Origin of the sequence: Microbacterium sp. Root61 (assembly GCF_001427525.1) — a bacterium.
Classification (GTDB): Bacteria; Actinomycetota; Actinomycetes; order Actinomycetales; family Microbacteriaceae; genus Microbacterium.
The window spans coordinates 1,638,763-1,692,893 of the sequence record NZ_LMGU01000001.1 but is presented as its reverse complement, the minus strand read 5'-3'; the positions used below and the strand labels follow the sequence as shown (position 1 = coordinate 1,692,893).

General features: G+C 70.1%; 61 protein-coding genes (1 of these 61 running past the window's edge). 32 read left to right on the top strand and 29 right to left on the bottom strand.

The genetic code is table 11. From position 1 onward, the window contains the following. The 5 genes from ASD65_RS08270 to ASD65_RS08250 form a co-directional block, all read right to left on the bottom strand. Nucleotides 1–846, bottom strand: the 5' portion of a protein-coding gene (locus tag ASD65_RS08270; RefSeq protein ID WP_056221007.1) for a TIGR03364 family FAD-dependent oxidoreductase. 312 nt of this gene lie to the left of the window's left edge; only the first 846 of its 1,158 coding nucleotides appear in the window; the start codon lies at nt 844–846; its stop codon lies off the left edge, out of view. Beyond that, nucleotides 843–2,579: a phosphonate ABC transporter, permease protein PhnE gene (gene phnE / locus ASD65_RS08265; protein WP_056221004.1), complete on the bottom strand. Its 1,737-nt coding sequence runs from the start codon at nt 2,577–2,579 to the stop codon at nt 843–845. Before phnE ends, ASD65_RS08270 begins: the two co-directional genes overlap by 4 nt. Then, nucleotides 2,576–3,460: a phosphonate ABC transporter ATP-binding protein gene (gene phnC, locus ASD65_RS08260; RefSeq protein WP_056221000.1), complete on the bottom strand. Its 885-nt coding sequence runs from the start codon at nt 3,458–3,460 to the stop codon at nt 2,576–2,578. The genes phnE and phnC overlap by 4 nt, the downstream gene beginning before the upstream one ends. A gap of 36 nt (nt 3,461–3,496) precedes the next feature. Next, on the bottom strand, nt 3,497–4,426 hold the full coding sequence (locus ASD65_RS08255) for a phosphate/phosphite/phosphonate ABC transporter substrate-binding protein (protein WP_056220997.1): 930 nt from the start codon (nt 4,424–4,426) through the stop codon (nt 3,497–3,499). A gap of 138 nt (nt 4,427–4,564) precedes the next feature. Next, a complete protein-coding gene (locus ASD65_RS08250; protein ID WP_056220994.1) occupies nt 4,565–5,281 on the bottom strand; it encodes an alpha/beta fold hydrolase in 717 nt (238 codons plus the stop codon). Between the two features lie 141 nt (nt 5,282–5,422). On the opposite strand from ASD65_RS08250, the gene ASD65_RS08245 reads away from it, so the two are divergent. Further along, entirely contained in the window at nt 5,423–6,271 is an 849-nt protein-coding gene (locus ASD65_RS08245) for an aldo/keto reductase (protein ID WP_056220992.1), read from the top strand. Nucleotides 6,272–6,311: 40 nt separating this feature from the next. Here the strand turns inward: ASD65_RS08245 and ASD65_RS08240 are convergent, their stop codons facing one another. From ASD65_RS08240 to ASD65_RS08215, 6 genes are all read right to left on the bottom strand, one after another. Then, the gene (locus ASD65_RS08240) at nt 6,312–7,061 is read right to left on the bottom strand and encodes an SDR family oxidoreductase (RefSeq protein ID WP_056220989.1); all 750 of its coding nucleotides are present in this window, start codon (nt 7,059–7,061) and stop codon (nt 6,312–6,314) included. Further along, on the bottom strand, nt 7,058–7,348 hold the full coding sequence (locus ASD65_RS08235; protein ID WP_056220986.1) for a hypothetical protein: 291 nt from the start codon (nt 7,346–7,348) through the stop codon (nt 7,058–7,060). Before ASD65_RS08235 ends, ASD65_RS08240 begins: the two co-directional genes overlap by 4 nt. A gap of 84 nt (nt 7,349–7,432) precedes the next feature. Further along, entirely contained in the window at nt 7,433–7,657 is a 225-nt protein-coding gene (locus ASD65_RS08230; RefSeq protein WP_056224633.1) for a hypothetical protein, read from the bottom strand. 64 nt (nt 7,658–7,721) lie between these two features. After that, complete coding sequence (locus ASD65_RS08225; protein WP_082561625.1) at nt 7,722–8,138, bottom strand: VOC family protein; 417 nt, start codon at nt 8,136–8,138, stop codon at nt 7,722–7,724. Between the two features lie 113 nt (nt 8,139–8,251). After that, nucleotides 8,252–9,235, bottom strand: a complete 984-nt coding sequence (locus ASD65_RS08220) for a DNA-3-methyladenine glycosylase family protein (protein ID WP_056220983.1) — start codon at nt 9,233–9,235, stop codon at nt 8,252–8,254. A gap of 144 nt (nt 9,236–9,379) precedes the next feature. Continuing rightward, nucleotides 9,380–10,111 (bottom strand): winged helix-turn-helix domain-containing protein, encoded by a 732-nt coding sequence (locus ASD65_RS08215; RefSeq protein WP_056220980.1) that lies wholly within the window; start codon nt 10,109–10,111, stop codon nt 9,380–9,382. A 196-nt stretch (nt 10,112–10,307) separates the two neighbouring features. On the opposite strand from ASD65_RS08215, the gene ASD65_RS18980 reads away from it, so the two are divergent. The 5 genes from ASD65_RS18980 (at nt 10,308) to ASD65_RS08195 (ending at nt 12,280) form a co-directional block, all read left to right on the top strand. Beyond that, nucleotides 10,308–10,463, top strand: coding sequence for a hypothetical protein (locus ASD65_RS18980; RefSeq protein WP_156378812.1), 156 nt, complete (start codon nt 10,308–10,310; stop codon nt 10,461–10,463). Nucleotides 10,464–10,513: 50 nt separating this feature from the next. After that, entirely contained in the window at nt 10,514–11,092 is a 579-nt protein-coding gene (locus tag ASD65_RS08210; RefSeq protein WP_056220977.1) for a toxin, read from the top strand. Between the two features lie 38 nt (nt 11,093–11,130). Beyond that, entirely contained in the window at nt 11,131–11,427 is a 297-nt protein-coding gene (locus tag ASD65_RS08205; protein WP_056224629.1) for a GNAT family N-acetyltransferase, read from the top strand. A gap of 41 nt (nt 11,428–11,468) precedes the next feature. Continuing rightward, nucleotides 11,469–11,897, top strand: coding sequence for a DUF1622 domain-containing protein (locus ASD65_RS08200; RefSeq protein ID WP_056220975.1), 429 nt, complete (start codon nt 11,469–11,471; stop codon nt 11,895–11,897). 134 nt (nt 11,898–12,031) lie between these two features. Continuing rightward, the gene (locus ASD65_RS08195) at nt 12,032–12,280 is read left to right on the top strand and encodes a hypothetical protein (RefSeq protein ID WP_056220972.1); all 249 of its coding nucleotides are present in this window, start codon (nt 12,032–12,034) and stop codon (nt 12,278–12,280) included. Nucleotides 12,281–12,301: 21 nt separating this feature from the next. On the opposite strand, the gene ASD65_RS08190 is transcribed toward ASD65_RS08195, so the two are convergent. Further along, a complete protein-coding gene (locus tag ASD65_RS08190; RefSeq protein ID WP_056220969.1) occupies nt 12,302–13,066 on the bottom strand; it encodes an alpha/beta fold hydrolase in 765 nt (254 codons plus the stop codon). Nucleotides 13,067–13,117: 51 nt separating this feature from the next. Here ASD65_RS08190 and ASD65_RS08185 point away from each other — a divergent pair, with 51 nt between their 5' ends. After that, a complete protein-coding gene (locus ASD65_RS08185; protein ID WP_056220966.1) occupies nt 13,118–13,402 on the top strand; it encodes a DUF2277 domain-containing protein in 285 nt (94 codons plus the stop codon). Nucleotides 13,403–13,411: 9 nt separating this feature from the next. On the opposite strand, the gene ASD65_RS08180 is transcribed toward ASD65_RS08185, so the two are convergent. Next, entirely contained in the window at nt 13,412–13,888 is a 477-nt protein-coding gene (locus ASD65_RS08180; protein ID WP_056220963.1) for an 8-oxo-dGTP diphosphatase, read from the bottom strand. Between the two features lie 133 nt (nt 13,889–14,021). Here ASD65_RS08180 and ASD65_RS08175 point away from each other — a divergent pair, with 133 nt between their 5' ends. The 4 genes from ASD65_RS08175 to ASD65_RS08160 are packed head-to-tail and all read left to right on the top strand — an operon-like array spanning nt 14,022 to nt 19,963. Beyond that, nucleotides 14,022–15,176, top strand: coding sequence for an exonuclease SbcCD subunit D (locus ASD65_RS08175; RefSeq protein ID WP_056220960.1), 1,155 nt, complete (start codon nt 14,022–14,024; stop codon nt 15,174–15,176). 10 nt (nt 15,177–15,186) lie between these two features. After that, nucleotides 15,187–18,225, top strand: coding sequence for an AAA family ATPase (locus tag ASD65_RS08170; RefSeq protein ID WP_056220959.1), 3,039 nt, complete (start codon nt 15,187–15,189; stop codon nt 18,223–18,225). After that, nucleotides 18,222–18,407, top strand: coding sequence for a hypothetical protein (locus tag ASD65_RS08165; protein ID WP_056220955.1), 186 nt, complete (start codon nt 18,222–18,224; stop codon nt 18,405–18,407). The genes ASD65_RS08170 and ASD65_RS08165 overlap by 4 nt, the downstream gene beginning before the upstream one ends. Nucleotides 18,408–18,445: 38 nt before the next feature. After that, a complete protein-coding gene (locus ASD65_RS08160) occupies nt 18,446–19,963 on the top strand; it encodes an MFS transporter (protein WP_200948638.1) in 1,518 nt (505 codons plus the stop codon). A 36-nt stretch (nt 19,964–19,999) separates the two neighbouring features. Here the strand turns inward: ASD65_RS08160 and ASD65_RS08155 are convergent, their stop codons facing one another. From ASD65_RS08155 to ASD65_RS08145, 3 genes are read right to left on the bottom strand one after another with little or no spacing between them, the layout of a single operon-like run. After that, a complete protein-coding gene (locus ASD65_RS08155; protein ID WP_056220952.1) occupies nt 20,000–20,557 on the bottom strand; it encodes a phosphorylase family protein in 558 nt (185 codons plus the stop codon). Nucleotides 20,558–20,601: 44 nt separating this feature from the next. Continuing rightward, on the bottom strand, nt 20,602–22,077 hold the full coding sequence (locus ASD65_RS08150) for a lipase maturation factor family protein (RefSeq protein ID WP_056220948.1): 1,476 nt from the start codon (nt 22,075–22,077) through the stop codon (nt 20,602–20,604). A gap of 33 nt (nt 22,078–22,110) precedes the next feature. Then, nucleotides 22,111–23,574 (bottom strand): phytoene desaturase family protein, encoded by a 1,464-nt coding sequence (locus ASD65_RS08145; protein WP_056220946.1) that lies wholly within the window; start codon nt 23,572–23,574, stop codon nt 22,111–22,113. Between the two features lie 120 nt (nt 23,575–23,694). On the opposite strand from ASD65_RS08145, the gene ASD65_RS08140 reads away from it, so the two are divergent. Beyond that, nucleotides 23,695–24,267: a hypothetical protein gene (locus tag ASD65_RS08140; protein ID WP_200948637.1), complete on the top strand. Its 573-nt coding sequence runs from the start codon at nt 23,695–23,697 to the stop codon at nt 24,265–24,267. 25 nt (nt 24,268–24,292) lie between these two features. Here ASD65_RS08140 and ASD65_RS08135 read toward each other — a convergent pair whose 3' ends face one another. Next, nucleotides 24,293–26,350 (bottom strand): NAD(+) synthase, encoded by a 2,058-nt coding sequence (locus ASD65_RS08135; protein ID WP_056220938.1) that lies wholly within the window; start codon nt 26,348–26,350, stop codon nt 24,293–24,295. A gap of 109 nt (nt 26,351–26,459) precedes the next feature. Between ASD65_RS08135 and ASD65_RS08130 the strand changes: the two genes are divergently transcribed. The 3 genes from ASD65_RS08130 (at nt 26,460) to ASD65_RS08120 (ending at nt 30,969) form a co-directional block, all read left to right on the top strand. Then, nucleotides 26,460–30,014: a TM0106 family RecB-like putative nuclease gene (locus ASD65_RS08130; RefSeq protein ID WP_056224624.1), complete on the top strand. Its 3,555-nt coding sequence runs from the start codon at nt 26,460–26,462 to the stop codon at nt 30,012–30,014. Nucleotides 30,015–30,039: 25 nt separating this feature from the next. Continuing rightward, complete coding sequence (locus ASD65_RS08125) at nt 30,040–30,366, top strand: DUF3467 domain-containing protein (RefSeq protein WP_056220935.1); 327 nt, start codon at nt 30,040–30,042, stop codon at nt 30,364–30,366. 78 nt (nt 30,367–30,444) lie between these two features. Then, a complete protein-coding gene (locus tag ASD65_RS08120) occupies nt 30,445–30,969 on the top strand; it encodes a hypothetical protein (protein WP_056220932.1) in 525 nt (174 codons plus the stop codon). Between the two features lie 13 nt (nt 30,970–30,982). Here the strand turns inward: ASD65_RS08120 and upp are convergent, their stop codons facing one another. After that, nucleotides 30,983–31,615 (bottom strand): uracil phosphoribosyltransferase, encoded by a 633-nt coding sequence (upp, locus tag ASD65_RS08115; RefSeq protein WP_056220929.1) that lies wholly within the window; start codon nt 31,613–31,615, stop codon nt 30,983–30,985. Between the two features lie 94 nt (nt 31,616–31,709). On the opposite strand from upp, the gene ASD65_RS08110 reads away from it, so the two are divergent. Both ASD65_RS08110 and ASD65_RS08105 read left to right on the top strand, forming a co-directional pair. Beyond that, nucleotides 31,710–32,141, top strand: a complete 432-nt coding sequence (locus tag ASD65_RS08110; RefSeq protein ID WP_056224622.1) for a nucleoside deaminase — start codon at nt 31,710–31,712, stop codon at nt 32,139–32,141. A 101-nt stretch (nt 32,142–32,242) separates the two neighbouring features. Next, the gene (locus tag ASD65_RS08105) at nt 32,243–32,953 is read left to right on the top strand and encodes a DUF2306 domain-containing protein (protein ID WP_056220926.1); all 711 of its coding nucleotides are present in this window, start codon (nt 32,243–32,245) and stop codon (nt 32,951–32,953) included. 13 nt (nt 32,954–32,966) lie between these two features. Here the strand turns inward: ASD65_RS08105 and ASD65_RS08100 are convergent, their stop codons facing one another. The 3 genes from ASD65_RS08100 to ASD65_RS08090 are packed head-to-tail and all read right to left on the bottom strand — an operon-like array spanning nt 32,967 to nt 36,050. Continuing rightward, complete coding sequence (locus ASD65_RS08100; protein WP_056220922.1) at nt 32,967–33,893, bottom strand: LLM class F420-dependent oxidoreductase; 927 nt, start codon at nt 33,891–33,893, stop codon at nt 32,967–32,969. Between the two features lie 23 nt (nt 33,894–33,916). Beyond that, entirely contained in the window at nt 33,917–34,882 is a 966-nt protein-coding gene (locus ASD65_RS08095; RefSeq protein WP_056220919.1) for a cation diffusion facilitator family transporter, read from the bottom strand. Nucleotides 34,883–34,937: 55 nt separating this feature from the next. Beyond that, entirely contained in the window at nt 34,938–36,050 is a 1,113-nt protein-coding gene (locus ASD65_RS08090; RefSeq protein WP_056220916.1) for an alpha/beta fold hydrolase, read from the bottom strand. 119 nt (nt 36,051–36,169) lie between these two features. Here ASD65_RS08090 and proC point away from each other — a divergent pair, with 119 nt between their 5' ends. Then, a complete protein-coding gene (gene proC, locus ASD65_RS08085; protein WP_056224621.1) occupies nt 36,170–37,015 on the top strand; it encodes a pyrroline-5-carboxylate reductase in 846 nt (281 codons plus the stop codon). A 27-nt stretch (nt 37,016–37,042) separates the two neighbouring features. Here proC and ASD65_RS08080 read toward each other — a convergent pair whose 3' ends face one another. Next, nucleotides 37,043–37,981, bottom strand: a complete 939-nt coding sequence (locus ASD65_RS08080) for a helix-turn-helix transcriptional regulator (RefSeq protein ID WP_056220913.1) — start codon at nt 37,979–37,981, stop codon at nt 37,043–37,045. Between the two features lie 114 nt (nt 37,982–38,095). On the opposite strand from ASD65_RS08080, the gene ASD65_RS08075 reads away from it, so the two are divergent. After that, nucleotides 38,096–38,794, top strand: coding sequence for an alpha/beta hydrolase (locus tag ASD65_RS08075; RefSeq protein WP_056220910.1), 699 nt, complete (start codon nt 38,096–38,098; stop codon nt 38,792–38,794). A 55-nt stretch (nt 38,795–38,849) separates the two neighbouring features. Here the strand turns inward: ASD65_RS08075 and ASD65_RS08070 are convergent, their stop codons facing one another. Both ASD65_RS08070 and ASD65_RS08065 read right to left on the bottom strand, forming a co-directional pair. Next, nucleotides 38,850–39,521, bottom strand: a complete 672-nt coding sequence (locus tag ASD65_RS08070) for a potassium channel family protein (protein WP_056220909.1) — start codon at nt 39,519–39,521, stop codon at nt 38,850–38,852. Continuing rightward, nucleotides 39,514–40,956 (bottom strand): TrkH family potassium uptake protein, encoded by a 1,443-nt coding sequence (locus tag ASD65_RS08065; protein ID WP_082561623.1) that lies wholly within the window; start codon nt 40,954–40,956, stop codon nt 39,514–39,516. Before ASD65_RS08065 ends, ASD65_RS08070 begins: the two co-directional genes overlap by 8 nt. Nucleotides 40,957–41,023: 67 nt before the next feature. Between ASD65_RS08065 and ASD65_RS08060 the strand changes: the two genes are divergently transcribed. After that, on the top strand, nt 41,024–41,431 hold the full coding sequence (locus ASD65_RS08060; RefSeq protein ID WP_056220906.1) for an ArsR/SmtB family transcription factor: 408 nt from the start codon (nt 41,024–41,026) through the stop codon (nt 41,429–41,431). 61 nt (nt 41,432–41,492) lie between these two features. Here ASD65_RS08060 and ASD65_RS08055 read toward each other — a convergent pair whose 3' ends face one another. Both ASD65_RS08055 and ASD65_RS08050 read right to left on the bottom strand, forming a co-directional pair. Next, nucleotides 41,493–42,311 carry an ABC transporter permease gene (locus ASD65_RS08055; RefSeq protein WP_056220903.1) on the bottom strand — a complete coding sequence of 273 codons (819 nt, stop codon included), beginning with the start codon at nt 42,309–42,311 and terminating at the stop codon, nt 41,493–41,495. Beyond that, on the bottom strand, nt 42,308–43,204 hold the full coding sequence (locus ASD65_RS08050) for an ATP-binding cassette domain-containing protein (protein ID WP_056220902.1): 897 nt from the start codon (nt 43,202–43,204) through the stop codon (nt 42,308–42,310). Before ASD65_RS08050 ends, ASD65_RS08055 begins: the two co-directional genes overlap by 4 nt. Before the next feature lie 99 nt (nt 43,205–43,303). Between ASD65_RS08050 and ASD65_RS08045 the strand changes: the two genes are divergently transcribed. From ASD65_RS08045 to ASD65_RS08025, 6 genes are all read left to right on the top strand, one after another. After that, a complete protein-coding gene (locus ASD65_RS08045) occupies nt 43,304–44,227 on the top strand; it encodes a TetR/AcrR family transcriptional regulator (protein ID WP_056220899.1) in 924 nt (307 codons plus the stop codon). A gap of 115 nt (nt 44,228–44,342) precedes the next feature. Further along, nucleotides 44,343–44,534 carry a helix-turn-helix domain-containing protein gene (locus ASD65_RS08040; protein WP_056220896.1) on the top strand — a complete coding sequence of 64 codons (192 nt, stop codon included), beginning with the start codon at nt 44,343–44,345 and terminating at the stop codon, nt 44,532–44,534. A gap of 93 nt (nt 44,535–44,627) precedes the next feature. Continuing rightward, nucleotides 44,628–44,726: a 30S ribosomal protein bS22 gene (locus ASD65_RS18740; protein ID WP_003792170.1), complete on the top strand. Its 99-nt coding sequence runs from the start codon at nt 44,628–44,630 to the stop codon at nt 44,724–44,726. A gap of 81 nt (nt 44,727–44,807) precedes the next feature. Next, nucleotides 44,808–45,101 (top strand): rhodanese-like domain-containing protein, encoded by a 294-nt coding sequence (locus tag ASD65_RS08035; protein ID WP_056220894.1) that lies wholly within the window; start codon nt 44,808–44,810, stop codon nt 45,099–45,101. A 30-nt stretch (nt 45,102–45,131) separates the two neighbouring features. Then, nucleotides 45,132–45,416, top strand: a complete 285-nt coding sequence (locus ASD65_RS08030) for a glutaredoxin family protein (protein WP_056220891.1) — start codon at nt 45,132–45,134, stop codon at nt 45,414–45,416. After that, on the top strand, nt 45,413–45,715 hold the full coding sequence (locus ASD65_RS08025) for a Dabb family protein (protein ID WP_235566630.1): 303 nt from the start codon (nt 45,413–45,415) through the stop codon (nt 45,713–45,715). Before ASD65_RS08030 ends, ASD65_RS08025 begins: the two co-directional genes overlap by 4 nt. 3 nt (nt 45,716–45,718) lie before the next feature. Here ASD65_RS08025 and ASD65_RS08020 read toward each other — a convergent pair whose 3' ends face one another. The 3 genes from ASD65_RS08020 to aspS form a co-directional block, all read right to left on the bottom strand. Beyond that, the gene (locus ASD65_RS08020) at nt 45,719–45,901 is read right to left on the bottom strand and encodes a YegP family protein (protein WP_056220889.1); all 183 of its coding nucleotides are present in this window, start codon (nt 45,899–45,901) and stop codon (nt 45,719–45,721) included. 103 nt (nt 45,902–46,004) lie between these two features. Next, complete coding sequence (locus ASD65_RS08015; protein ID WP_162248472.1) at nt 46,005–46,814, bottom strand: tyrosine-protein phosphatase; 810 nt, start codon at nt 46,812–46,814, stop codon at nt 46,005–46,007. A gap of 65 nt (nt 46,815–46,879) precedes the next feature. Continuing rightward, on the bottom strand, nt 46,880–48,223 hold the full coding sequence (aspS, locus tag ASD65_RS08010) for an aspartate--tRNA(Asn) ligase (RefSeq protein WP_056220883.1): 1,344 nt from the start codon (nt 48,221–48,223) through the stop codon (nt 46,880–46,882). A 188-nt stretch (nt 48,224–48,411) separates the two neighbouring features. On the opposite strand from aspS, the gene ASD65_RS08005 reads away from it, so the two are divergent. Genes ASD65_RS08005 through ccsB form a run of 6 tightly spaced genes read left to right on the top strand, consistent with a single transcriptional unit; the run spans nt 48,412 to nt 54,058 of the window. Then, nucleotides 48,412–49,110: a DedA family protein gene (locus ASD65_RS08005; protein ID WP_056220880.1), complete on the top strand. Its 699-nt coding sequence runs from the start codon at nt 48,412–48,414 to the stop codon at nt 49,108–49,110. Between the two features lie 42 nt (nt 49,111–49,152). Beyond that, complete coding sequence (locus tag ASD65_RS08000; RefSeq protein ID WP_056220877.1) at nt 49,153–49,782, top strand: histidine phosphatase family protein; 630 nt, start codon at nt 49,153–49,155, stop codon at nt 49,780–49,782. Nucleotides 49,783–49,790: 8 nt separating this feature from the next. Beyond that, entirely contained in the window at nt 49,791–50,402 is a 612-nt protein-coding gene (locus ASD65_RS07995) for a TlpA family protein disulfide reductase (protein WP_056224613.1), read from the top strand. Continuing rightward, nucleotides 50,399–51,208 (top strand): cytochrome c biogenesis CcdA family protein, encoded by an 810-nt coding sequence (locus tag ASD65_RS07990; protein ID WP_056220875.1) that lies wholly within the window; start codon nt 50,399–50,401, stop codon nt 51,206–51,208. The genes ASD65_RS07995 and ASD65_RS07990 overlap by 4 nt, the downstream gene beginning before the upstream one ends. Next, the gene (resB, locus tag ASD65_RS07985) at nt 51,189–52,964 is read left to right on the top strand and encodes a cytochrome c biogenesis protein ResB (protein WP_056220872.1); all 1,776 of its coding nucleotides are present in this window, start codon (nt 51,189–51,191) and stop codon (nt 52,962–52,964) included. Before ASD65_RS07990 ends, resB begins: the two co-directional genes overlap by 20 nt. Before the next feature lie 5 nt (nt 52,965–52,969). After that, a complete protein-coding gene (ccsB, locus tag ASD65_RS07980; protein ID WP_056220870.1) occupies nt 52,970–54,058 on the top strand; it encodes a c-type cytochrome biogenesis protein CcsB in 1,089 nt (362 codons plus the stop codon). The last annotated feature ends 73 nt before the right edge of the window (nt 54,059–54,131 follow it).

Genomic DNA, 54,131 nt, shown 5'->3' with positions numbered 1-54,131 from the left:
ACCGTCCGGCAGCTGCGTGTACATCTGGTTCAGATCGAGCGCGGCGAGGTGCGGATGCCGCGCGTGCAGACGGGCGCGCACCGCGGCGGCGGCCGGGGTGGAGGCCAGCCCGCTGTAGCGCAGCAGTGACCATCCGGTCAGCAGCGGTGCATCCAGGGGAGAGCGCAGCGCCGCATGGACGCGCATCATGTCCAGGCCGCACCGCACGATCCCGTGGCGGGCCGCGACCTCGGGCAGGAGCCGGTCGATGTCGTGGTTGGTCGCGACGACCACGAGTCCCGCGTCGAGGGCGCCAGCGCTCGTGTCCACGCGCCCGCTGTGGACGCGGCCGACGTGGACGCCGGTGCGCACATCGACCCCGAGGGTGACCGCGTGCCGGGTGAGCGCGGCGGCGGCCTCACGCGGGTTCACCTGCAGGTCGTAGCGGAAGTGCGCGCCGCCCTCGGCGATGCCGCGGGCGAGCGGAATGCGGGCCTCCGCCTCGTCGGCGTCGAACACCTCGATCTCCGGCAGATCGCCCAGCGTGTGATCGGTGCGGTCGGCCGCGAACTGCTCGAGGACCGCGAGCTCGTCCTCGTGGCGGGCCACCACGAGGGTGCCCGACTCGCGCAGCCAGAACGAGGCATCCTGCGCGTACCGCAGCCATTTGTCGCGAGCGGTGATGCCGTACGTGCGGGCGATCCCGCTCTGCGGTGTGAGGCAGATGTGCCCGAAGTTGCGGATCGAGGCGCCCACGGGCCGGTCGTCGCGCTCGAGGAGCGTCACCTCCAGGCCGCGCTCCCGTGCTGCCAGCGCGGCGCCGAGGCCGATGATGCCGCCGCCGACGACGACCACGTCCGGGCTCATCGGAACCCCTTCCGCATCCACATCGCGAGACCTTCCACGACGAGCACCGTCGCGAGGATCATCAGCACGATCGCCGTCACCATGCCGTAGTTCGATCCCTGCCCGGCGTTCAGCAGGTAGTAGCCGATCCCGCCACCGCCGACGATGCCGAGGATCGTCGCCGCGCGGATGTTCGTGTCGAGCATGTAGAACGAGTGCCCGACCAGTGCCGGCGTGCCCTGCGGCAGCGTGCCGGAGGCGTACACCTGCAGACGAGTGGCGCCGGTGGCGCGCAGCGCCCGCTCGGGGCCGGGGCTGACCTCCTCGAAGGAGTCGGCGAGCAGCTTGCCGAGCAGCCCGATGCCGCCGAAGGCCAGTGCGATCGTGCCGGCCTGGGTGCCGAGCCCCGTGATCACGATGAGCACGATGGCGAGGATCACCTCGGGGACGCCGCGAATGCCGACCAGCAGAAGTCGCATGCCGGTGCGCGTGCCCGGGCTGGGTGCGACATTGCGCGCCGCGAGCGACCCGATCACGATCGAGAAGACCAGGGAGAGCAGGGTCGCGGCCAGGGCGATGGCGATCGTCTCGCCCATCGCCGCCCACAGTGTCTCGGCGCCGTAGTTGCCGAACGTCGGCGGCCAGAACTGCACGGCGATCGCCGGGATCTTCGCCCAGAACGTGAACAGGTCTGACCACTGGATGTTGCAGATCAGGATGCTGCCGATCACGACGGCGACCGCGATCCAGCCCCAGACGGTGTTGCGCACGCGGACGGCGGTCCAGGGCCGGTGCAGGGCTGAAGCCGGATCGCCGGTGGTCGTCGCCGCGGCGGCGGTTGCGGCATCCGTCGTTCCGCGCAGCCGGCGGATGCCGCGCATCGTGCGGTCGCCGAGGCCGCGGCCGTCCGGCGCGATACCGAGCATGGCCGAGCGGATGGTGCTCGAGATGATCTCCATCACGACGCACAGGGCGAAGATGACGATCGCGATGCCGATGCCCAGGGAGTAGTTGAGGGACTTGAACGCGAACGACATCTCCATGCCGAGGCCGACCACGCCGACGTAGCCGAGCACGACCGAGCCGCGCAGGTTGATGTCGTTGCGGTGCAGGACCGTCGCGACCCAGGACGGCAGGACCTGCGGCAGGATGCCGGAGGTGAACTCCTGCAGGCGGGTGCCGCCGGCGGCGCGGATCGCGCGGCGCGGTCCCTCGTCGATCTGCTCGATCGCGTCGGCGAACAGCTTCGAGATCATGCCGATCGAGTGGATCCCGATGGCGAGGATGCCGGGGAGGGTGCCGAGGCTGAACATCAGCACGAACACCATGGCGAACACGACGTCGGGGATCGCGCGGGTCAGCACGGTCACGAAGCGGCCGAAGGCGCGCCATCCCGGTCCCGGCGTCGTGTTGCCGGCGGCGAGATAGGCGACCGGCACCGAGATGACGGCGGCGAGCAATGTGCCCAGCAGTACCAGTCCGACGGTCAGCGCCGTGAGGTAGAGCAGCTCGCCCGGCTCGGGGAACGTGATCCCGCCGACGCGGGCGAAGAACCGTTCGGCGTTGCCCCAGCTCTCGATCATCGCGGGGATCGAGATGTCGATGTCGGCGAGGGCGACGACGGACGCCACGATCAGCGCCACGATCGTCAGTCCCGCCGCGATCCGCTCGGGCGAGACGCGGCGCTTCGGGGCCCGGTCGAGCAGGTCGCCCGGAGTGCTCGGCAGCGGGGGAGCGGCGATGAGCGTCGTCATCCGCGGGCCTCGTCGGGCGTCGCGGACGTGTCGGCGCCGACGAGCACGTCGACAAGCTCGAGCTGGATCGCCTGCAGCTCGTGCGTGGTGGTGGCGACCCGGCCGTAGATCTCCATGACCTCGGCCTTGGTCAGCCCGTTGGTGGGGGTATCGAGCACGACCTCGCCGTGCCGCAGCCCCACGATGCGGTCGGCCCACGACAGAGCGAGATCGACCTGGTGCAGGCTGCACAGCACGGTGAGGCCGTTGTCCAGCGCGATGTCGCGGATGAGGGCCATGACCTGGTCGCTGGACTCGGGGTCGAGTGAGGCGACCGGCTCGTCGGCCAGGAGCACCTCGGGGTTCTGCATCAGGGCGCGGGCGATCGCGACGCGCTGCTGCTGCCCGCCGGAGAGCGTGTCGGCGCGCTGGTACGCCTTGGCCAGCAGCCCGACGCGGTCGAGGTGCCCGAGGGCGGCGAGCTTGAGGTCTTTGCGGTATCCCCAGAGGCCGAGCCGCGGACCGCGGATGCCGGCCAGCGAGCCGGTCAGCACGTTCTCCAGCACCGTCAGCGACGGCACCAGCTCGAACTGCTGGAAGATGAAGCCGACGCGGCGGCGCAGGGCGCGGAGGCGCCGGCCCCGCAGGGCCGGCACCTCCTCGCCGAGCACCTGCACGCGTCCCTGGGTGGGCAGCTCGAGCCCGTCGACGTGCCGGAGCAGCGTCGACTTGCCCGATCCGGAGAGCCCGAGCAGGACGACGACTTCGCCGCGACGCACCTCCAAGGTCACGCCTTCCAGCGCGACGGTCGAGCCGAAGGTCTTCGTGAGGCCTTCGATGCGGACGATCGGTTCGGACGTGTCCGAGTGGGCGATCGTCGAGGCGGCCACGGCATCCGTCATCAGTTTCTCCGGTCTGTCTTCAGCGATTCAGGGGGTTCAGCCCTGGCACTGCGTGGCGTTGGTCTTCTCGCAGATGTCGCGGATCGTGTCGTAGTACGCGTCGTCGACGGGCGAGGTGGCGAAGAACACGCTGCGGAAGGCATCGGTGTCGGCGCCGGTGATGCCGGCGGCGATGATGTCGTCGATCGTGACCTCGCCGAGGATGTCGGTCAGCTGCGCCTGCAGGTCGGCGGGCAGGACCGACGAGACGACGATCGGGGCACCGGGAACCTTGGTCTCCTCGATGACGGTGACCTTGTCGCTCTTCTCGACCTCGCTGTCCTCGGCGAAGCCCGCCTCGCACTCGACGCCCTCGCCGACCTTCTGCACGCTCACGTCGTGCTTGCCCGCGAACACCGGCGTGACGTCGGTCTCGGGGTCGACACCGGCTTCGAGGAGGTTGTAGCTCGGGAACAGGTAGCCCGACGTCGAGGACGGGTCGACGAAGCAGACCTTGTGCCCCTTCATGTCGGCGATCGTCTTGATGCTGCTGCCGTTCGGCACGATCGCCTGCGAGTAGTAGCCGGGCTCTTCGCCCTCGGCCGTGATGATCGAGGAGATCGGCGTGAGCTGTGCACCGTTGTTCGTGGCCGTCACGTAGGTGAAGCCGGAGAACGACGCGACGTCGATCTTGCCGGCGACGGCTGCTTCGATGAGCGCGGCGTAGTCGGTGGACTCGTGGTACTCGACCGTCTTGCCGGTCTCCTGCGCGATGTAGTCCATCAGCGGCTGGTAGTTCGTCTCGGTGTCGACCGAGTCGGGGACGACGCCGAACACGATCGTGTTCTCGTCGACGGCGAACGTGCCGGCGGCGGCCGTGTCGGTCGCCTCCGGGTCGGCTGCCGTGGCGGACGAGCAGCCGGCGAGGCCGGCGATGAGCAGACCCGCTGCGACGAGCGCGGGCAGGGTCTTGCGAGTGAATCCCATGAGGATGCCTTCCACTGTGTGCGGGCGCGCCCGATCGGGCGCTGCTGTTCCCACAGGCAACGTAGAAGCGGCATCCGACCGGTACGCGACCGCCGGGTGGACGGCGGGTGAAGTGCGGGTGGCGGGACGGCGGAGGGGTCAGTCCGAGGGCGAGTCTCCGAGCGGCGGCTGGGCGAGGATGACGCGCGCGAGGTCGGCCGGACGGCTGAATTGCGGCCAGTGCCCGGTCGGAAGATCGACGAACGAGAGGTCCGCGAACCGCGGGAACTCCTGCACCGAGGGCTCGCCCGCAGCGATCCATTCCTGCAGATCGGCGGCGGTGTACTCGGTGGCCACCGCGGTCACGGGCACACCGTAGCGGCGGTCGTCGCGCAGGGTCGGCGGATCGGTGGCCAGCGCCGCCGGGGAGGGGACGGCTCGCTCGCGGAAGCGCGCCAGCGTCGCCTCGTCGAGATCGCGCAGGTCGGCCTCGTCGAATTCGGACCACTCCAGCAGCGGGATGCCGCCGTCGACCGTGGCGAAGCCCCGCATCAGCGGAACGCCGTCCACGGCGGGGAACCCGCCGACCAGCACGACGCGGGCGACCTTGTCGGCGCGCCGATCGAGGGCGACCGTGGCGACGCCGCAGCCGGCGGAGTGCCCGACGAGCACGACGGGCGCCTCGGAGTCATCGATCGCGGCGACGACGGCGGCGACGCAGTCCTCGAGCGTCACGCTGGTGCGGTCGGCGTCGCGTGACTGCATACCCGGCAGCGTCACCGGATGCGGGGTGTGCCCGGCGCGGGTCAGCTCGTGTGCGACCTCGCCCCACGTCGCACCGTCGAGCCACAGTCCGGGTACCAGCACGATGTCCATCGAAGGCCTCCTCGTCGTCGGCCCGCACGGGCTGAGGCATCCAGCATCGCGCAGACCGCCGACATGGGCGAGGGGGTCGGTCGTTCGTCGGACTGTGACGGGGACGGAGCGGGCTGCGTCGGAGTGGGTCAGGATGGAGGCATGTCCGCGACATCCCCTCTCCGCATTCCCACAGTGGCGCTCAACGACGGCACGGCATTCCCCGAACTCGGGCTCGGCACGTACAACCTCCGCGGCGACGACGGCATCGCCGCCATGGTCGCCGCGATCGACACCGGGTACCGGCTGCTGGACACCGCGGTCAACTACGAGAACGAGGCGGAGGTCGGCGAGGCGGTCCGCCGCAGCGGCCGGGATCGGGACGACCTGCTCGTCGCGACCAAGATCCCCGGTCGGGATCACGGCTACGATCGAACGATCGCCAGCGCGGAGGCATCCCTCGACCGTCTGGGCCTGGAGCGCATCGACCTGTACCTCATCCACTGGCCGAACCCGAGCGAGGGCAAGTACCTCGACACGTGGCGGGCGATGATCGAGTTGCGCGATCGGGGGACGGTGCGCGCGATCGGGGTGTCGAACTTCACCGAGCGGATGCTGGTGCACCTCGTCGACGAGACGGGTGTCACACCGGCCGTCAACCAGGTCGAGCTGCACCCGTACTTCCCGCAGGCCGCGCTGCGCGCGTTCCACTCGGCGCACGGGATCCGCACGGAGAGCTGGAGTCCGCTGGCGCGCCGCTCGGAGCTGCTCACGGAGCCGATCATCGGCGAGATCGCCGCGGCGCATGGGGTGACGCCGACGCAGGCGGTGCTGCGCTGGCATGTGGAGCTGGGCTCCACGCCGATCCCGAAGTCGGCCGATCCGGTCCGTCAGCGCGAGAACGCCGACGTTTTCGGGTTCACGCTCACCGCCGACGAGATCGCCGCGATCTCGTCGCTGGAGCGCGGAAGGCTCTGGGGCGGGGACCCCGACACCCACGAGGAGATGTAGCCGGTCAGGTCGCGTCGTCCGGGAGACGACGCGAAGCGACTCAGTGCGGGGGCAGCGCCGTCATCCACTCGGCGAACGTCTGGGTGCCGAGGACGGCATCCGGTCCGGGCAGCAGCGATCCGTCGCGCTGCGCCTTGCCGAAGGCGCCGGGGAGACCGATCGCGGGGATCCAGCCCTTTGTGCCGCGGCTCCTGGCGTAGGCGCGGACCATCTCGACGAGACTCTCCTCGCGGGGTCCGGCCAGGTCGGTGACCCGCCCCGCCGGCGCCGCCTCCGCGAGATCGACCAGGTGCGCCGCGACCTCCGCCGCGGCGATCGGCTGCGTGCGCATCTTCGGCGCGACGTGCAGGGGTCCGAGCTTGGCGCGGTCGAACATCTGCCCGGCGAACTCGTGGAACTGCGTCGCCCGCAGGATCGTCCACGGCACGTCGCTCTCGACGATCAGCTTCTCCTGCGCGACCTTGCCCGCGTAGTAGGCGTCCGGCGCCCGATCGATGCCGACGATCGACAGGGCGAGATGGTGCGGAGTCGCCGCGGTGCGCTCCGCCTCCAGCAAGGTGCCTGTCGTCGCGCTGAAGAAGGCGGTGGACTCCTCGGCCGACACCGTCGGCACGCTCAGCACATCGATGAGGACGTCGATCCCGTCCAGGCGCGCGGGGAGACCCCCACCTGTGCGCAGGTCGACACCGGTGGCGCGCGAGAGCACGGTCACTTCGTGTCCGCGGGCGAGGGCGATCTGCACGAGCGGAGCACCCACGGTGCCGGTTCCTCCTGCGACGGCGATCTTCATCCTGGCGTCCCTTCCTCGGCGGATGTTCCGGTCCCAGTCTGCGTCTCCCGCGATGGGTCGTGTGCAGCGAGCTCGGCGGGTTCGGGCAATCCCGAACCGGGTGGACTGGGCTCGACGGCGGGCGAGGCGAGCGTGGCGATGACCACCCCGGCCAGCGCGATCGCGTCGCCGAACGACTTGACGGGATCGAGCGGCTCACCCAGGAGCAGCGCGATCGCGCAGCGTCCGACCGACAGCACGGCCGCCGAGCCGATCTGCAGGGCCGAGCCGGACAGGACGTAGGCCACCGACCACAGCGTGCCGGACGCGCCGATCGCCGCGAGCGGCGGCCATCGGGTGGGACTTCGGGAGGGCTGCGGGCAGCCCTCGCATCACAGTCGGGCGCCGTTGTCGTCCGGGTCGTCGAGGCCTGCCGTGTGGCCGCGCCACGACTCGTAGGCGATGAGCCAGCCGATCGCGATGATCGCCGCCAGCACGATGCCGAGCAACAGGTTCTCCCAGATCAGTCCGAACAGGATGCCGAGGCCGAGCAGCACGACGGTGCCCAGGATCCAGCCGATGCGGCCGCGGGGAAAGCCAGTGCGCTCTTCGGTCATGGTCACAGCATAGGACGTGGCCCCGGCGTGCGCCGGGACCACGTCCTACGGGAGGGGCGTGGAGTCAGCCCTGTGTCGCGTTGAGTGCCAGCATCCAGTCGATGCCGAACTTGTCGGTGAGCATGCCGAAGCGGCCGCCCCACGGCGGCGTCTCGAACGGCATCGTGACGGTTCCGTCGGCGGCGAGGGCGTTCCAGTAGCCGTCGAGTGCGGCTTCGTCGTCGCCGCTCACCGAGACGGAGAAGCCCGCGGGCTTCTCGTACGGCATGTGGCTGGGAGTGTCGGCACCCATCAGGACGAAGCCGTCGGGGGTCTCGAGCTGCGCGTGCATCACGAGATTCTGCTCGCCGGGCTCCACGCCCATGTCGGGGTACTCGGCGAATTCGGAGACGACGAGCTCGCCGCCGAAGACGCCCTGGTAGAACTCCATCGCCTGCCGGGCGGTGTCGCGGAAACTGAGGTACGGATTGAGGCTGGGCACGAGACTCTCCTGTCGATGCGTGATGGATGCCGCGGCCTGGCCCCGTGGCGTGAACCAGTGTCACTCCGACCCCCGACATCCACAAGGCATGTTCACCGAACGCGGCCGAGGGCTCAGCGGTCGCGGTGATCCTCGGGATGCAGCCGAGGTCCGCGGCGCGGTTCCTGCACACCGCTGGCACCGATCAGGCGGATCACGCGCTGGCGGTGGCCGGGCCAGGCGGCCAGCAGTCGCAGCATCCCGTCGTCGTCCGTGCGGGTGCCGGTCAGCGCGTAGCCGACCTCGTGCGCGAGGTGGAAGTCGCCGACGCTCACCGCGTCGGGGTCGCCCAGGGCGCGGATGCGCGTCTCGGCCGAGGTCCACGGTCCGACCCCGCGCAGCCCGATCAGGACCCGGTCGCGGGCCTCGCCGTCTCCGGCCGCGGCCACGGCGCGCGCGACCGTCTCGCCGCGGCGGGCCGCCTCGACGATGGTGCGCGATTGGGGCGGCTCGAGGCCGGCGCGGTGCCAGGCCCAGGAGGGGATGTGTCGCCAGCCCTCGACCGTGGGCGGAGCGAACAGCGGGCGCGGCGTCGGCCCGGGAGCCCGCTCGCCGAAGGACGTGACGAGGCGTCGCCAGGCGGCGAACGCCTGCATGCCGGTGACCTTCTGCTCGATGATGGCGCCGGCGAGCGCGTCGAAGACGAGGTCGGTGCGGCCGAGGCGCAGTCCGGGATTGCGGTGGTGGGCGTCGGCGATGAGCGGATGCGGCGTCGCGTCGAACCCCCTCGGGTCGTCCTCCGCCCCGCACAGCGCGGGCAGCTGGTCGAGCGCCCACTCGGCGCCCGGTCCCCACGCGGCGCCGCGGATCACGCCGGGGGAGGTTTCGCGGATCGCCAGCGTCGCGATACCGACGGGGGTGCGGCTCGCGCGCCAGATGACCGTGCCGTCCACGAGCATGGTCGGGTCGCCGCCGCCACGCCGCTGCGACAGCACCGTGCGACGGACATCGAGCGGATGCTGCGGCCGGTACTCCGTCTCGCGTGGACGCCCGTGATCGGGTCGCGGATCCCGCGCGATCCCGCGCGAGCGGGTCGATGCGGGCGCGACGGAGGTCATGGCCTCACCCTACGCCGCGACCCCCGACATCCGCCGTGAGGAAGTGGTTCGGCTGTCACGATCTGCGGTCGGATGCCGCAGCTGGCGACAGGGGAGCGGGTGGGCGACGGCAGCCCGCGGGGCCGGCGGTCAGCCCGCGGAAGCTTAGAAGCGGTCGGGCGAGGGGGTGCCGTGGCCGTAGCGGATGGTGACGTCGGCGTGGCGGTCGAACCGGTAGCCGACACCGCGCACGGTGCGCACGATGTCCTCGTAGCGGCCGAGCTTGGCGCGCAGACGGCGGACGTGCACGTCGATGGTGCGCTCGCCCGGGGCGTCGTCGTCGCCGGCCTGCCACAGGGAGGAGACGAGTTCGGTGCGTTCGATCGTGCGGCCCTCGCGGAGCACGAGGTACTGCAGCAGCTCGAACTCCTTGAAGGTGAACGCCGCGGACTCGCCGTCGATCAGCACGCGCTTGCGGGAGATGTCGACGACCACGCCGTCGGCGGCGCGGTCCTCGTCCTCGGGCTCGGCCTTGGTGCGGGCGACCGCGGACGGCTCGTGCAGTGCGAGGCGCACGACGTCGACGTCACGGCCGCCGGCGCCCAGAGGTGCGAGTGCGACGGTGGCGTAGGTCTCGGCGGCGGGGGCGAGCTCGGCGATGGTGCGGCGGAGGGCGTCCACGAGAACGCCGAGGTTGATGCCGGAGGCGGCGGCCTTGGCCTCGTCGATTCCGACGTAGAGGGCGAAGCCGCGGGGAGCGGTGCCGGCGGGAAGGTTGCGTCCGGCGGGCTCAGCGGCCGACGCGACGGGAGCGGCGGGAGCGGCGATCGGCGGGACGGCCTGCAGGTGCGCGGCGTGGGCGGTGGTCGGACGTTCGAGTAGAGCGGTGTTCGACATGATGATGTGTCCTTGCGGAGGGAACCCGTCAGAGGGTTCAGAGGTGCTGCTGTGCTGCCCGGGGAGGGCGGAGGCGAATCATCCGGGTACGCAGATCATGCGTGCCGACCGATGATCGGGGGCTCTGCGGAGGTCGCGTTCAGAAGCGACGAGCGAGCCTGACAGGGGTCTTTGTCAGTTGCACATTCGACAACACATGACGACGCCGCCGGCCATCATCATGCCGGCAGTCCCGTTCGCCTCCCAGGCGGACAAGGAGCGTGCGTTGTCAGTCATGAAGCTGATTATTACCGAATGCGTCGCGATGCGTCAAATCGCCCGGTCGGCATACGTCTTGCGTGACGAAATGTGACACTTTGCTCAGTCTCGGACGACTTCGCGCATCCGCGGCAGGATGAGCGGATGCCCCAGCCGCCCTCGACCGATCACTCCGGCGCGCGGCGCCTCCGCATCGTCGGCGTCTCCGGCTCCGGAAAGTCGACGCTCGCCCGGCAGGCGGCCGAACGGCTCGGGCTCCCGCTCCTCGAGCTGGACGCCGTCTTCTGGGATGCCGGGTGGACGCAGCGCGACCCGGACGCAGCGCGGGCTCTGGTGTGCGAGTTCGCCGCAGCTCACGCGGAGGGCTGGGTCGTCGAGGGCAACTGGTCGTCCAAGCTCCAAGGCCTCCTGGACCCGGGCACCGCGGGCGGCGCCGACGCGTTCGTCTGGCTGGACCACTCCCGACCGAGGGTGATGCGCCGCATGGTGGGGCGGACGCTGCGCCGAGGCATCCTGCGCGAAGAACTGTGGCACGGCAACCGCGAGCGGCCTTCGACCTGGTTCCGCGTGAACCCCGACGAGAACATCGTGCGCTGGGCCTGGGTGCAGCATCCCATCATCCGGGAGCGCATGACCCGGCGCATCGCGGATGGGGAGCCGGTCATCCGCCTCGCCGGGCAACGAGACGTCGACGACTGGTTATCTACACTGCACCGTGTGTGATCGGCCTCGATGACTGTGGGCGGGCGTACTCTGTGCGGGTGACCGAGCTGCGCTTCACCCATGAGAAGGATGCCTCCCGCTATACGCTGCACCGCGGCGATGACCTCGTCAGCGCGCTGGACTACCGGGACGACGGGAGCACCGTCGCCATGACACGCGCCTATACGGTGCCGACCTTCCGTGGCAACGGGTATGCAGGCGAGGTCGTGGAGCGGGCCGTCGCCGAACTCGAGGGCAGCGGCGACCGCAAAGTCATCCCGGTGTGCTGGTACGTCGCGGACTGGTTCCAGATGCACCCCGATCACGCGGGTCTTCTTCATCAGCGCACGGCCTGACCCGTCCCGCGCGGACTCGCCCCTACACTGAGCCCGTGGATATGGAGTCGGTCTTCACCGTCGTCGCCGTCGGATTCGAGGCGATCGGCGCCGTCACGATGGTCATCGGCTTCGTCATCGCGATGGTGCTCGGGATCCGCTCGCTGCGTCGCGGCGAGGGCGGACAGAAGGCGTTCTCCGTGCTGCGCACGACCCTCGGCGCAGCGATCCTGCTGGGCCTCGAGGTGCTGGTCGCCGCGGATCTGATCCGCACGATCACCTCGAAGCCGTCGCTGGAGGATGCCGCGATCCTCGGTCTGATCGTGCTGATCCGCACGATCCTGTCGATCTCGATCCAGATCGAGATCGAAGGCGTCCTCCCGTGGCGACGTGCCGTTCTCACCAGCGGGGGCCAGCTCATCGGGCAGGCGGTGGCGCGGGATCGGGATGCCGCGGCCGCCGCCGCGGCCGCGCGCACTGCTACGACGTAGCCGCCTCTCCGCAGCTCGCTCCACGAGTCGGAACAGCCGATGACGGTTGTATTCCTGCCACCTGTGCGGACGGCGGCAATGTCGGAACCCCCGCGTACGTTCTGAATATCGGAACAGCACGTACAGGAGGCATCATGTTCGGTGAATTCGCCGCTCAAGTCGAGTTCCGTCACAGTGTGCAGATGCGCGATCGTGAGCAGCACGTCCTCGATCTCATCGCGGACCATTTCGCTCCGCCGCCGCGGAAGTGCCCGGAACGGCTGCGTGCGCGAGCCGCAGCACTGCGGGCATCCGCACGGCGCGCGTGGCCGCGGCCGATCGCCCTGCATACTCAGCTCGAGAGGATGGGCGTCGACGGCGAAGTCTGCCCCGCGCTCGCCTGATCCGTTTCGCTGCGCGCAGACTCAGACGCCGGTGAAGGCGATGATCTGCTGCGCGGCGGGCGCGGCATCCCGGATCATCGTCTCGTGACCGTGTGCCGCGATCTCCGCGAGGGTGGCGCGCGGAATGCTCTCGGCGACGAAGCGGCACCAGTCGCGCGGCGAGACGTAGTCGTGCTCGCCGCGCAGGATCAGGACCGGCGCGGAAACGTGCCCGAAGACCCGCTCCGGCCGGTGCGCGAGCATCGCACGGTACTTGTTGCGGATGTGAGGTCCGGCGCGCACGTACTCGCGGGCTCCGACCGCGACGACCTTGGGGCGCTCGACGGCGAGGTCCTGGACGAGACGGAAGAACTGCCGGGTTCCGGTGCGCTCGCGCCGATTGACGGTGGGAGCGATCAGGACCGCGCGGGCGACCAGTTCCGGATGCCGGGCGGCGATTTCGATCGCGACCTGCGTCCCCATCGAATGGCCGACGACCACGACGTTCTCCAGGCGACGGCTGCGGATGAACGCCGCCACCAGATCGGCCGTCCGCTCCATCGTCAGCGTGCGCGCCGGTTCGGGTGCGTCCCCGTACCCCGGCAGATCCACCGCGACGATGCGGCCGCGGTGGTGCAGGTGCGTGGCCAGATCGGAGAAGACCGATCGTCCCATCCCGATGCCGTGGATGAGGAGGAAGGTGTGCGAGCCCGTTCCATAGTCCTCGGCGATCAAGGTTGCACCGGCGAACGGGAATGCCGACACCGAGACGTCGGCGCCCTCGGGTGCCAGCTTCGGGGTGCTCACGGGTGCGAGCGTACCTGTTCGTCGTCGGCGGCCGCGCGTACGCTCGGGGGCATGTGCCGTAACATCCACACCCTCCACAACTTCGAGCCGGCCGCGACGAACGACGAGATCCACGCGGCGGCCCTGCAGTACGTGCGCAAGATCGCCGGGACGACGAAGCCGTCGAAGGCCAACCAGGCCGCGTTCGACCACGCCGTCGCCGAGATCGCGCACATCACCGGGCATCTGCTCGAGGATCTGGTCGCCGTCGCGCCTCCGAAGAACCGTGAAGAAGAGGCCGCGAAGGCGCGCGCCCGCGCCGAGGCATCCGGTCGTTACGCTCCGCGCGTCGCCTGAGTCCGGGCCTCAGCTGCGCGGCGGATCGACGACGGTCGCGAGATCGGGGCCGAACGTGAAGGTCGCATCGACGCGGCCGCCGCGCAGCACGTCCGGCAGCCACCGGGCGGCGTCATCCCACATCCGGTCGTAGGGCACGTCCTCGAGCGCGACCCAGTGCGGCGCGAGCTCCTCGGAGTCGACGGGCTCTCCCGACCACTCGGTGCAGGTGAAGACGTGGGATCGCTGCGACCATGCCGGCCTCGTCGGGAAGAAGTAGTCGATTCGGCCCGCGGGGAGAAGAGCGGACGCCGCGACCACCACGCCCGTCTCCTCCTGGACCTCGCGCACCGCGGCGTCGCGCAGGCTCTCGCCGTGTTCGACCTTGCCGCCGGGGCCGACGACCTTGCCGATCCCGAGCCCGGTGCGCTTGTCGCCCAGCAGCACCTCGGTCCGCTCGCCGTCGCGACGCAGCAGATAGATGACGCACACCTCGGGCAGTTCCACTCCTGAAGGGTACGGGAGGGCGCCGGGTGCGCCGTCGGTGGGCGTGCCGCCCGGCCGTGCCGAGGCATCCGCTCTCGGCGAACCGCCCGCCCGCCTCGCGGCCGATGTCGGGGCCTGAACGTACCGTGAGAGCATGCGCATCCTGCACACGTCGGACTGGCACATCGGGCGGTCGTTCCACGGCCATTCCACGCTCGATGCGCTCCGCGGCGTGCTCGCGACGCTGACCGAGCAGGTGCGCAGCCACGAGGTCGACGTCGTCATCGTCGCCGGCGATGTGTTCGACTCCGCAACCCCGGCCGCCGGGTGCTACACGCTGCTGTCCGACACCCTGGCCGCCCTGCGCGACACTGGCGCGCGCATCGTGGTGACCAGCGGCAACCACGACTCCGCGGCCCGCCTCGGGTTCCAGTCCGCGCTGCTGCGCGACGGCATCCACGTCATCACCGACCCGCGCACGGTGGGCACCCCGATCACGATCGACGATGAGTACGGCCCGGTGCATCTGTACGGCATCCCGTACCTCGAGCCGTCGCTCGTCCGCCACCTCTGGGGCGGCATCGAGCTGCGCTCGCAGGCCCAGACGATGGACCACGCCATGTCGTTGATCCGGTCCGACCTCGCCGGGCGCACCGGTCGCTCGGTGGCGATCGCGCACTGCTTCGCCGCCGGTGTGGAGCCGACCCCGCACCTGGAGCGCGATATCCAGCAGGGCGGGCTCGATGTGGTGCCGCTGTCGATCTTCGAGGGCGTCGACTACGTCGCGCTCGGGCACATCCACGGACAGCAGCGGTTGTCGGACAGTGTCCGGTACGCCGGCGCTCCGTTGCACTACAGCTTCGGTGAGCGCGACCGCGCTCGCGGGTCGTGGCTCGTCGACCTCGACGCCGCGGGTCTCGGCAGCGTCGAATGGCTCGATCTGCCCGTGCCGCGGCCGCTCGACGTGATCCGGGGCACGCTCGACGAGCTGCTGCACGACCCGCGTTTCGACGGCGCCGTCGACGCCTGGGTGGCCGCGCAGTACACCGACGCGACACCCCAGACCGACCCCATGCGCAAGCTGCAGGCACGCTTCCCGCATTGCGCCACCGTCGCGCACATGCCCGACCACGTGCAGGCCGAGGACGGCCTCACCTACGCCGGGCGCGTGCGCAATGCGCGGACGCCCGTCGAGCTGTTCGACGCGTTCCTCGCGCACGTGCGCAACGGCGAGGGCGCCTCCGACGCGGAGCGAGAGCTCATCGCCGACGTCGTGCAGGAGCGCGTCGCCGCCGAGGCGAGCGCGTGAGGGCGACCGGATGAAGCTGCATCGCCTCGAGCTGGAGGGGTTCGGCCCCTTCCGCGAACCGCAGGTCGTCGATTTCGACGCGTTCGCGGATGACGGGCTCTTCCTCATCTCAGGACGCACCGGAGCCGGCAAGTCGAGCGTGCTGGACGGCGTCTGCTTCGCGCTGTACGGCGGGGCACCGCGCTACGAGGGCGCCGAGAAGCGGCTGCGCAGCGACCATTCCGCCCCCGAAGACGCGACACGGGTCGTCCTCGAATTCACGAGCGCGGGCAGCCGCTGGCGCGTCACGCGCTCGCCGGAGTACGACCGCCCGAAGAAGAACGGGAACGGCCTCACACCCGAGCCGCATCGCGCGCACCTCGACGAATGGGTCGGCGGCGAATGGATCGGACGCGCGGCACGACCGGTCGATGTCGCGAACCAGCTCGACGAGATCCTCGGACTGAACCAGCAGCAGTTCCTGCAGGTGATCCTGCTGGCGCAGAACCGGTTCGCGCAGTTCCTGCTCGCCAAGAACGACGACCGGCAGAAGCTGCTGCGCACCCTGTTCGGCACGCGCACGTACGAGGAGTACGCGCGCGAGCTCGAGTCGCGCCGCAAGGCCTCGGAACAGTCGATCGCGACCGGGCTCGATGGCGTACGACTGCGCTTGGACGATGCCGAGCGGCTGGTGGACGAGCACGATCTCGGCCCCGTCGAGCCCGAGGGCATCACGGAAGAGGCCGCTCCCGCGGAGCTGACCGGACGACTGGTCTCGGCAGCGCGCGCGGTGGATCGGGCCGCGTACCGCGCCGACGTCGCCGCCCAGACACGGGATGCCGCCGACTCCCGCCACCGCGATGTCGCCGCGGCGCATGCGGCCCTGACCGCGCGAGTGGCACAGCTGGCGGATCGGGATCGCGGACGCGATACCCTCGCCGCCCTCGAGCTCGAGGCGCCGGCGATCGCCGACCTGCGGGTGCGCCTCGACCGCGCCGCCCGTGCCGAGGGGCTGCGCAGCGCCATCGACACGGCGACCCGCGCCGGTGCGACGGCGGACACGGCGCGTGCCGCGCAGACCCGCGCGGTCGATGCATGGGTCGCGGCCGGCGAGCCCGCTCCGCACGACGGAGACCTCACGCCCGTCGAGCTCGCCGCGCTCCGTGCCCGTGTCGAGCGACTCGGCGAGAGCCTCGGGGAATGGTCGAGCGCGGTCACACAGGAGCGCGAGCTGCCGGACCAGGAGGAGGCCCTCGCCGCGGCCCGTGCCGACGCCGACGACCTCGACGCGCTCACGACGCAGATCGAGGCGCAGCGTGCCGGGATCCCGGTCGCGCTGGCCGGGTTGGATGCTCAGATCGCCGCGCAGGCGCTCGCTGCCGGTGCGCTCGCCTCGGCGCGCGACCGCCTCGCTGCTGCCGAGCTGCAGGTCGCCGCCGCCGAAGAGGCTGAGGTCCGCGGCGCAGAAGCTGCTGCCGCCGACGCGATCGCGGTCGCACGAGGGCTGTCGATGCAGGAGGCCTCCGGTGCTGTGACGGCGCTGCTGCAGCGGCGCCTGGCCGGTCACGCAGGAGAACTCGCCGCTGCGCTGGTCGATGGCGCCGAGTGCGCCGTGTGCGGCTCGACCACCCACCCGCATCCGGCCGAGCCCAGCGATGACCCGGTCACCGACGATGCCGTCGCGGCGGCCGAGACGGCGAAGGATGCCGCGATCGCCGCCGAGCAGGTCGCCTCCGCTGCCGCCAGAGAGGCGCGCACCGCGCTCGCCGAGGCCACCGCGCGAGCCGGGGGAGTCGACGTCCCCGCGCTCGTCGCGGCACTGGACCGCGCACGGGCAGCGCACGCTGCGGCTGCCGATGCGCAGAGCGCGCACGAGCGCCTGGTGGCTGAGCGACAGGCACTGCAGGAATCGGATGCCGCGGCCGCGGCCGAACGCGACGCGCTCGCCGCGCAGCTCGCGGCACTGCGCGAATCGATCGCGGCGGCGACCGCCACGCTCGAGTCCGCCCGCGCCACAGTGGCGGCCGCCCGCGGGGAGGCGGAATCGGTGTCGGCCCGCGTCGCGGAGACGTCCCGGCTCCGCGACCTCGCCCGCGCCCTCGCCGATGCCGCCGCCGAACGGGCAGACCGCGCCGAGGCCGAGCGAGATGCACGGGCCGATCGCGATGCGCGGGTCGCGGCATCCGACTTCGCCGATGTCGACGACGCTCTCGCCGCCCTGCTCAGCCCCGCCGCGCGCGCCGAGCAGGAGGAACAGGTCCGCGAGCACGACACCGCGCTGCGAACCGTCAAGGGCAAGCTGCTCGATCTCGAACTCGCGCTGGCCGATGCCCCCGATGAGCCGATCGACCTCGCCGCGGCCGACGCCGAGCTCGCCGCGGCGCGCGAGGAATGGTCCGCCGCGGAGAAGGCCGCCGCCGTGGCCGAACAGGTGCAGCTGCGTCTGCAGGACCTCGTTCGCCAGGCGCGCACCGCCCACGACCGATTCGCGTCCCTCGCCGACGAGCACTCCGTGCTGGCCCGACTGGCCGACACGGTGGCGGGGCGCGCCCCGAACACCCACCGCATGACGCTGGAGTCCTTCGTGCTCGCCGCCGAGCTGGAGGAGATCGTGGATGCCGCGAACCTGCGCCTGGACGACATGTCCTCCGGCCGGTACCGGCTCCAGCACACCGACGCGCGGGCGGCCCGCAACGCGGCCTCCGGGCTTGGCCTCGAGATCATGGACGCGTACACCGGCCAGCCTCGCCCGGCCCAATCCCTGTCCGGCGGTGAGACCTTCCTCGCGTCGCTCGCGCTCGCGCTGGGCCTCGCCGAGGTCGTCACGGCGCGCGCCGGCGGTGTGCGCCTGGACACACTGTTCGTCGATGAGGGCTTCGGCTCCCTCGACGCGGAGACCCTCGACCAGGCGATGCGCACGCTCGACGAGCTGCGCCAGGGCGGTCGCACGGTCGGCGTCATCAGTCATGTCGAAGCGATGAAGGAGCAGATTCCCGCTCAACTCGTCGTCGAGGCCACGCACACCGGTCCGAGCGTGATCCGCCAGGCGGCGTTTAGGCTGGACGAATGAAGACCAACACCCTCTGGACCGTCATCGGCGTCGTCGTCGCCGTTCTCATCGCATGGTTCCTGGTGAACATCCTGTTCTCGTTGCTGGGCGTGATCTTCAAACTGCTGATCGTGGCGGTCGTCGCTGTTCTCGTGTTCCTGGTCCTGCGGTCGGTGTTCGGCGGCGGCTCCGACGAGGACTGATCGCCTTCCGGTCGCGGCGGGCCGATAGCCTGTGAACGATGTCGGATCGTAAAGAGCCCGTCGCGGGCACCGGGGCACAGCCGCAGACACTGACGATCGCGCTCTCGCCCGCCCGCACTTGGCGGGCTTACTGGGTATGCGTGGCGGTGGCGGCGCTCACGATCCTCGACCTGTCCAAGGTCAACGTCGCCCTGCCGTCGATCGAGGCCGCGCTCGGCGCGGGGTCGACCGAACTGCAGCTCATCGTCTCGGGTTACGTGCTCACCTTCGGCCTGTTCCTCGTACCGATGGGGCGCCTCGGCGACCAGCGGTCGCGCCGCATGCTCTTCATCGTCGGTCTCTCGCTGTTCACCCTGGCGAGCCTCGCGTGCGCGCTCGCGCCGAACACGACCGTGCTGCTGATCGCCCGCCTCGTGCAGGGCATCGCGGCCGGCATCCAGATGCCCCAGGTGCTCGGGCTCATCCAACAGCTCTTCCAGGGCAAGGCGCGCGGCCGGGCATTCGGGCTGTTCGGCGCCACGATCGGCGTCGCCACGGCGTTCGGGCCGACGCTCGGCGGCCTGATGATCGCGCTCGGCGGCCCGACCGACGGCTGGCGCTGGATCTTCTGGATCAACATCCCGCTCGGACTCATCGCCATCGCCCTGGCTGCATGGCTGCTGCCCAGCACCCGGCTGCCCTCCAAGAAGCGCGTCGAGCTCGACCCGTTCGGCGTCGTGCTGTTCGCCGTGACGGTCGTGTCTCTGATGTGGCCGTTCCTGTTCACGACAGGGTCGCCCGACGACAACCCGAGCCGCTGGTGGCTGCTGGTCGTGTTCGTGCTGGCCGCGACGGCGTTCGTCGCCTGGGAACGCCGGTACGCGGCATCCGGTCGTAAACCGCTCTTGCCGCTCGGGCTGTTCCGGGTCCCGTCCTTCCGCAACGGCACGCTGCTGCAGACGGCGTACTTCACCGCCCTCCCGTCGATGTTCCTGCTGACGACCCTCTACCTGCAGAGCGGACTGAGCATTGCGCCGGTGTACGCCGGCATGGTCACGATCGGATTCGCGCTGGCGAGCGCGGCCTCGTCCTGGATCGGCGGCAACATCGTCGGGAAGTACGGTCGTCCCGTCGTCGTGTGGGGCCTCGCCCTCGTCCTGCTGTGCGTCGGCGGGCTCGTGATCACGGCACTCTATGCGCCCGACTCGGTCACCCCGTATGTGATGGCCGCCATCATGACCGTCGGCGGCATCGGCGGCGGACTCGTGATCGCCCCCAACCAGACGCTCACGCTCGCCGACATCCCGGTCAAGCAGGGCGGAGTCGCGGGATCCGTGGGCCAGCTCGGGCAGCGCATCGGCGCGGCCGTCGGCACAGCGGTCGCCCTGGCACTGTTCTACGCGACGATCTACCGCGAGGACGGCACCGAGACGCAGGCCGTCATCTTTCACGATGCGTACGCGTTCGGAATGACCGCCGTCGGACTGTTCATCGCCCTGGCGTTCATCGTCGCGGTGATCGATCTGTCCGGCCGCCGGAGGGCGGACGAGACCCGCGCGACCCGCGCCGGCCCGTAGCGCTCAGTCAGAGCGCGACAGAGTCTCGCGGTCGGGTCAGACGCCGTAGAGCTCCTGGATCTTCTCGCGCAGCTGCGCGCTGCAGGCCGCGACCGTGGCGCGCCAGTCGGTGATCGCACCGTCCTGCGCGCGATCGGACACAGACTTCAGCACACGGATCGGCACGCCGAACTGCGCCGCGACCCACACGTAGGCGTACGTCTCCATGTCGACGAGGCCGGCCCCCAGCGGCTGGATGACGCCGACCGCTTCGGCGTCGTCGACGAAATGGTCACCGGTGGCGATGGTGACACCGACGCGACCGAGCTCGAGGCGCGAGGGCAGCGAGACGTGCTGGCCGACGATGCCGTCGATGTCGGTCACGTCGTGCTGGATCGCCGCATCCACGTCGTAGACGGATGCCTCGAGCCCCGGGTCGATCGCGCCCGCCGTGCCGACCACGACGATCTCCTCGTAGTCGTGCGCATCCAGCGCGCGCGTCAGCGCGTAGGTGGCCTGCAGCTTGCCCGGTCCCGTGACCAGCCGCTCGAAGCCGGAGAGGTGGGCCGGGAAGGCGACGAGTTCGGATTCGAGTGCCGCGACGAGTAGTCTCACCCCACCATTGTCCTCCGTACGAGGCGACGTGCGCGCGTGCCCGGTCAGCGCAGCGACATCGGGCCGAGGATCACCCGCCGCCGGTCGCGGACCCAGCGCGCGTGCGAGGCGCGGAACTCGTCTCGCGTCGCGAAACGGTAGCGGTACGACACCGCGCGGATCCAGCGCGGACGCGCGCCGTCGAACGGATCCCCGGCGAGCAGCCGCAGGGTGGGTGCGTCCGCCTCGAGCAGACGCACCAGGAACGCCGTGAACCAGTCCTCCATCGAACGGCCGAGGGGCAGGAACCACATCAGCCAGTCGAGACGCAGATGGTACGGGGCGAACTGCCGGGGCATCCGCCGCACATCGCCCGGCTTGCCCTTGAACTCGTACGCACGCCACTGCGCGGCATCCGGATCCTGTTCGAGGGCGCCTTCGACGACGATCTCGATGCGCTCCTTCGTGACGGTGCCGAACGCGCCGTAGGCGTTGGCGAGCTGCCAGCGGTTGAAGCTCGCGTTCATCAGCTGGCGCCGCGCCGCCAGGTTGCGGGCGGCGGGCACGCTGATCACGACGTACCCGGCCGCCACCGCACCGGTGAGCACCACCCAGTACAGCGGGATGCCGTCGAGGATCCACGGTGGCTCCGACGCCACAGGCGAGGCGCCACCGAGCGGCAGCGCGACTCCCGAGAACGCCAGGACGACCGCCGCCCAGTTGAGCCAGGCGAAGTTGCCTGTCGCGATCAGCCACGCCTGCGTCGCGATGATGATTGCGGCGGCGGCGGTGCCGACGATGTTCGGCCACGGACCGGCGATCCACAGCCCGAGCAGCGGTGCGAACAGGAACCACGGCACGACCAGCTGCGAGAAGTGGTTGCCGAGCACCTCGAACCGGTGGAACCACGCGGGCAGCAGATGCGCGGTACGACTGAGCGGGCCCGGCATCGGCTGAGTCTCGTGGTGGTACATGAGCGCGGTCAGATCCCGCCACTCGCGGCCGCCGCGGAGCTTGATCATGCCGGCGCCGAACTCGAGTCGGAACACCAGCCACCAGCACAGCACGATGACCGCGGTCGGTGGGGGCTGGCTGTCCGAGCCGAGGAAGGCGCAGACGAACCCGGCCTCCAGCAGGAGCATCTCCCACCCGAAGGCGTAGAACGTCTGGCCGATGCTGACGATCGACATGTACAGCCCCCACAGCACGAGGAAGCAGAGCATCGGCACCCAGGGCGGCCCAAGCTGCGGCACGCCCACCGCCAGGAGCACCGCGACGGCGATCCCCCCGACGCAGATCGCGACGAGACGCCGGTCGGTGTACCGCCAGAAACGGAAGAGCGTGGGGTGCAGCATCCGCCGTCGCTGCGGGGACTCGGCGACCCAGGCGAGGAGCTCCGGCGCCGGCAGGAGGCCGTGCTCGCCCAGCAGCGGGCGGAACTGGTTCAGCGACGACGCGAACGCGACGAGGTACAGGACCGCGATCCCGCGCTGGAGCACCTGACGTGCGAACTCGAAGTCGAGCGCGGCGAAGCCGTCCATGCCGTCACGGTACGCCCGGCGGGGGAGTCCGTGTCACTTCGGGACGAACAGGTCCTCGAGCGTCGCGGGTGTCCCGGCATCGGCCAGGGCCTGGCGGGCGGCGTACCACCCGGGCATGCCGGTGACTCCGGGGCCGGGTGGAGTGGACGCGGAAGCGAGGTAGACGCCGGGCAGCGGTGTGCGCCAGGGTGTGGTCGACACGACAGGTCGTCGTACGGCCTGCAGCATCGTGAACGCGCCACCCAGGATGTCTCCGCCGATGTTGCTCGGGTTCTGCGCGGCCTGCTGCACCGCGGAGGTCACGTGCGTGGCGAGGATGCGCTCGCGGAACCCCGGCGCGAAGCGCTCCACCTGGGCGATGACGAGTTCGGTGGGATCCAGGGTCGACCCCGCCGGCACGTGCACGTACGTCCACAGCACCGCGTGCCCGGCCGGAGCCCGGGTGGCATCCAGCGCCGACGGCTGCACCGCGAGGACATAGGGACGCGCCGAGACCCGTCCCCGGGCGACCTCGTTCTCGCTCGCCTCCACCTCGGCCCGGGTCCCGCCCAGATGCACTGTCGGTGCCAGTGCGGTGGCCGGGTCGCGCCAGGGGATCGGTCCGTCCAGAGCGAAGTCGACCTTCGCGGCGGCCGCGCCGTAGCGATAGTCCCGCACGGCACGGGCGTAACGCGGGGGCAGGTCCGGGTGAGTCAGGAGCAGTCGCGGCGAGGTGTCCAGGAGCAGGATGTCGCCGCGCTGCGGGTCGCCGACGTCGAGGTCGCCGAGCCCGTGCACGTGCACGCCGGTCTCGATGGTGCCGCCGTGCGCGTACAGGTCGGCGGTGAGGACGTCGGCGATGGACTGCGCGCCCCCGACCGGGAACGCCCATCCGTCGTCGGTGTGGGTGTGCGCGGCCAGGAACAGGCCCGAGGCGGCCGACGCGAGGCTCGGCAGCCGCGTGTTGGCGTGTGCCAGCACGCCCGACAGCAGCGCAGCTCCGGCCTCGGTGCGCAGCACCGCGCGTCCGAGGTGCGTTCCCATCGCCAGCGCGTCGAGGCCGAAACGGGCGGCGACGAGCGGGTGCCGCGGCATCCGCAGCAGCTGGGAGCCGGTGAAGTCGACGAGCTGCGCGAGACGATCGTTGAGAGCGCCGATCATCGCCGCCCACGCCCGGCCGTCGCGCCCGAGGCCGTCCACCGTGCGATCGAGGTCGCGCCACGCGATCGCGGCACGGTCCCCATCCAGCGGATGCGCGAACGACGCCTCCGGCACGACCCAGTCGATGCGCCGCCGCAGCCCGAAGGCGCGGAAGAACGGCGAGCTCAGCGCCGCCGGGTGCACGGCCGAACCGACGTCGTGCCGGTAGCCGGGCAGCGTGAGTGCCGCCGTCCGGATGCCGCCGCCGATCGTGTGCGCGGCCTCGAGTACCCGCACGGTGTACCCCGCGCGGGCGAGCGAGACCGCGGCGACGAGCCCGTTCGGGCCGCTGCCGACCACCGTCGCTCTCGGTGCCATGCCCCTCAGTCTGGCACCCGGCATCCGCGGTTCTCCTCCCCGCCGGGTGTCTCCTGTGCTTCGGTGCTCCGAGCGGCCAAGATGAGAGTGTGGCGAGACCGCCGCGGAACGGGGAGAAGCATGGAATCGGTACTGCTGGACACGCCGGACGGCATCTCCGCGCGACTGGGCTGGGACCCGAAGGTCACGGTCCACGATCGTCGCCGCATCCTGGCCCGTGAACTGGTCGCCGACAAGCTCGGACTGGAGCTGAAGGACGTGCGCGTCGATCGCGAAGCGCCCCAGCAGTTCGGCTATCACACGCGCCTCATCGCGACCCGCGGTGAGGAAGAGTTGCCGTTCGTCATCAAGACCGCGAGCTTCCGTACGGCCACCGTCGTGGCGATCGCCGACCCGACGTTCGTGTTCGGCCTCGACATCCGCGATCTGCAGCCCGACGAGGTCACGATCCACGACATGCAGCGGCACTCTCACCTGCTGGACGAATCCAACATCCTGGAGCTGATCTCGCACTGGACCCGCGTGCAGGCGGTGCTCGAGGCCGACGCGCGCGGCGTACGGGTCAAGCCCGAGTACGTGCGCCTGGACACCGCGCGCCGCAAGGGCTGGATCCGCGACCGGCACGCCCAGTACGAGATCACGGACCTGTCGCGCGACGCATGGATCATCACCCTCGCGCACGCGAAGGTCTGAGGGGTCGGGCGACGGATGCCGCGGCTCAGCGCGGCGCGTGCTCCGGCAGTGCGGCATCCAGCTCGGCGAGCCACACCCGTGCGTTGCCGTCCGACGGTGCGCGCCAGTCGCCGCGGGGCGACAGCGAGCCCGCCGGTGACACCTTGGGGCCGTTCGGCATCGCAGAGCGCTTGAACTGGGCGAACGCGAAGTACCGCTGCAGGAACACCCGCAGCCACTTCACGACCGTCGCCTGGTCGTAGGCGTAGCGGTCGTCCTCGGGGAATCCGGGCGGCCAGGCTCCGGCATCCTGATCCGCCCACGCGCGCTCCGCGAGGAACGCGATCTTGGACGGGCGCAAGCCGTAGCGCAGCACGTGGAACAGTGAGAAGTCGTGCAGGGCGTACGGGCCGACGCGGTCCTCGGTGGATTGCAGCTTGCCGTCCTGCCCTGCCGGCACCAGCTCAGGGCTGATCTCCGTGTCGAGCACGGACTGCAGCACGGCCGCGGTGTCGGCCGTGACCTGCCCGGAGGCGACCACCCAGCGGATCACGTGCTGGATGAGCGTCTTGGGCACGCCGGAGTTGACCGCGTAGTGGCTCATCTGGTCGCCGACGCCGTAGGTCATCCAGCCGAGGGCCAGCTCCGACAGGTCGCCGGTGCCGATCACGAGCCCGTTGTTCTGGTTCGCGAGACGGAACAGGAAGTCGGTGCGCAGCCCCGCCTGCACGTTCTCGAACGTGACATCGTGCACCGGCTCGCCGTCGGCGAACGGATGCCCGATCTTGCCCAGCATCTCCTGTGCGGCGTCGCGGATGTCGATGGTCTCGATCGACGCGCCGATCGCCTCGGCGAGGGCGATGGCGTTGGACTTCGTGTGATCCGAGGTCGCGAATCCGGGCATCGTGTACGCCAGGATGTCGCTGCGCGGGCGGCCCATCCGGTCCATTGCGCGGGCGACGACGAGCAGGGCGTGGGTGGAGTCCAGGCCGCCGCTAACGCCGATGACGGGCTTGGGGCCTCCGATCGACTGCAGTCGCTGCACGAGGCCGGACACCTGGATGCTGAACGCCTCGTAGCAGTCCTGCGCCAGGCGGGCCGGGTCGTCCGGCACGAACGGGAACCGGTCGAGGGTGCGCCGCAGCCCGATGTCGCGCGCGGGCGGGTCGAGCCGGAAGTGCACGGTGCGGAACAGCGGGTCGTGCGTGCGCCGGTTGTCGTCGAACGTGCCCTGGCGGAGGCGGTCCTGGCGAAGGCGATCCAGGTCGACGTCGGCGACACTGTGGCGCGGGCCGTCCGGGAAGCGCTCGGTCTCGGCGAGCAGCGTGCCGCCCTCGTAGATCATGGTCTGGCCGTCCCACGACACGTCGTTCGTGGATTCGCCCGCCCCTGCGGCGGCGTAGGCGTACGCGGCGAGGCAGCGCAGCGACTGGCTCTGGCACAGCGCCTTGCGGTCATCGGCCCGGGCGATGGTGATCGGGCTGCCGGAGAGGTTCACCAGCACGGTCGCACCGGCCAGCGCGGCCTGCGAGGACGGCGGGATCGGCACCCACACGTCTTCGCAGACCTCGGCGTGCACGACGAGGCCGGGCACGTCGAGGGCCTCGAACAGCAGGTCCGGCCCGAACGGGGCGTACAGCCCGCCGACGAGGATGTCCTCGCCGCGCTGGTCGTCGCCGGGCGCGTACCAGCGACGCTCGTAGAACTCGCGGTACGTGGGCAGGTAGGACTTGGGGGAGACGCCGAGCAGCTCGCCGCGATGGATCACCACGGCGCAGTTGTAGAGGCGGTTGCGGTGGCGCAGCGGCGCACCGACGACGAGCATCGGGAGCAGTGACTCGGATGCCTCGACCAGGCGTGCGACGGCCGCCTCGACGGCGTCGAGCACGGCGTCCTGCATCACCAGGTCCTCGATCGCATAGCCGGTCAGGCTCAGCTCGGGGAAGACGGCGACGGCGACCGCGTCCGCATCGCACTCGCGCGCGGCCGTCAGGATCGCCTCGGCGTTGGTCGCGGGATCGGCGACCGCGACGGGGATCGTGCACGCCGCGATGCGTGCGAACCCGTGCCGGTACGCGCTCTCGTAGGGGAGGCCCATGCTCATGGCACCAGTCTGTCAGGCCGCGCTGCCGCACGGTGGAACCGCGGGCCGCCGTGCGGCAGAGGCGGGCATGTCGCAGGCCGCGCCTACGATCGAAGGGCGGAAGGGGAACATGCGCTACATCAAGGACGAAGGCCGGGTCGTCTGGAGCGCGAGCGACGTCAAGGCTGCGGCCGAGTGCGAGTTCGCATGGCTCCGGGGCATCGATGCGCGGCTGGGGCGGATCGAGGCGGTGGAAGAGCCGGAGGACGCCACACTCGCCCGCGCCGGTCGGCTCGGCGGTGAGCATGAGGTACGCGTCCTGGAGGCCTATCGTGCGCGGTTCGGCGACGCGGTCGTCGAGATCCCCGAGACTTCTTCCGCCGATGCCGAGGCGCTCGCCGCGGCGGTCGCTCTGACGAACGCGGCGCTCGCCTCCGATGCCGCCGTCCTCTACCAGGCGACCTTCGCGACACCCGAGTTCGTCGGGTTCGCCGACTTCCTGGTGCGCGACGAAGACGGCCGCTGGGTGGTGCAGGACAGCAAGCTCGCCCGCCACGCGCGGGTCACCGCGCTGATGCAGCTCGCGGCCTACGTCGACCAGCTCGACCGGCTCGGCGTGCCGCGGTCCGATCGGGTCGAGCTCCTCCTCGGCGACGGCACCACCAGCGTGCACGAGGTCGACGACCTGCTTCCCGTCTTCGGCCTGCGCCGCGACCGGCTCCGGGCGCTCATCGCCGACCGCCGGCTCGAGCTCGGGGCCGAGGGCGCACCCATCGCGTGGGGCGACGAGCGCGGCGAACTCGCGGTGATCGCGTGCGGTCGGTGCGCCACGTGCGACGCCGAGGTCGTGGCATCCCGCGATCTGCTGCTGGTCGCCGGCATGCGCCCGGTGCAGCGCGAGCGGCTCCGCGACGCCGGCATCCGCACGATCGACGCGCTGGCCGCCGCCCCGGCCGCACCCGACGGCGTGCGCGCCGACACGTTCGGCATGCTGCGCACGCAGGCCCGTCTGCAGCTGGAGAGCCCCGCGGGCGTGCCGACCTCGGTCGAGGTGACGGATGCCGCGGCACCGCCGGCGATCCCCACGTATGAGGTCGTCGCGCCGACCGCGCTCGGCGCCCTGCCGCGCCCGAGCATCGGCGACCTGTTCTTCGACTTCGAGGGCGATCCGCTGTACACCGAGGGCGACGCCACGGTGTGGGGGATCGACTACCTGTTCGGCTGGGTCGACGTGCGCGAGCAGTACTCGGAGCTGTGGGCTCACACCTTCGCCGAGGAGAAGGCCGCGCTCGGGGCGTTCCTCGACATCGTGAAGCTGCACCGGCGCCGGCATCCCGACATGCACATCTACCACTATGCGCCGTACGAGCCGTCCCACCTGCTGGCGATGGCCGCGCGCTACGGGGTGCGCGAGGACGAGGTCGATCGCCTGCTGCGCGACGGCGTCTTCGTCGACCTGTACCCGATCGTGCGCCGCGCGCTGCGCGTCGGATCGCGGTCGTACTCGATCAAGAAGCTCGAGCCGCTGTACATGGGCGACGAGGTGCGCACCAGCGACGTGCAGAAGGGCGATGACTCGATCGTCCGCTACGTCGAGGCCCGCATGCTCGCGGACGACGGGGATGCCACGGCCGCGCAGGAGATCCTGGACGATCTCGCCGACTACAACCGCTACGACTGCGTCTCCACGCGACGCCTGCGCGACTGGCTCGTGGATCGGGCCCGCGAGGCCGGGATGGTCCCCACGATCGACGTCGAGCCCGGCGAAGAGGTCTACGAGACCTCGGCGCGGGCGCTCGCGCTGACGAGGCTCGCCGGTGATCACCCCGAAGATTCCGCAGAGGCGCTCGCGCTGCGACTGGGCGCGGCGGCGATCGACTACTACCCGCGCGAGGCCAAGACGTTCTGGGCGTCACACTTCCTTCGGCTGCGCGAGCCGGTGTCGGTGTGGGAGGACGCGCGCGATGTGCTCGTCGTCGACGCGACCCGCAGTCACGTCGTCACGGACTGGCACTTCCTCGAGTCCGGGCGCGGCTCCGAGCGGCGCATCGTGGCCCTCCACGGTGATCTCGCCCCGGGCACGCGCCTGTCGGTGGGGAGCGAGCCGTTCGTCGTCTACGAACTGCCGGCGCCGTTCCCGTCCGAGGCGCGACCGCGCTGGATCCACACCGCCCGCTGGGTCAAGGTGCTCGAGGTGCTCGACGACGGCGCCGTGATCGAGGAGACCGCCATCGACGGCGTCACGTGGGACGCGCTGCCCCTCGCGCTCACGCCGACCGCACCGCCCCGTGCCGGCAACCAGCAGCGCGCGATCGACGCATGGGCGGATGCCGTGGCCGCCGCTTCCCCGCAGCTTCCGCACGACCCCGCCACCGACATCCTGCTGCGGATGCCGCCGCGCACGCGCTCGGGCGCTCTCGCCGCCTCGACCGGCGACGATGTCGACGCGATCGTCCGCAGCGTGGTCGATCTCGATCACAGCTACCTCGCCGTGCAGGGTCCTCCGGGCACGGGCAAGACCTATGTCGGCTCGCACGTGATCGCCCGACTGATCCGCGACCGTCAGTTCAAGATCGGGGTCGTGGCGCAGTCGCACGCGGTCGTCGAGCACATGCTCGACCGGATCGTGGCGGCGGGCGTGCCCCGCGAGCTGGTCGGCAAGGCGCTGAAGGCGCCGTCCGAGGAGGAGCCGGCGTTCACCCCGTTCCCGAAGAACGGCCTTGCCTCCTTCACCGCCGCGCACGTCGAGACCGGCTACGTGGTCGGCGGCACCGCGTGGGACTTCGCGCACGAGGGCCGTGTTCCGCGCGGCAGCCTCGATCTGCTCGTCATCGACGAGGCGGGACAGTTCTCCCTCGCCTCCACGATCGCGGTCTCCCTCGCCGCGCCCCGGCTGCTGCTGCTCGGCGACCCGCAGCAGCTGCCGCAGGTGAGTCAGGGCACGCACCCCGAACCCGTCGACACATCGGCGCTCGGCTGGGTCATGGACGGCGCCGACGTCGTGCCGCGCGAGTTCGGCTACTTCCTGGCCCGCACGTGGCGCATGCATCCGCGAGTCGCGGATGCCGTGTCCCGGCTGTCGTATGCGGGCGAGCTCGCCTCGCATCCGGCGACCGCGGTGCGCACGCTGGCCGGCGTCGACCCCGGGCTGCGGGCGATGCCGATCCGGCATCACGGCAACGCCACGGACTCGCCCCAGGAGGCCGCCGCCGTCGTCGACCTCGTGCAGGATCTGCTCGGTCGCGAGTGGAGCGACGTCGAGGTGGACGATGACGGGGCGATCACACCGCTGCCCGCCCGCCCGCTCGAGCAGGGTGACCTGATCGTGGTCACGCCGTACAACGCCCAGCAGGTCACCGTCGAAGAAGCACTGGCCGCGGCCGGTTACCTCGACGTGCGGGTCGGTACGGTCGACAAGTTCCAGGGTCAGGAGGCCGCGGTCGCGATCGTCTCGCTCGCGGCGTCCTCGGGGAGGGATGCGCCGCGCGGGCTCGAGTTCCTGCTGCTGCGCAATCGCCTCAACGTGGCGATCTCGCGCGCCCAGCATGCCGCGTATCTGGTCTACTCGCCGGGGCTGCTGGACGATCTGCCGTACACGCCGGAGGGCGTGGCGCGGTTGAGCGGATTCGCCCGCCTCGTGGGCGATGCCGCTGTGGTCGCGCCTGTCTCGCAGGCGCGCGCATAGACTGGCGCCGACAGAGGGAGCAGCCATGGTCGACGATGCGCAGCGTCAGTTCGAGATCGATCTGCCGCCGGAGTTGATCGGTGGAGCGTACGCCGACTTCGCCAATGTGTGGCATACCCCGACGGTGTTTGTGATGGATTTCGTCACCCTCGCCCAGCCCCCGCGGGAGCAGGTCGACCCCGACACGGGGGAGACCCGCACGGTGGTTCCCGCGCGGGTCGTGAGCCGCATCCGGATCCCTCCCGAGCAGGTGTTCGAGCTCGCGAAGGCGCTCACCCAGCAGCTGGAGTTCTGGGAGCAGGAGACCGGGCGCCGGCCTCCGGCGAACCCGCTCCTCGACGCAACCGACTGACGCGGCACCGCCAGGAGCTCGTCCGCACGGGTATCAGTTCGGCGCGCCCCGCCTCTGAGAGGGGGAAGGGAGCGCGACATGACCATCATCGACACCAGCCTCGACGCGGGCGCGATCGACCGGACGTTCGACTCGAGTCCGTTCGACATCGTGACGACCGTCGCGGACGCGACCGGGAATCCGGTGGCCGAGGACTCGGCCACCGCACGCGGGCCCGTGTTCTGGATCTGCCGCTACCTCCCCGCGGAGATCGCGGGAACAGCAGCGCTCGTGCTCGCCGGGCTCGGCGTCACCCTGTGGACCGACTCGCGCGCGGTGGTCGCCCTGGCCGGCTACGTCGGCTCCGTCATCGGGTTCTACGCCGTGCTCGCGGTCACGCTCTACGCGGAGCAGGCCGGCGTCGGGGAGGATCGCGGACCGGGGCGCAGCATCCGTCTCCTTCGTGAGGGGTCCGGCACGGCGGAACTGATCGACACGTTGCTCGTGCGTCCCGTCGCGCTGCTGCTCGGTGTCTGGCTCGTCTCCGACGTGATGTGGGGCCTGCTCGCGGGCAAGCTCGTCGCCGACGTCGTCTTCTACTCGATGCGCAGCCGCACCCGCTGAAGCGGCGAGAGAGTCAGACCGTGCCGTAGAGGCGGTCGCCGGCGTCGCCGAGTCCGGGCACGATGTAGCCCTTCTCGTTGAGGCCCTGGTCGAGCGCGCCGAGGACGATCGTGACGTCGCGGCCCTCGACCTGCTTCTCGATGGCGGCGAGGCCCTCGGGAGTGCCCAGGATGCAGATGGCCGTGACGTCGTGCGCTCCGCGCCGGAACAGGAAGTCCATCGCCGCGCCGAGCGATCCGCCGGTGGCGAGCATCGGGTCCAGTACGAAGCACTGGCGGTCGCTGAGGTCTTCGGGCAGCCGCTCGGCGTATGTCGTCGGCTCGAGCGTCTCCTCGTTGCGCGCCATGCCCAGGAAGCCGACCTCGGCGCTGGGGAGGAGCTTGACCATACCGTCGAGCATGCCGAGTCCGGCTCGCAGGATCGGCACGACCAGCGGGCGCGGCTCGGAGATCTTCACACCCGTCGTCGTGGTGACGGGGGTGCGGATCTCGACCGGCGACACCTTCACCGAACGGGTCGCTTCGTACGCGAGGAGCGTCACCAGCTCCTCGGTGAGCTGCCGGAAGACCGGTGACGAGGTGCGCTCATCGCGCAGCACCGTGAGCTTGTGGGTGATGAGAGGGTGGTCGGCGACATGCACACGCATGGAGCAAGGGTACCGGGCGCGAACCCCCTGCGGTGAGCGGCCGGGGTACGTTGGGGGCGTGAGTCTGCCGGTGCCCGAATCCTTCGACGCGTGGATGACCCGCGCGCTGGCATTGGCGCGGGCCGCAGGGGTCGCCGGAGATGTGCCGGTCGGTGCGGTGGTGACGGATGCCGCAGGCACGATCATCGGCGAGGGTCGCAACGAGCGCGAGCCGACGCACGACCCCACGGCGCACGCGGAGATCGTCGCGATGCGGGCGGCCGCGGCATCCGTCGGCTCCTGGAACCTGGAGGGCTGCACGCTGGTGGTCACCCTCGAGCCCTGCCTCATGTGCGCCGGTGCGCTGCTGCAGGCGCGGGTCTCACGCGTGGTGTTCGGCGCGTGGGACGAGAAGGCCGGGGCGACCGGCTCGGTCTACGACGTCGTGCGCGACCGACGCCTGCCGTACCGGGCCGAGGTCGTCGGCGGAGTGCGCGCCCACGAGTCCGAAGCGCTGTTGCGGGGCTTCTTCGACGTCCGCCGTTGAGTCGACTCTCCGTCGCGGCGTTGTGAGGGGTGGTGGCCCCCGTGGCGGTTCGGGGGTCTGCGCCCTGCCGGCGTGCGCACGCCGGTTCTAGCGTCGGGATCGTGACCACTCAGACCGCTCGTCCCGTTCAGGATTCCGCATCCGCTCGGCCCGCCACGCGCATCGGCTGGCTGGCGATCGTCCTCACCGCGATCGCCATCGCGGTCTACGCCGTACTGCCGTACGTCACCGCTTCGCTGCCCGTGCTCGCCGAGGACGGTGTCGGGCTGGCGGGCAACTACGCCGATCGCCCCGTCGCGATCCAGGTCGCGTTCTACGCGCACATCCTGGGCGGCGCCGTGGCACTGGTGGTGGGGCCGTTCCAGTTCTGGCGGCGCCTGCGCGAGCGGCTGCCCCGGGTGCATCGCTGGTCGGGCAGGGTGTACCTGGCCGCGGTCGCGATCGGGGCGGTCGCAGGATTGATCCTCGCCCCGGTCAGTCAAGCGGGCTTCGTGGGATTGTTCGGCTTCGGTGCGCTGGGGGTGCTGTGGCTGGTCACCGGCTGGCGCGCGTACGCCGCGATCCGGCGCGGCGATGTTCCCGCGCATCGGTCGTGGATGATGCGCAACTTCGCGCTCACCTATGCCGCCGTCATGTTGCGCATCTGGCTGCCGCTCATGCTGATCCCGCAGCTGTACGCCGGCACGGAGTTCGACGCCGCGTTCGCGAACGCCTATGCCGCGGTGCCCTTCCTCTGCTGGCTGCCGAACCTGATCGTCGCCGAGTGGCTCATCCGACGTCGAGGGCTTCCGTCGTATCGTCTCGCCGCGTGAAAGCGACAGGCCCTCAGCGGGGCAGCCGGGGGAGGACCGCGGCCAGATACTCGACCTGCTCGATGTCCCGCATGTCCATGAGCTGGAAGTAGACCCGGTCCGCGCCCAGCGCGACCAGGCGCTCCACCTTGGCGACGATCTCGTCGTGGTCCCCGCAGATGTTCGTCGCGCCGCGGAACTCGTCGAGTGTGTGCCCGGCAGCAGCGGCCCGGTGCGCGAGCACGTCGTCGGTCGGGCCGACGATGGTCGGGAGTGCGACAGACAGCTTGAGGGACCCCGGGTCACGGCCGATCTCGACGCAGGCCGCGCGGACGCGGGCGAACTTCTCGGCGATGACCGGCTCGGGCTGGAACCCGATGTTGAACTCGCTCGCGAAGCGGGCGGCGAGCTCGGGCGTGCGCTTCGGGCCGCCGCCGCCGACGATGATCGGCAGATTCGACTGCAGCGGCTTCGGCAGGGCGGGGCAGTCCTCCAGCGTGTAGTGCTGGCCGACGAAGTCGAAGGTCTCGCCGACCGGCGTCTCCCACAGCCCGGTGACGATCTCCAGCTGCTCCTCCAGTGGGCCGAAGCGCTTCGCGGGGAACGGGATGCCGTAGGCGCGGTGCTCCTCCTCGAACCAGCCGGTGCCGAGGCCGAGCTCGACGCGTCCGCCGGACATGGCGTCGACCTGGGCGACCTGGATCGCGAGGATCGAGGGCACCCGGTGCGTGGCCGACGAAACGAGGGTGCCGAGGCGGATGCGGGAGGTCTCGCGAGCCAGGCCGGCCAGGGTGGTCCAGGCATCCGTCGGACCGGGAAGCGGGTCACCCGCGCCCATGCGCATGTAGTGGTCGGAGCGGAAGAATCCGTCGAACCCGCCGGTCTCGGTCGCACGGGCGAACGCGAGCTGGTCGTCGTAGCTGAACCCCTGCTGAGGCTCGGTGAAGGTGCAGTACTCCATGGGGGCGGTTCCTCAGTGGTGAGTCAGTCGGTGGAGCGGATGATGATCGCTTCCGTGGGCGGACCGCCCACGGTGGGTGGGCGGTAGATGTCGGGCTCGAAGTAGATGACGCGCGCGGCGGGCACGGCCTCGCGCACCCGCGCCTCGACGGTGTCGATCTGCGCGGCGACCTCGGCCAGCGGCTTATCGGAGGCGAAGCCGAGCTTGGCGGCGACGAGCAGCTCATCCGGACCCAGGTAGAGCGTCTTGATGTGGATCAGCTTCTCGATCTCGGGGCCGGTCTCGATCGCGGCGACGATGCGCTGGTGATCGGCGTCGGTCGCGCCTTCGCCCACGAGCAGGCTCTTGGTCTCGATGCCCAGGACCACAGCGACGACGATCAGGAGAGTGCCGATCGCGAGGGTGCCGATCGCATCCCAGATCGACTCGCCGGTGATCACGGTGAGGCTGACGCCGAGCAGCGCGAAGACGAGGCCGATCAGGGCCGCGACGTCCTCGAGGAGGACCACGGGCAGTTCGGGAGCCTTCGCGCGGCGGACGAACGCCACCCACGACTGGCCCTTCTCGCGGATGTGGTTGCTCTCGCGGATCGCGGTGCGCAGCGAGAAGCTCTCCAGGCCGATGGCGATGACGAGCACCGTGAGGGGCACCCACGCCATGGTCAGCTCATGCGGGTGCGTGAGCTTGTCGATGCCCTCGTAGATCGAGAAGAGTCCACCGACGGAGAACAGGATGATCGACACGACGAACGCGTACACGTAGCGCTCGCGGCCGTAGCCGAACGGATGCTCGCTGTCGGCGGCCTTCTTCGCCTTGCGGCCGCCGAGCATCAGCAGCAGCTGGTTGCCGGAGTCGGCCACGGAGTGGATCGCTTCGGCGAGCATCGAGGCCGAGCCGGAGATGAACCATGCCGCGAACTTCGCCAGGGCGATGCCCATGTTCGCCAGGAACGCCGCGAGGATCGCCTTGCTGCCGCCAGATGCACTCATGAGACCGAGTCTAGGGATGCGCGAGGGGCGTGTCGGTGCGCGCCGAGCGCGTCGTTCAGTCGACCGAGCGGATGATGATCGCCTCGGTCGCGGGCGAGGGTTCGATTCGCGAGCCGACGTACCCGATCACCGCGAGGAGCGCGGCACGGAATTCTGTGGGGCTCTCGAGGTGCGGGGAGTGCCCGACGCCCTCGAGCACGACCTCGGTGACCGCACCGCCGGCCGCGGCGTAGGCGTCCAGTACGTCGCGCGTCTGCGACACCATCTCCTGCACGGGCGCCACGTCGGCCCCGGGCCAATCGGGGATCACGCCGAGCTGGCCGAGGAAGTTGAGATCGTAGAACGACGTGTCCGAGACGATGGCGTCGGCGGTGCCGTGGATCCACAGGATGGGCGGCTTCTGCGGCAGGTCCACGATGCCCGACACGTCGAAGTACCTCGGGGCCATCGTGTTCAGCACGCCGATGGTGCCGGCGGCGAAGCCCGGCCAGTTCTCGCTCGGCACACCGTCGCCGGGGTAGTTGCCCTCGGCCGTCGAGGTGGTGAGCATCGATTCGACCCAGAGGTCCTCGTGCTCCCCGGAGTAGCCCGCGGCGACGTAGCCGGAGCGGAAGACGCTGCGCGGCGAGGTCGGTGCCTCGTCGGTGGTGTCGCGGTCCGTGAGCCGCTGGACGAAGTCGGGGTTGGCGCCCCCGCCTCCGCAGCCGGCATCGTCGGCGGTCAGGCGCGATCCGTCGCGTCGGGTCCCGCCGAAGCCGTAGGGCGAGACCGGTGCCTGCAGGGTCAGGCTCTGGACGGGGTGGTCGAGCGCATACTGCATCACGATGCCGCCGCCCATCGACCAGCCGACCAGGTGGGCCGAGGGAATGCCGAGCGCCTCCAGCGTGGCGCGGAGGTCGTCGCTGAAGTCGCGCAGTCCGCGGGTCGCGTCCACCGGAGCGTGCTCGGAGTGACCGAAGCCGCGCAGATCGACCGCGAGCACGCGCAGGTCGCTCGGGAGGTGCTGCATGGTCTCCTGCCAGAACACCGCGGAGGTGACGTTGCCGTGCACGAGGACAACGGTGCGCTCGGGGGGAGTGCTCGGATCGTCGGCCGCACGCTCGAGGAGGCCGACGTCGATTCGCTCAGTGGGGATCACGCGGGCGGTGATGCCGTCGAATTCAGTCATGCGAGTCGTCCTCCCGGATGCCGTCGGGGGCCGCAATGCTCCCGTGTCTCGACTATAACCCCGCACCTCGGGCGATATGAACGAACTTTCAGGTCTGGCCGGATCGTAGGATGACGAGCATGAACGAATCGGCCCCCCAGACCCTTCCGCCCATCGCCATCCTCGGCGCCGGCTCGATGGGAGGCGCGATCGTGCAGGGTCTCGTCGCCTCCGGGCTCGCCGCCGGCGGAGTCACGGCGACGAACCGCACCACCGCGAAGGCTGCCGAGCTCGCCGGCCTCGCCGGCGTCACGAGCGTGGCGCTGGAACAAGCCCCGACAGGCAACACGGATGCCGCGGCTTCCGCCGACATCGTCCTGGTCGGCGTGAAGCCGGTGATGGTGCCCGACCTGCTGCGCGAGATCGCCCCGGCGCTGCGTCCGGGCACGATCGTCGTGAGCCTCGCGGCGGGGGTCACGATCGCCACGTTCGAGTCGATCCTCGGCGCCGGCATCCCCGTCCTGCGTTCGATGCCCAACACCCCCGCGGTGGTCGGCAAGGCGGTCACCGGCCTCGCCGCCGGAACGCACGCCGGTCCCGAGGAGGCCGCCGTCGTGCGTCGGCTGTTCGAGACGGTCGGCGCGGTCATCGAGGTCGCCGAGGATCAGATCGATGCGCTCTCCACGATCTCCGGCTCCGGCCCCGCCTACGTGTTCCTGCTGATCGAGGACCTCACCAAGGCCGCCGTCGCCAAGGGATTCAGCCTCGCCGACGCGCGGCTCATGGCGGAGCAGACCTTCATCGGCGCCGCCGCGCTGCTGGACGCCACGGGCGAGGACCCCGCCGAGCTGCGCCGACGCGTGACCAGCCCGAAGGGCACGACCGAGCGGGCCATCGCGGTCCTGCAGGAGGCGCGCCTCGACGACGTCTTCGCCGAGGCGACGGATGCCGCTCTCGCCCGTGCACGGGAGCTCGCCGCCGGGTAGACGGCGCTCGCATCTCGTCCCCATCGTTCAGCGTGCGGCGGCGGGCGTCGTGCCGAACCGCTGACGGAATCCACGATGAAACGTGCCGACGTCGGCGAATCCGCATTCGTCGGCGATGGCGGACACCGTGCGGGTCCCCGATGCTGCAACGAGCATCTCCCACGCGAGATCCAGTCGTTCGTCGCGCAGCCAACCGGAGAACGTTTCGCCGCGCGCTGCGAAAGCTGTCTGAACGGTGCGCGTCGAGCATCCGACACTCCTCGCGATCGCGGCGAGGTCGAGAGTCGAATCACCGAGCCGCGTTCGGGCGATCGCCTTGCATTGGGCCACCCGATCGATCGACGAACCATCGGGGGTCTCTGCCGCGGCGTTCACCAAGCCCACGACGGCGCTCGCCATCGCCGTCGCAAGGGAGAGCTTTCCGATCCGGAGCATCTCGTCCACGAGCGCCATCTGCGCCGCCACGTGCGCCCCGATCGGCGCGTGCGCGAGCGCATCGTCGACGCCGGAGAGGTGGGATCGCACGTGTTCGGAGAGTAGCGCCCGCGGGATGCGGAGGGAGAAGAGCCGCAGACGGCTGTGGGGATCCGCCACAACCGTGAAGGGCTCGGCGTTGTCCAGAAGGAGCGTGCGCTTCGAGCGCAATCGCCAATCCCGGCCTCGTTGCTGGAGACCCCATGGGCCGAGGCCGTAGTTCAAGAACAGCGCGTCGTCGGCGATACGGGCCAGTGACGATCGGTCGCGGTGACCGCTGACCCCCGGGGTCGAGATGTAGCCCATCGAGAGCGGGCCGAGATCGAACAAGGCGAAGTCGGCATCGAAGCGCGCGCGGGTCGGTCGGCTCGGGCGTACGCCGACGTAGACATCCGCGATCGATTCGCAGAACGCTTCGTAGTCACGCCCTTCGGGCAGCCCGCTCGTCGTGCCCTGGACGTAGGCATCCGGCCATGGTTCGCGTATCGCCATCAACTTGCGCCGGGCGCCACTGCCCGTCTCCTGTCGTCTCCCTATCCTGGTCCTCACCCGACGCGCGATCAACTCTGTGAACGCAATCGAAAAGCTCTCCCGAAAGGCTCATTCATGACCGATGAATCCACGATCCTCCTCGTCCACGGCGCATGGCACGGGTCCTGGTGCTGGGACCTCGTCGCCGGTCTCCTGCGCGATCGTGGCTGGGAGGTTCGCACCGTAGACCTTCCGACCGTGCACTCCGAGCGCAAGACCGACCTCGCGCTGGCGGATGACGCCGCTGCCGTCGCAGCGGCGATCGACGCGATCGAGGGTCCCGTCACGGTCGTCGCGCACTCGTACGGCGGTGTGCCGACCACGCAGGGCGCGACGGATCCCAAGGTGACGCACATCGTGTACGTCGCGGCGTTCGCGCTGGACCTCGGCGAATCTCTGCTCGCGGCTGTCGGCAACGTGGCTCCGGACTGGTGGCTGATCGACGGTCCACTCGCGAGCGCCGGCACCGACGCGCAGCCGCCGCAGGGGCTCTTCTACGGCGACGTCGACTCCGCCCTCGCCGACGCGTGCTCGGCCAGGCTCCTGCCGCAGAGCCTTCGGGCGTTCACCGACACCATCGATCAGACCGCCTGGCGCGATCGGCCGTCGACGTACATCATCACAGAGCAGGATGTCATCTTCCCCGTCGTCGCCCAGGAGGCGCTGGCCGCGCGGTCCGGTTCGGTCGCCGTGCGGCTGGACACGAGTCACTCGCCGTTCCTGTCTCAGCCCGACGCCGTCGCCGACGTGATCGAGAACGCCGCACGCAGCTGACGATCGATGCGGATGGCGTGTCGGCTCGCAGCCGTGGGTCGACACGCCTGCGTCGTCAGCGCTCGAGCGAGGCGAACCGTTCGATGTCGACGTTCGTGCCCGACACGATGATCAGGTCGTGGTTGGTGACGATCGTGTTCGCCTCGGCGTAGCGGAACGGCTTGCCGGGGCTCTTCACGCCCACCACCGTGACGTTGTACTTGGTCCGCACGCCGGACTCGTTCAGGCCGACGCCGCGGATGAACTTCGGCGGGTACATCTTGGCCAGCACGAAGTCGTCGTCGAAGCGGATGAAGTCCAGCATCCGTCCGCTGACCAGGTGCGCGACGCGCTCGCCGGCTTCGCGTTCGGGGTAGATCACGTGGTTCGCGCCGACGCGCGCCAGGATCTTGCCGTGCGACTGCGACACCGCCTTGGCCCAGATCTGCGGCACCTTGAGGTCGACGAGGTTGGCCGTGATCAGGACGGATGCCTCGATGCTCGAGCCGACTGCGACGACAGCGACCTGGAAGTCCTGAGCGCCGACCTGCTTGAGCGCGTCGATGTTCTTGGCGTCGGCCTGCACCGTGTGCGTGACCCGCTCGGACCACTTCTGCACGAGCTCGAGGTTCTCGTCGATCGCGAGCACCTCTCGGTCGAGGCGGTCCAGCTCTCCGGCGCACGCGGCGCCGAAGCGTCCGAGACCGATGACGAGGACGGGGGCGTCCCCTCGGATCTGCTCAACCAACGATCGGCCTTTCCACCGGCAGCGAGTACAGCTGCGAACGGGATGTCGCGGCGACGGCTGCGGCGAGAGTCACTGTACCAACGCGGCCCATGAACATCGTCAGCGCCAGGACGTACACGGCCGGATCGGGCAGTTCCGCGGTGAGTCCGGTCGACAGCCCTACGGTCGCGAACCCCGAGATGACGTCGAAGAGCACCCGTTCCACGGGGGCCTGGGTGATCTGCGCGATCGTGATCGTGGAGAGCGCGACGATGGTCGCGCCCCAGGCGACGACCGACAGTGCGACGCGCTGCACGTCGCTCGGGATGCGGCGACCGAACGCCTCGACGGACTGACGGCCCTTCGCCTCCGACCAGACGGCCAGCGCGAGCACCGCGAGGGTGGTCACCTTGATGCCGCCGGCGGTCGAGGCCGACCCGCCTCCGACGAACATCAGCATCGACCCGACGACGAGGGAGGAGCCGTGCAGGTCGCCGATCGGTACGACCGAGAATCCGCCCGACCGGGTCATCGCAGACAGGAAGAAGGCTTGGAATGTCGTGTCCCAGGCATCCATCGATCCGAACGTCCTGGGGTTGTTGAACTCGAGCAGCAGGAACGCCGCGGCACCGGCGACGAACAGGATCATCGTCGTGATGAGGGTCAGCTTCGCGTGCAGCGACCACCGGCGCACATGCCAGCGGTGGCGCGTGAGGGCGAAGATCACCGGGAAGCCGATCGACCCGAGGAAGACGCCGGTCATCAGGATCGTGAGCAGGAAGTAGTCGTCGCCGAAGGGAACGAGGCCGTTCGCGTTGGGTACGAATCCGGTGTTCGTGAACGACATGGCCGCGTAGTACGGGGCCTCCCACAGCGCCGCGATCGGCGGGACGCCGGCCCAGACGAGCGCCGGGTACAGCAGCACGGTCAGCGCCGCCTCGATGACGAGCGTCGACAGTGCGACGGTGGCCAGCAGCTGGCCGACCTCGCCGAGTCGGACGGTCTGGCCCTCGTTGACCGGGCCGCCGTGGGCGCGCAGCGGGTTCGTGTCGCTCGCGGCGATGAGCTTGGCCCGCAACCCGAGCCGCTTGGAGATGACCAGGCCGAGGATCGACGCAAGGGTCAGCACACCGAGCGCGCCGACGTTGACGCCGATGTAGGTGAAGACATGCCCGAGCGGTGACCAATACGAATACATGTCGACCGTGGACAGGCCGGTGACGCAGATCGTGGATACCGCGGTGAACAGTGCGTCCGCCAGCGGGGCGCCCCGTCCGGTGGCGGTCGCGGCGGGCAGCGAGAACAGTGCGGTGAACAGCAGGATCAGGATCACGAACACCGCAACGGCGAAACGGGCCGGCGACGACGTGGTCACTTGACGCAGTGTGTCCCATGCCTGCTTGGCGCTTTCGGCAAAGCTCAGCCGCGTGCGGCGCTTGGCGGGGTCCGCCATCATGCGTCGCCCCTTTCGCTGCGAGACCCATGTCATGGTACTCCGGGGAGTGCGCGACTAACCTAAGCACATGGCGGACATCTTCGACGTGATCGCAGACGGCACACGTCGCGACATCCTTCAGCTTCTCCTCGACCGGTCCGAGGTCGGTGAGCGAGGCACGAGCGTGTCGCAGATCGTCCATGAACTGGGCGTGAGTCAGCCGACCGTGTCCAAGCACCTCAAGGTGCTGCGCGATGCCGAGCTCGTGTCGGTGCGCGAAGAAGGACAGCACCGCTACTACAGCCTGTCCGCCGCGCCGCTGGACGCCGTCGATGACTGGCTGGTGCCGTTCCTGATCGACGCGGATGACGAGGCCGTCCTGGCGGGCTCCGCACTGCCCGAATCGGCCGCACACGCGGCCGAGGTGGTCGGCCGCGCCGCGGCATCCGCCAAGCACGCCGTCGCCAACGCCTTCAAGAAGCTGCCCGGCCGCTGACCCGCCGAAGGGCCCGGCGACCGCTGGAAGCGAGCGCCGAGCCCATCGATACCCGGTCGCCTCAGCGACGCCCGGCCTTGCGCCGGAACAGCCACGCGCCCCAGACGACGGAGATCGCGAGGATCAGGGCGCACCAGCCCAGCGCCCACCACGGCTGAGTGCCGAGCGGAAGCCCGAACAGCAGGCTGCGGATCGTCTCGATGATGGGCGTGATCGGCTGGTTCTCGGCGATCCACTGCAGCCACGACGGCATCGTGTCCACAGGCACGAAGGCGCTGGAGAGGTACGGCAGGAACAGGATGATGAATCCGTACCCGCTCGCGGCCTCCGGGCTGCCCGCGGCCAGGCCGATGGCCGAGAACAGGTACGTGATCGTCAGGATGTAGACCGCGATGAGGGCGATCGCGGCGACCCAGCCTCCGGCGCTCGCGGTCGGGCGGAACCCGACCAGGAGGGCGACGCCGATCACCACGCCGGTGGCGAGGAGGTTGCGCACCAGGCTCGCGATGACGTGCCCGGTCAGCACCGCTCCGCTGCGCAGCGGCATCGTGCGGATGCGGTCGATGATGCCGGTCTGCAGGTCCCTCGCCACGTAGACCGCGGTGGAGGCGGCGCCGAAGCCGGCACAGAGCAGGATGATGCCGGGCACCACGTAGTCCACGTAGTCGCCGCTCGGATCGATTGCGCCGCCGAACACGAACGTGAACAGCAGCATCAGCATGACCGGCAGCAGGATCGCCATGAGCAGCGATTCGCCGTCGCGCAGCGAGTGCAGCAGGCTGCGCCGGACGAACACGGATTCGGCGGTGAGACCGGTGATGCGGGGGCGGATGCCGGTGGTCGAGGGCGGTGCCGACCGGTCGGCGGTCATCGTGCTCATCGCTGCTCCTGGAGGGTCTGGGCCGGCGATGCCGACCGGTCGGTGAGGGAGAGGAAGACGTCGTCCAGGCTCGGACGGCGGAGGGTGACGGTGCCCTCGGCGCTGGACTCGTCGAGCACGTCGAGCGCTCGTCGTAGGCCGGACACCGAGCCGTCGGTGGGCACCTCGCGCAGCAGGTCTCCCGTATGCGCGCGCAGCTCGACCGTCTCGCCGCCGAGTCGGGCCTTCAGGTCGTCGGGAGTGCCGGTGGCAACGATGCGGCCGCCGTCGATCACCGCGATGCGGTCGGCCAGCACGTCGGCCTCCTCGAGGTACTGGGTCGTCAGCAGCACCGTGGTGCCCGCGTCGGCGAGGCCGCGGATGACGTCCCACACCTCCCGTCGGCTCCGGGTGTCCAGGCCCGTCGTCGGCTCATCGAGGAACAGCACGGTCGGGGAGACGACGAAGCTGAGGGCGAGGTCGAGGCGGCGCCGCATGCCGCCCGAGAACGTGCCGACACGGCGACGGGCCGCATCGACGAGGTCGAATCGCTCGATCAGCTCCGCGGCGCGGCGCCGCGCCGCTGCCGGGCGCAGGCCCGACAGCCGCGCGAGCATCACGATGTTCTCGACGGCCGTGAGGACATCGTCGACGGCGGCCGATTGCCCGGTCAGGGCGATGCGCTCCCGCACCTCGTCGGGGGAGGCGACCACGTCGTATCCGGCGACGGACGCGGTCCCCGTGCCGGGTGCGACGAGGGTCGTGAGGACGTTGATGGTCGTCGTCTTGCCGGCCCCGTTTGCGCCGAGCAGGGCGAACACCTCGCCGGGCGCGACGGTGAAGTCGAGTCCGTCCAGGACGCGCTGCGCGCCGAACGACTTGCCGAGGCCGACGACTTCGATCGCTGGTTTCATCGTGCTCTCCAAACTGTGTATGCACCAAACTGTTTATGAAGGTAACACACTGTTTACGCAATAAACAGTCCTATGATGAGGGCGACGAAGGGTGGGTCCATGCCCGAAGACGCAGACCTCGAACTGCCCCGCGGAATCGCGCTCGCCTGGGGTGTCGCCGCCGACCCGCAGCGCGGCCCCAAGCGCGAGATGAGCGTCGAGCGCATCGTCGACGCGGCGGTGGAGATCGCGGATGCCGAGGGCCTCGGTGCCGTCTCAATGTCGGCGGTCGCCGGGCGGTTGGGCTACACGCCGATGTCGCTGTACCGGTATGTCACGGCCAAGGACGACCTCATCCTGCTGATGGGGGAGTCGGCCACCGGGCTGCCTCCCGCGTCGATCCGCGAGCACGAGGGGTGGCGGGCTCGGCTCACCGCGATCTTCGACGCGCTGGTGCAGGTGTACCTGCGGCATCCGTGGCTGTTGGACATCCCGATCTCGGGGTCGCCGGCCACGCCGAACAGCGCGGCGTGGATGGATGCCTCGCTCGACGCTCTCGAGGGCACGCCGCTGGACGCGGACGAGCGCCTCGCGATCGTCCTGCTCGTGTCGGGCGAAGTGCGCTGGTACGGCACGATCCTCGCGTCATACGCGCGCCTGGAGCGCGACACGGGGCTCACGCCCGAAGAGATCACCCAGCGCGAAGCCCGTCTGTACGCGACGCTCGTGACGGCCGACGAGTTCCCGGCGCTGCGGCGTGCGGTGGATGACGGGGTGTTCCTCTCCGACGCCGATCCGTTCCGGTTCGGGTTCGCCCGCAGCCTGGACGGCGTGGAGGCATACCTGGCCACCCGCGCGGCGGGCGCGGCGGCCGCGCCGGCGGCGTGGACCGAGGTCGCGGATGCGGACGTCGCGCACGACAAGAAGTACCGCGAGGCGCAGAAGGCCGTGCGCGAGGCTGAGCGGGCGCTGCGTGCCGCGCACAAGATCGAGCGCCAGACTCTCCGCGAGGCGCGGGAGAGAGCGCGGCATTCGCCCGCGTGAGCCGCGGCGTCCTCGGAGCTTGGATCCCAGGAGACCCACACGCCACACGGGTTTACATGCGTCCCGGCCACGGCCTAGAGTGTGACTCACACTGGGGGACCTGAAAAGGGGGACCATGCCCGAGCTGCCTGATGTGCGATTCCTGACTGTTGCAGAGGTCGCCGATTTGATGCGCGTGTCGAAGATGACCGTGTACCGCCTCGTGCACTCCGGTGAACTGCCCGCCGTCCGATTCGGACGCAGCTACCGCGTGCCCGAATCAGCCGTCACAGCCGCCTTGCAACGTCCCATCGCTGACGTCGGCTAGACTGACCCGAGGCATTTTTCCGCACCTGCCTGTTCCCGGGCGCTGGATCGCATTTAGCGTCTGGCCCCAAACCCCGACATTGTGAGGTTTTCCGTGGGTTCTGTCATCAAGAAGCGCCGCAAGCGCATGGCGAAGAAGAAGCACCGCAAGCTGCTTCGTAAGACTCGCCACCAGCGCCGCAACAAGAAGTAGCTGCGGCTGCACCACACCGAGCGCCTGTCCACCGGACGGGCGCTTCGTGTTGCGTCGGTCGTGGTTCGAGATGAGGTTCAGATGAAGTCGATCACCGTTCAGCAGCTCCATGCACGCGAGGGCGTTCCGCTCATCGACGTGCGCGAAGTGGACGAATTCGCCGCCGGGCACGTCCCCGGCGCCGTCAATCTGCCGATGTCGACGCTCGGCGAGCACCTCGACGAGCTGCCCGACGGCGCGTTCGATGTGATCTGCCAGGCCGGCGGACGCTCCGGACGCGTCGTGCAGGCGCTCGAGGCGCGCGGCCACGACGCCACCAACGTCGACGGTGGCACCGGCGAGTGGATCCAGCTGGGGTATCCCGTCGAGCGCTGACGCCTCGCACACCCCGCTTAGGATGAGATCGTGACCACCCTCACCCTCATCGGCAAGGCGGACTGCCACCTCTGCGAGGTCGCCCGCGAAATCGTGGACGGCGTGATCGCCGAACTGCCCGACGACGTCGCCGACGGCATCGAGGTGCGCGAGGCGTCCATCCTCGACGACCCCGCGCTCTACGAGCTCTGGTGGGAGAAGATCCCGGTCGTGCTCATCGACGACGACGTGCACGCGCACTGGCGCGTATCCGGAAGCCGGCTGCGCGACGCCCTGATGGCGGCATCCGATGCCACTGCGAGGGCCCGCTCGTGAGCGTGCGGCACATCGTGATGTGGCGTCTGAGCGCCGACGATGCCGACACCCGCGCGCTGCATGCCGAGGAGATCTGCCGTCGCCTGATGGCGCTGGCGCCGATCGTGACGGAGATCGAGAGCATCGAGGTGCGTCCGAACATCGCGTACCCCGGCAAGAACTGGGACGTCGCGCTGGTCGCGGACTTCGCCGATATCGCTGCGATGGAACGCTACGTCATCCACCCCGAGCACCAGAAGGTGGTCGAGTACGTCCGTAGCGTCACATCGGACCGCGCGGCGATCGATCTCCCGATCTAGGGTCTACTTCTCGATCTCTTCGATCGGAGCACCGGGAGCGTTGGTCTGGACCGATTCGATGCCGTTGATCGCGCTCGCCTTCGAGGAGTACCCCTGGCTCGTCGCGATGACCTGACCGTTGCTCGCCTTGAGGTTGAAGCGCCAGTCGCCACCCTTGTCGACCCACAACTCGAACTTCCCGGCCATGTGGACCCCCTTCGGTCACGCAGACGGCGAACGATTCGGTGCCTGCTCGTGGATCACACGCTATCGGCCTGTGATCGCGGGGGGAAGCATCGAATCGGCGAGGTCAGGCGGTGAGGCGCCGACGCAGAGCCGCGAGCTCGTCGTCGGTGAGACCGCCCGACTGCAGGTACGCCGCGGAGCCGCCGTGCGTCGCCTCGATCCAGGCGAGGGCCTGCTCGATGGCCTCGGGCGGGCTCCCGGCGATGAGCGTCTCCAGAGCGGGGGTGATCGGCAGCCCCATGGAGGTGACCATCGCGAACATGCGGTCCGCCCACGGCCCGGCCAGGTGCGCCGCAGTCGCGGTGTAGTCCGCGACGATCGCGGACCGTTCCACGCCGACGGCGTCCAGCACGACGGCGGTCGCGACGCCCGTGCGGTCCTTGCCGGCCGTGCAGTGCACCAGCACCGCGGTCGGACGCTCGTCGACGGATGCCGCGACCAGGCGTGCGACCTCCGCGAAGGTGCCCGCGCCGTGCTCGAGCATCGCCACGTAGAGGTCGCCGAGCGCGGGCAGATTCGCCAGAGCGGCGACGGTGGCCGCGGCCGCGGCATCCGGATCATCCGTTGGAGCGGCTGACTGCGCCGCCTCCTGCGCCATGCCGCTGACGGCGCCCTCCATCAGCGGCGCCTCCACGACCGTGATCACCGGATCGGTCGGCAGCCGGTTCGGAGCCATCTCGCGTTCCATCGCCGTGCGGAAGTCGACGATCTCGCCGATGTCGCTCGCCGACAGCTCGGCCAGACCCGCGGCGGTCAGGCCGCTGAGGGCGTCCGACCGGTAGAAGACGCCGGTGCGGGTCGTCCCGCCGTCGGTGAGGGGGAATCCGCCGAGGTCGCGGAAGTTGAACGTGCCGTCGAGTGTGGAAATAGTCACGGCCACAGCCTAGAGGGGCGGCCGCGACGCTCGCTCAGCGACCGCCGACGAGACGAAACGTCTGCCTACGGGGCGAGGCGCGTGGGGCCGCGGAACAAGTACGTGACCTCGCGGATCGAGGACTCGCCGAGCATCAGCATCAGCACGCGGGCAAGGCCCATGCCGAAACCGCCGTGCGGCGGGACGCCGTAGCGGAAGAAGTCGAAGTAGAACTCGAGGTGCTCCGGGTCCAGGCCCTTCTGCTTCGCCTGCTCGACCAGGATGTCGACGCGGTGCTCGCGCTGCGCGCCGGTCGTGATCTCGACGCCGTTGTAGAGGAGGTCGTAGCTCTTGGTGAGCCCGGTCTCCTCGTCGCGCATGTGGTAGAAAGCGCGGATCTCGTGCGGGTAGTCCGTGATGAACACGAAGTCGTGGCCGTACGTCTCCTTGACGTGCGCCGAGATCTGGCGCTCGCCCTCGGGGTCGAGGTCGCCGTCGGTGCGGGGGATGACGTAGCCGCGGGCGGCGACGATCTCGCGCGCCTCGGCCAGCGGGATGCGGGGGAACGGCACAGTGGGCGCGGTCACGACCACGCCGAACAGCTCCTCGATCTCGGCGCCGTGCTTGGCGACGACGGCACCGATGGAGAAGGCCAGCAGCTCCTCCTGCATCCGTGCGACGTCCTCGTGCGAGTCGATCCAGGAGATCTCGGCGTCGATCGAGGTGAACTCGGTGGCGTGCCGCGAGGTGAACGACGGGTCGGCGCGGTAGACGTCGCCGATCTCGAAGATCTTGCCGAAGCCGGCGGACTGCGCCATCTGCTTGAAGAACTGCGGGCTCTGCGCGAGGTACGCGGTCTGCTCGCCGAAGTACTCCAGTGCGAACAGCTCGGCGTTGGACTCCGACGCCGACGACATCAGCTTGGGGGAGTGGATCTCGATGTAGTCGCGCTCGATCCAGTACGTGCGCATCGCGTGCTCGAGCGTGGTCTGCACGCGGAAGATGAGGTTGTTGCGGCGCTGGCGGAGGTCGAGGAAGCGCCAGTCCATGCGCTTGTCGACGCTGCTGTCGGCGGCGATGGGCGTCTCGGGGTTGGCCGCGGCGGCGATGTCCAGCGCGTGGATCTTGATCTCCACACCGCCGAGCTTGACGCGCTCGTCGTGCTTCAGCTCGCCCGTCACGGTCAGGAATGTCCCGGTCGACAGTGCCGAGATCGTCTCGGTCAGCGCGAGGGCCGCTTCGGCCGCGGCATCCGCGTCCTCGCCCAGTTCGCGCGTGGCCGGGTTGACCAGTTGAACGGCGCCCGTCTCATCGCGAAGGATGACGAACTGCACCTTCTTCTGGTCGCGAACGGTCTCCACCCATCCGGACACCGAAACGGAGCCCGCGGGGAGGGCCTGAAGCTGGTTGACGAGAACGCGTTCACTCACGGGAGCCCAGTCTACGTGGGCCTAGGATGCGGCCACGCCAAGGCGCAGACATGCCGGGCGGCGGGGAGTGCCGTCGGTGCGACCCGGGCGCGCACCCAGGAATGGTTCATGTGGCCCACGTAACTTGGAACAGGCCGCCGGGTTCCCCAGTCGCGGCATCCCGATCACCGCGCACCGAAAGGCCCACGATGACCGCCTCCACCTCCGACGGCTCCTGGCTCTCCAGCCTCCTCGACTGGTCCGTCTCGCTGATGGACGTCATCGGTCCCGCCGGCGCCGGCCTTGCGATCGCCCTGGAGAACCTGTTCCCGCCGCTGCCGAGCGAGGTCGTCCTGCCGATGGCGGGACTGGCCGCGAGCCGCGGATCGTTCACCCTCTTCGAGGCGCTGGCGTGGACCACGGTCGGCTCGATCGTAGGGGCGTTCCTCCTCTACGGCCTGGGCGCGTGGCTGGGCGCCGACCGGCTCCGCCGCGTCGCCGCGCGGGTGCCGTTGCTGCATCCCGAAGACATCGACCGCACAGTCGGCTGGTTCCAGCGGCACGGCGGCAAGGCCGTCTTCTTCGGACGGATGATCCCGATCTTCCGCAGCCTCATCTCCATCCCGGCGGGCGTCACGCGCATGCCGCTGTGGCGGTTCGGGCTGCTCACCGCCATCGGCAGCCTCATCTGGAACACCGTGTTCGTGCTCGCCGGCTACCTGCTGGGCGAGTCGTGGCACGTGGTCGAGCAGTACGTCGACGTGCTCCAGAACGTCGTGATCGTGGTGGTCGTCGTCGCGGTGGCGTGGTTCGTGTTCGTACGGACGCGGACGCTGATCACCGCGTCCCGCACCCGTGCTGTGGTCGAGGAGGCACCGGCCGAACCGGTGTCGACACCGGCGGACTGACGCTCAGCCGCCCCACAGAACTCGCCCACGTAGACTGGGCGGGTGCCCGCTGATCGCCTTCATCTCGTGCGCCATGGGGAAGTCCACAACCCCGACCGCGTGCTGTACGGCCGACTCCCGGAGTTCCGGTTGAGTGTCGACGGCCGACGGATGGCGCGGCAGGCCGCCGAGTACGTGCACGCCATGCAGCGCCCGGTGGCGAGTCTGATCTGCTCCCCGTTGCAGCGCACGCAGGAATCGGCGGAGCCGTTCACCCATCTGTTCGGGATCGAGCCGGTCATCGACGAGCGCGTCATCGAGCCCACCAACGTGTTCGAGGGGCGCCGCATGAAGCGGGCCCTGATGAACCCGCTGAACTGGCGGCACCTCGCCCGCCCGGCCGTGCCGAGCTGGGGTGAGCCGTACGCGCAGGTGATCGCGCGCATGGACGCCGCGATGACGGATGCCTGGACCCGGGTCAAGTCCGGCGACGTCGTGATCGTCTCGCACCAGTTGCCGATCTGGGTCACCCACCTGGCGGTCGCGGGCGAGCCGGCCAAACACGATCCGCGCAAGCGCCGGTGCGCGCTGTCCAGCGTGACGAGCTTCGAGCGATCCGGCGACCGCTGGGTCGAGGTCGACTATGCGGAACCCGCCACGACGGTGGGCGCCGTGGATGTGGGGGCAGTGTGAGCAACCGGGTGGCATCGCGACGGACCGGACGGTGGCGCGCGGCATCCGCTGTGCTGGCGGCGGCGCTGCTCGTCGGCCTCGCCGGCTGCACGAGCGACCCGCTCGCCGACCAGTACCGCGAGGGCGACAACAAGGGGTTCATCGCTGGCGACTTCCGCGTCGACGAGATCCCGGTCGCCGAGCGCGGCGAACCCGTCGTGTTCGAGGGCAAGACCGAGTCGGGCGAGACGGTCTCCAGCGCGGACTACGCCGGCGAGGTGCTGGTTGTCAACTTCTGGTACGCCGCGTGCGGCCCGTGCCGCGTCGAGGCGCCGTTCCTCGAGGAGGTCAACCAGGAGTTCACCGGCAACGGTGCGGAGTTCCTCGGGGTCAACACGTACGACCAGGCCGAGACCGCCCTCAGCTTCGCGAAGGACTACGGCATCACGTACCCGAGCGTCATCGACATCAACGACGGCAAGGTCAAGCTGGCCTTCGCCGCCGTCTCGCCGCTGAACGCCACTCCGGTCACGCTCGTCGTCGACAAGGAAGGCCGCGTCGCCGCGCGCATCATCGGGCAGGTCGAGAGCGCCTCGATCCTCGGCACGCTCGTCAGCGACGCCATCGCGGAGCAGCCGTGAACATCGACGCCCTCGTCGGCGGCGGCACGCTCTGGATCGCGATCCCGATCGCGGTGGTCGCCGGACTGGTGTCGTTCCTCTCCCCGTGCGTGCTGCCGCTCGTCCCCGGCTACCTCGGCTTCATCGGCGGCGCGGTCGCGCCCCGTCGGGCCCCCGTTCCGGTCGCCGCGAACGGTACGGCACCGGCGATGACGGATGCCGCATCCGCGGACGTCGACGACGCTCCGGGCCGCGGCCGACTGCTGCTCGGCGTGCTGCTGTTCATCGCCGGGTTCACCGTCGTCTTCATGGCGATCAACATCTTCGGCGGCACGCTGGGGATGTTCCTCATCCAGTACCGCGACATCATCACGCGGATCATGGGCGTGGTCATCATCTTGATGGGCCTCGTGTTCATCGGCCTGTTCGGCTTCGCGCAGCGCACCTTCCACCCGGAGGTCCGCAACAACCTCGGGCTCGCCGGCGCCCCGCTGCTCGGCCTCACGCTCGGCCTCGGCTGGGCGCCCTGCATCGGCCCCACCCTGGCCGTCATCCTGGGCATGTCGCTGGATTCCGGCTCGATGGGCCGCGGCGCGGTCCTGGGCCTGGCCTACTCGCTCGGTCTCGGCATCCCGTTCATCCTCATCACGCTCGGCTTCGGCTGGGCGACCCGCTCGGTCACGTTCCTGCGCCGTCACATCCGTACCGTCAACCTCATCGGGGGTGTGCTGCTGATCGTCCTGGGTGTCCTCATGGTCTCGGGTGTGTGGAGCGCCCTCATGTCCGTCCTCCAGGGGGTGTTCCTGAATGTCCCGCTCCCGATCTGATCAGGGGTCCGACCCGCTCCGCCCGTCCGATCACATCGACGGCATCGCAGTCGACGACCGGCCGAGCAGCGGCGGTGCCGACGACATCGCGCAGCCCGCGCTCGGCTTCGTCGGCTGGATGCGGTGGGGCTGGCGACAGCTCACCAGCATGCGCACGGCCCTTGTGCTGCTGCTGCTGCTCGCGATCGCGGCCGTGCCCGGATCGATCGTGCCGCAGCGCAGCGCCGACCCCAACGGCGTGACGGAGTACTTCAAGAACAATCCGGACCTGGCTCCGGTCCTGGACAAGATGCAGCTGTTCGACGTCTACACGTCGGCCTGGTTCTCGGCGATCTACATCCTGCTGTTCATCTCGCTGATCGGCTGCGTGATCCCGCGCACCAAGCACCACTGGAAGGCGCTGCGCGCCCGGCCGCCGCGGACGCCGGCCCGCCTCTCCCGCCTCGACGACCACGCCGAGTCGCTCGTCGAGCTGACCCCGGGACAGGATGCCGCGGCCCTCGCGACCGAGGCCGTCGAACTCGCCTCGGCCCAACTGACGCGCGCCGGGTACCGCGTCGAGCGATACGACGGTCGCGGTGCGTTCTCGGTGTCGGCCGAGCGCGGGTACATCCGCGAGACCGGCAACCTCGTGTTCCACACCGCACTGATCGGCGTGCTGCTCGCCGTCGGCATCGGCGGCGGCTTCACCTACACCGGTCAGCGCGTGGTCGTGGAGGGCACCACCTTCGTCAACGCCATGACGGACTACTCGTCGTTCAACCCCGGCCGCTTCGTCAACGTGGAGAACCTCGCGCCGTACTCGATGACGCTGGACTCCTTCGACGTCACCTACCAGCAGCCCGGAACGGCTGGGGCGGGTATGGCGAAGAACTTCGCTGCGCACCTCACCACGCAGCTGGCGGGGGCGGAGGAGTCTCAGGACGGCGTCGTGCGGGTCAACCACCCGCTCGACATCGCCGGCGACCGCATCTACCTGATGGGCAACGGCTACGCGCCGACCATCACGGTGCGCAACGCCGAGGGGGAGGTCGTGTTCCACGACTCGATCCCGTTCCTGCCGCAGGACACCAACCTCACCTCGCTCGGCGTCGTCAAGGTCGCGGACGGACTGCCGGAGCAGCTGGGCCTCGTCGGGTTCTTCTACCCGACGATGCAGCCGCTGCCCTCGGGCGCCTTCACGTCCGTCTTCTCCGACCTCGTCTACCCGGTGCTGACGCTCAACGTCTACAGCGGTGACCTCGGCATCGACGACGGCACGCCGCGCTCGGTCTACACGCTCGATGTGGCCGGGATGACCCAGCTCACGGGCGGACAGACCGGCGTCGACTCGATTCAGATCGTTCCCGGCGAGACGGCCGACCTGCCCGACGGGATGGGCACCGTCACGCTCGAGGACGAGACGGCCGAGGTGGGTGCCGCGGTCAAGCGGTTCGTCTCCCTTTCGATCCACCGCGACCTCGCGGGACCCTGGGTGCTCCTGTTCGCGGTGCTCGCGCTCGGCGGACTGATGGCTGCCCTGTTCGTGCCGCGCCGTCGGATGTGGGTCAAGGCGACGCCAGATGGTCGGACGCTCCGCATCGAGTACGCCGGTCTGGCCCGTGGCGAGGACCCGAGCCTCGCGTTGGCGGTGGAACAGGTCGCGCAGAAGCACGGTGACGCTCTCGAGGCGTCGCTGCGCGCAGCCGCGGCGCAGGTCGATCCGACGGCGGAGGCTCCCGCCGGAGAATCCGCTTCCAGCCCCCGCGTAGACTGATTCCCATGCCTGGAACGGATGGTTTTTCGCTCGACGCAGTCTCGGTGCTCCTGGTCTGGACCGCCATCGCGATCTACGCCCTCGCGTTCGTCGCCTACGCCATCGACCTCTCGCGTCGCTCGGCGCTCGCGGTCGATGCGAAGGATGCCGCGACCGCACGGACGAAGGAACTCGTCGGGGCCGCGATGACGGGCGGATCCGTCCTCTCGTCGGTCGACGAGATGCGCGCGGAGGAGAGCGCCGCCGAGGCGGCGCTGGACGCGCGACGCAAGGATCGTCCGCGGCTCGTGTGGGCGCGGATCGGCACATCGCTGACCGTGCTCGGCTTCCTCTTCCACCTCGCCGGGACCGTCACCCGCGGCATCGCCGCAGAGCGTGTCCCGTGGGCGAACATGTACGAGTTCGCGCTCACCGGCACGATGCTGATCATCGCCGTCTACCTCGTCGTGCTGTTCCGCTACGATCTGCGCTTCCTCGGCACGTTCATCACCGGCATGGTCGTGGTGCTGCTCGGCGGCACACTGGTCGGGGGCCTCTACGTCGAGATCGTCCCGACCGCCGACCCGCTCGTCTCGATCTGGCTCGTCATCCACGTGTTCGTCGCATCGCTGGCGACCGCGATCTTCGCCCTCGCCTTCGGGCTGTCCGTGCTGCAGCTCATGCAGGCGCGGCGCGAGGCGAAGGTGGTGGCTGCGGCATCCGTCGTCACGAATGCCGACGCGTCCTCGGACGCCCTCAAGCCCGCCAAGACCGGCCCGCGCTTCCTGCGCAGCCTCCCTTCGGCGGATGCTCTGGAGTCGCTCGCCTACCGGTTCGCGATCTTCGGCTTCATCCTGTGGACGTTCACGCTGATGGCCGGGTCCATCTGGGCCAACGACGCCTGGGGTCGCTACTGGGGCTTCGACACGAAGGAAGTCTGGACCTTCGTGATCTGGGTCCTCTACGCCGGCTACATCCACGCGCGGGCGACCCGCGGCTGGCGCGGCACGCGCTCCGCCTGGCTTTCGATCATCGGCTTCACCGCGGTGATGTTCAACTTCACGATCGTCAACATGTTCTTCAAGGGACTGCACGTCTACTCCGGTCTGAGCTGACGCGGATCGCGGAGGGCGCCGACGAATTCCCTCTTGACGTGTCCGATACCCGGGTCTAGGTTCGGCTCCGGAA

Excerpts from the sequence above, each read along its gene's own strand:
- resB (WP_056220872.1), top strand. The coding sequence starts at position 51,189 with ATGTCCCGCTCCCGATCTGATCAGGGGTCCGACCCGCTCCGCCCGTCC.
- ASD65_RS08230 (WP_056224633.1), bottom strand. The coding sequence starts at position 7,657 with ATGACCGAAGAGCGCACTGGCTTTCCCCGCGGCCGCATCGGCTGGATC.
- ASD65_RS08255 (WP_056220997.1), bottom strand. The coding sequence starts at position 4,426 with ATGGGATTCACTCGCAAGACCCTGCCCGCGCTCGTCGCAGCGGGTCTG.
- ASD65_RS08200 (WP_056220975.1), top strand. The coding sequence starts at position 11,469 with ATGGAGTCGGTCTTCACCGTCGTCGCCGTCGGATTCGAGGCGATCGGC.
- ASD65_RS08170 (WP_056220959.1), top strand. The coding sequence starts at position 15,187 with ATGAAGCTGCATCGCCTCGAGCTGGAGGGGTTCGGCCCCTTCCGCGAA.
- ASD65_RS08060 (WP_056220906.1), top strand. The coding sequence starts at position 41,024 with ATGGCGGACATCTTCGACGTGATCGCAGACGGCACACGTCGCGACATC.
- ASD65_RS08135 (WP_056220938.1), bottom strand. The coding sequence starts at position 26,350 with ATGAGCATGGGCCTCCCCTACGAGAGCGCGTACCGGCACGGGTTCGCA.
- ASD65_RS08090 (WP_056220916.1), bottom strand. The coding sequence starts at position 36,050 with ATGACTGAATTCGACGGCATCACCGCCCGCGTGATCCCCACTGAGCGA.
- ASD65_RS08040 (WP_056220896.1), top strand. The coding sequence starts at position 44,343 with ATGCCCGAGCTGCCTGATGTGCGATTCCTGACTGTTGCAGAGGTCGCC.
- phnE (WP_056221004.1), bottom strand. The coding sequence starts at position 2,579 with ATGACGACGCTCATCGCCGCTCCCCCGCTGCCGAGCACTCCGGGCGAC.
- proC (WP_056224621.1), top strand. The coding sequence starts at position 36,170 with ATGAACGAATCGGCCCCCCAGACCCTTCCGCCCATCGCCATCCTCGGC.
- ccsB (WP_056220870.1), top strand. The coding sequence starts at position 52,970 with ATGCCTGGAACGGATGGTTTTTCGCTCGACGCAGTCTCGGTGCTCCTG.
- ASD65_RS08250 (WP_056220994.1), bottom strand. The coding sequence starts at position 5,281 with ATGGACATCGTGCTGGTACCCGGACTGTGGCTCGACGGTGCGACGTGG.
- ASD65_RS08055 (WP_056220903.1), bottom strand. The coding sequence starts at position 42,311 with ATGAGCACGATGACCGCCGACCGGTCGGCACCGCCCTCGACCACCGGC.
- ASD65_RS08075 (WP_056220910.1), top strand. The coding sequence starts at position 38,096 with ATGACCGATGAATCCACGATCCTCCTCGTCCACGGCGCATGGCACGGG.
- ASD65_RS08210 (WP_056220977.1), top strand. The coding sequence starts at position 10,514 with ATGCCCCAGCCGCCCTCGACCGATCACTCCGGCGCGCGGCGCCTCCGC.
- phnC (WP_056221000.1), bottom strand. The coding sequence starts at position 3,460 with ATGACGGATGCCGTGGCCGCCTCGACGATCGCCCACTCGGACACGTCC.
- ASD65_RS08095 (WP_056220919.1), bottom strand. The coding sequence starts at position 34,882 with ATGAGTGCATCTGGCGGCAGCAAGGCGATCCTCGCGGCGTTCCTGGCG.
- ASD65_RS08215 (WP_056220980.1), bottom strand. The coding sequence starts at position 10,111 with ATGTCGAACACCGCTCTACTCGAACGTCCGACCACCGCCCACGCCGCG.
- ASD65_RS08130 (WP_056224624.1), top strand. The coding sequence starts at position 26,460 with ATGCGCTACATCAAGGACGAAGGCCGGGTCGTCTGGAGCGCGAGCGAC.
- ASD65_RS08110 (WP_056224622.1), top strand. The coding sequence starts at position 31,710 with ATGACCCGCGCGCTGGCATTGGCGCGGGCCGCAGGGGTCGCCGGAGAT.
- ASD65_RS08120 (WP_056220932.1), top strand. The coding sequence starts at position 30,445 with ATGACCATCATCGACACCAGCCTCGACGCGGGCGCGATCGACCGGACG.
- ASD65_RS08175 (WP_056220960.1), top strand. The coding sequence starts at position 14,022 with ATGCGCATCCTGCACACGTCGGACTGGCACATCGGGCGGTCGTTCCAC.
- ASD65_RS08150 (WP_056220948.1), bottom strand. The coding sequence starts at position 22,077 with ATGGACGGCTTCGCCGCGCTCGACTTCGAGTTCGCACGTCAGGTGCTC.
- ASD65_RS08020 (WP_056220889.1), bottom strand. The coding sequence starts at position 45,901 with ATGGCCGGGAAGTTCGAGTTGTGGGTCGACAAGGGTGGCGACTGGCGC.
- ASD65_RS08245 (WP_056220992.1), top strand. The coding sequence starts at position 5,423 with ATGTCCGCGACATCCCCTCTCCGCATTCCCACAGTGGCGCTCAACGAC.
- ASD65_RS08125 (WP_056220935.1), top strand. The coding sequence starts at position 30,040 with ATGGTCGACGATGCGCAGCGTCAGTTCGAGATCGATCTGCCGCCGGAG.
- ASD65_RS08065 (WP_082561623.1), bottom strand. The coding sequence starts at position 40,956 with ATGATGGCGGACCCCGCCAAGCGCCGCACGCGGCTGAGCTTTGCCGAA.
- ASD65_RS08005 (WP_056220880.1), top strand. The coding sequence starts at position 48,412 with ATGACCGCCTCCACCTCCGACGGCTCCTGGCTCTCCAGCCTCCTCGAC.
- ASD65_RS08080 (WP_056220913.1), bottom strand. The coding sequence starts at position 37,981 with ATGGCGATACGCGAACCATGGCCGGATGCCTACGTCCAGGGCACGACG.
- ASD65_RS08165 (WP_056220955.1), top strand. The coding sequence starts at position 18,222 with ATGAAGACCAACACCCTCTGGACCGTCATCGGCGTCGTCGTCGCCGTT.
- ASD65_RS08240 (WP_056220989.1), bottom strand. The coding sequence starts at position 7,061 with ATGAAGATCGCCGTCGCAGGAGGAACCGGCACCGTGGGTGCTCCGCTC.
- ASD65_RS08100 (WP_056220922.1), bottom strand. The coding sequence starts at position 33,893 with ATGGAGTACTGCACCTTCACCGAGCCTCAGCAGGGGTTCAGCTACGAC.
- ASD65_RS08145 (WP_056220946.1), bottom strand. The coding sequence starts at position 23,574 with ATGGCACCGAGAGCGACGGTGGTCGGCAGCGGCCCGAACGGGCTCGTC.
- ASD65_RS08160 (WP_200948638.1), top strand. The coding sequence starts at position 18,446 with ATGTCGGATCGTAAAGAGCCCGTCGCGGGCACCGGGGCACAGCCGCAG.
- ASD65_RS08195 (WP_056220972.1), top strand. The coding sequence starts at position 12,032 with ATGTTCGGTGAATTCGCCGCTCAAGTCGAGTTCCGTCACAGTGTGCAG.
- ASD65_RS08140 (WP_200948637.1), top strand. The coding sequence starts at position 23,695 with ATGGAATCGGTACTGCTGGACACGCCGGACGGCATCTCCGCGCGACTG.
- ASD65_RS08035 (WP_056220894.1), top strand. The coding sequence starts at position 44,808 with ATGAAGTCGATCACCGTTCAGCAGCTCCATGCACGCGAGGGCGTTCCG.
- ASD65_RS08220 (WP_056220983.1), bottom strand. The coding sequence starts at position 9,235 with ATGACCTCCGTCGCGCCCGCATCGACCCGCTCGCGCGGGATCGCGCGG.
- ASD65_RS08050 (WP_056220902.1), bottom strand. The coding sequence starts at position 43,204 with ATGAAACCAGCGATCGAAGTCGTCGGCCTCGGCAAGTCGTTCGGCGCG.
- upp (WP_056220929.1), bottom strand. The coding sequence starts at position 31,615 with ATGCGTGTGCATGTCGCCGACCACCCTCTCATCACCCACAAGCTCACG.
- ASD65_RS18980 (WP_156378812.1), top strand. The coding sequence starts at position 10,308 with ATGACGACGCCGCCGGCCATCATCATGCCGGCAGTCCCGTTCGCCTCC.
- ASD65_RS08185 (WP_056220966.1), top strand. The coding sequence starts at position 13,118 with ATGTGCCGTAACATCCACACCCTCCACAACTTCGAGCCGGCCGCGACG.
- ASD65_RS08045 (WP_056220899.1), top strand. The coding sequence starts at position 43,304 with ATGCCCGAAGACGCAGACCTCGAACTGCCCCGCGGAATCGCGCTCGCC.